The 57,671-nt window shown below is 43.8% G+C and carries 59 protein-coding genes and 1 rRNA gene (1 of these 60 running past the window's edge); 17 read left to right on the forward strand and 43 right to left on the reverse strand.

The annotated features are described in order from the left end of the window. A 5S ribosomal RNA gene (gene rrf, locus L2747_RS17015) occupies window positions 1–104 on the forward strand; the annotation flags it as partial. A 1,127-nt stretch (window positions 105–1,231) separates the two neighbouring features. Here rrf and L2747_RS17020 read toward each other — a convergent pair. From L2747_RS17020 to L2747_RS17060, 9 genes are all read right to left on the reverse strand, one after another. After that, the gene (locus L2747_RS17020; protein WP_249000202.1) at window positions 1,232–2,254 is read right to left on the reverse strand and encodes a flagellar motor protein MotB; all 1,023 of its coding nucleotides are present in this window, start codon (window positions 2,252–2,254) and stop codon (window positions 1,232–1,234) included. Next, entirely contained in the window at window positions 2,254–3,111 is an 858-nt protein-coding gene (motA, locus tag L2747_RS17025) for a flagellar motor stator protein MotA (RefSeq protein WP_249000203.1), read from the reverse strand. The genes L2747_RS17020 and motA overlap by 1 nt, the downstream gene beginning before the upstream one ends. Window positions 3,112–3,125: 14 nt before the next feature. Then, window positions 3,126–3,848: an RNA polymerase sigma factor FliA gene (locus tag L2747_RS17030; protein WP_249000204.1), complete on the reverse strand. Its 723-nt coding sequence runs from the start codon at window positions 3,846–3,848 to the stop codon at window positions 3,126–3,128. Between the two features lie 11 nt (window positions 3,849–3,859). Beyond that, entirely contained in the window at window positions 3,860–4,303 is a 444-nt protein-coding gene (locus L2747_RS17035; protein WP_249000205.1) for a flagellar basal body-associated FliL family protein, read from the reverse strand. A 15-nt stretch (window positions 4,304–4,318) separates the two neighbouring features. Continuing rightward, on the reverse strand, window positions 4,319–5,413 hold the full coding sequence (locus tag L2747_RS17040) for a flagellar hook-length control protein FliK (RefSeq protein WP_249000206.1): 1,095 nt from the start codon (window positions 5,411–5,413) through the stop codon (window positions 4,319–4,321). Next, on the reverse strand, window positions 5,406–5,732 hold the full coding sequence (locus tag L2747_RS17045; protein ID WP_249000207.1) for a hypothetical protein: 327 nt from the start codon (window positions 5,730–5,732) through the stop codon (window positions 5,406–5,408). Before L2747_RS17045 ends, L2747_RS17040 begins: the two co-directional genes overlap by 8 nt. Further along, window positions 5,701–6,081: a flagellar export chaperone FliS gene (fliS, locus tag L2747_RS17050; protein ID WP_249000208.1), complete on the reverse strand. Its 381-nt coding sequence runs from the start codon at window positions 6,079–6,081 to the stop codon at window positions 5,701–5,703. The genes L2747_RS17045 and fliS overlap by 32 nt, the downstream gene beginning before the upstream one ends. 14 nt (window positions 6,082–6,095) lie before the next feature. Continuing rightward, window positions 6,096–7,475 (reverse strand): flagellar filament capping protein FliD, encoded by a 1,380-nt coding sequence (gene fliD, locus L2747_RS17055; protein ID WP_249000209.1) that lies wholly within the window; start codon window positions 7,473–7,475, stop codon window positions 6,096–6,098. A gap of 288 nt (window positions 7,476–7,763) precedes the next feature. Next, entirely contained in the window at window positions 7,764–8,579 is an 816-nt protein-coding gene (locus tag L2747_RS17060) for a flagellin N-terminal helical domain-containing protein (protein WP_249000210.1), read from the reverse strand. Between the two features lie 231 nt (window positions 8,580–8,810). On the opposite strand from L2747_RS17060, the gene fliB reads away from it, so the two are divergent. Next, window positions 8,811–9,986: a flagellin lysine-N-methylase gene (gene fliB, locus L2747_RS17065; RefSeq protein WP_249000211.1), complete on the forward strand. Its 1,176-nt coding sequence runs from the start codon at window positions 8,811–8,813 to the stop codon at window positions 9,984–9,986. Between the two features lie 60 nt (window positions 9,987–10,046). Here fliB and L2747_RS17070 read toward each other — a convergent pair whose 3' ends face one another. The 12 genes from L2747_RS17070 to L2747_RS17125 are packed head-to-tail and all read right to left on the reverse strand — an operon-like array spanning window position 10,047 to window position 19,983. Next, the gene (locus L2747_RS17070; protein ID WP_249000212.1) at window positions 10,047–11,066 is read right to left on the reverse strand and encodes a hypothetical protein; all 1,020 of its coding nucleotides are present in this window, start codon (window positions 11,064–11,066) and stop codon (window positions 10,047–10,049) included. A gap of 34 nt (window positions 11,067–11,100) precedes the next feature. Further along, complete coding sequence (flgL, locus tag L2747_RS17075) at window positions 11,101–12,018, reverse strand: flagellar hook-associated protein FlgL (protein ID WP_249000213.1); 918 nt, start codon at window positions 12,016–12,018, stop codon at window positions 11,101–11,103. 10 nt (window positions 12,019–12,028) lie between these two features. Beyond that, on the reverse strand, window positions 12,029–13,402 hold the full coding sequence (flgK, locus tag L2747_RS17080) for a flagellar hook-associated protein FlgK (protein WP_249000214.1): 1,374 nt from the start codon (window positions 13,400–13,402) through the stop codon (window positions 12,029–12,031). Between the two features lie 45 nt (window positions 13,403–13,447). Then, window positions 13,448–13,861, reverse strand: coding sequence for a rod-binding protein (locus tag L2747_RS17085; protein WP_249000215.1), 414 nt, complete (start codon window positions 13,859–13,861; stop codon window positions 13,448–13,450). After that, the gene (locus L2747_RS17090; RefSeq protein WP_249000216.1) at window positions 13,861–14,991 is read right to left on the reverse strand and encodes a flagellar basal body P-ring protein FlgI; all 1,131 of its coding nucleotides are present in this window, start codon (window positions 14,989–14,991) and stop codon (window positions 13,861–13,863) included. The genes L2747_RS17085 and L2747_RS17090 overlap by 1 nt, the downstream gene beginning before the upstream one ends. 35 nt (window positions 14,992–15,026) lie before the next feature. After that, a complete protein-coding gene (flgH, locus tag L2747_RS17095) occupies window positions 15,027–15,695 on the reverse strand; it encodes a flagellar basal body L-ring protein FlgH (RefSeq protein ID WP_249000217.1) in 669 nt (222 codons plus the stop codon). A 50-nt stretch (window positions 15,696–15,745) separates the two neighbouring features. Further along, on the reverse strand, window positions 15,746–16,531 hold the full coding sequence (gene flgG, locus L2747_RS17100) for a flagellar basal-body rod protein FlgG (protein ID WP_249000218.1): 786 nt from the start codon (window positions 16,529–16,531) through the stop codon (window positions 15,746–15,748). A gap of 38 nt (window positions 16,532–16,569) precedes the next feature. Continuing rightward, window positions 16,570–17,304 carry a flagellar basal body rod protein FlgF gene (locus tag L2747_RS17105; protein WP_249000219.1) on the reverse strand — a complete coding sequence of 245 codons (735 nt, stop codon included), beginning with the start codon at window positions 17,302–17,304 and terminating at the stop codon, window positions 16,570–16,572. Between the two features lie 9 nt (window positions 17,305–17,313). Continuing rightward, the gene (gene flgE / locus L2747_RS17110) at window positions 17,314–18,522 is read right to left on the reverse strand and encodes a flagellar hook protein FlgE (protein WP_249000220.1); all 1,209 of its coding nucleotides are present in this window, start codon (window positions 18,520–18,522) and stop codon (window positions 17,314–17,316) included. A gap of 22 nt (window positions 18,523–18,544) precedes the next feature. After that, a complete protein-coding gene (locus tag L2747_RS17115; protein ID WP_249000221.1) occupies window positions 18,545–19,207 on the reverse strand; it encodes a flagellar hook capping FlgD N-terminal domain-containing protein in 663 nt (220 codons plus the stop codon). Next, window positions 19,207–19,626, reverse strand: coding sequence for a flagellar basal body rod protein FlgC (flgC, locus tag L2747_RS17120; RefSeq protein WP_249000222.1), 420 nt, complete (start codon window positions 19,624–19,626; stop codon window positions 19,207–19,209). The genes L2747_RS17115 and flgC overlap by 1 nt, the downstream gene beginning before the upstream one ends. 6 nt (window positions 19,627–19,632) lie before the next feature. Continuing rightward, window positions 19,633–19,983 (reverse strand): flagellar basal body rod protein FlgB, encoded by a 351-nt coding sequence (locus L2747_RS17125; RefSeq protein WP_249000223.1) that lies wholly within the window; start codon window positions 19,981–19,983, stop codon window positions 19,633–19,635. Between the two features lie 84 nt (window positions 19,984–20,067). Between L2747_RS17125 and flgA the strand changes: the two genes are divergently transcribed. The 3 genes from flgA to flgN all read left to right on the forward strand — a co-directional run bounded on the left by flgA (window position 20,068) and on the right by flgN (window position 21,654). Continuing rightward, a complete protein-coding gene (gene flgA, locus L2747_RS17130) occupies window positions 20,068–20,814 on the forward strand; it encodes a flagellar basal body P-ring formation chaperone FlgA (RefSeq protein WP_249000224.1) in 747 nt (248 codons plus the stop codon). Between the two features lie 110 nt (window positions 20,815–20,924). Then, complete coding sequence (gene flgM / locus L2747_RS17135) at window positions 20,925–21,203, forward strand: flagellar biosynthesis anti-sigma factor FlgM (protein ID WP_249000225.1); 279 nt, start codon at window positions 20,925–20,927, stop codon at window positions 21,201–21,203. Continuing rightward, a complete protein-coding gene (gene flgN / locus L2747_RS17140; protein WP_249000226.1) occupies window positions 21,196–21,654 on the forward strand; it encodes a flagellar export chaperone FlgN in 459 nt (152 codons plus the stop codon). The genes flgM and flgN overlap by 8 nt, the downstream gene beginning before the upstream one ends. 45 nt (window positions 21,655–21,699) lie before the next feature. Here the strand turns inward: flgN and L2747_RS17145 are convergent, their stop codons facing one another. The 8 genes from L2747_RS17145 to L2747_RS17180 all read right to left on the reverse strand — a co-directional run bounded on the left by L2747_RS17145 (window position 21,700) and on the right by L2747_RS17180 (window position 29,594). Then, on the reverse strand, window positions 21,700–22,113 hold the full coding sequence (locus L2747_RS17145; protein ID WP_249000227.1) for a flagellar FliJ family protein: 414 nt from the start codon (window positions 22,111–22,113) through the stop codon (window positions 21,700–21,702). Beyond that, window positions 22,110–23,453 (reverse strand): FliI/YscN family ATPase, encoded by a 1,344-nt coding sequence (locus L2747_RS17150; RefSeq protein WP_249000228.1) that lies wholly within the window; start codon window positions 23,451–23,453, stop codon window positions 22,110–22,112. The genes L2747_RS17145 and L2747_RS17150 overlap by 4 nt, the downstream gene beginning before the upstream one ends. Next, the gene (gene fliH / locus L2747_RS17155; RefSeq protein WP_249000229.1) at window positions 23,443–24,195 is read right to left on the reverse strand and encodes a flagellar assembly protein FliH; all 753 of its coding nucleotides are present in this window, start codon (window positions 24,193–24,195) and stop codon (window positions 23,443–23,445) included. The genes L2747_RS17150 and fliH overlap by 11 nt, the downstream gene beginning before the upstream one ends. After that, entirely contained in the window at window positions 24,195–25,181 is a 987-nt protein-coding gene (locus L2747_RS17160) for a flagellar motor switch protein FliG (RefSeq protein WP_249000312.1), read from the reverse strand. Before L2747_RS17160 ends, fliH begins: the two co-directional genes overlap by 1 nt. Window positions 25,182–25,233: 52 nt before the next feature. Beyond that, the gene (fliF, locus tag L2747_RS17165; RefSeq protein ID WP_249000230.1) at window positions 25,234–26,952 is read right to left on the reverse strand and encodes a flagellar basal-body MS-ring/collar protein FliF; all 1,719 of its coding nucleotides are present in this window, start codon (window positions 26,950–26,952) and stop codon (window positions 25,234–25,236) included. Between the two features lie 74 nt (window positions 26,953–27,026). Then, window positions 27,027–27,365 (reverse strand): flagellar hook-basal body complex protein FliE, encoded by a 339-nt coding sequence (fliE, locus tag L2747_RS17170; RefSeq protein ID WP_283107328.1) that lies wholly within the window; start codon window positions 27,363–27,365, stop codon window positions 27,027–27,029. Between the two features lie 28 nt (window positions 27,366–27,393). Continuing rightward, window positions 27,394–28,701, reverse strand: coding sequence for a sigma-54 interaction domain-containing protein (locus L2747_RS17175; RefSeq protein ID WP_249000231.1), 1,308 nt, complete (start codon window positions 28,699–28,701; stop codon window positions 27,394–27,396). Continuing rightward, window positions 28,698–29,594: a MotY family protein gene (locus L2747_RS17180; RefSeq protein WP_249000232.1), complete on the reverse strand. Its 897-nt coding sequence runs from the start codon at window positions 29,592–29,594 to the stop codon at window positions 28,698–28,700. The genes L2747_RS17175 and L2747_RS17180 overlap by 4 nt, the downstream gene beginning before the upstream one ends. Window positions 29,595–30,138: 544 nt before the next feature. On the opposite strand from L2747_RS17180, the gene L2747_RS21505 reads away from it, so the two are divergent. The 8 genes from L2747_RS21505 (at window position 30,139) to flhA (ending at window position 36,662) form a co-directional block, all read left to right on the forward strand. Further along, window positions 30,139–31,020: a FliM/FliN family flagellar motor switch protein gene (locus L2747_RS21505; RefSeq protein ID WP_249000233.1), complete on the forward strand. Its 882-nt coding sequence runs from the start codon at window positions 30,139–30,141 to the stop codon at window positions 31,018–31,020. Then, entirely contained in the window at window positions 31,013–31,369 is a 357-nt protein-coding gene (gene fliN / locus L2747_RS17190; RefSeq protein WP_249000234.1) for a flagellar motor switch protein FliN, read from the forward strand. Before L2747_RS21505 ends, fliN begins: the two co-directional genes overlap by 8 nt. A 2-nt stretch (window positions 31,370–31,371) precedes the next feature. Continuing rightward, window positions 31,372–32,100 (forward strand): flagellar type III secretion system pore protein FliP, encoded by a 729-nt coding sequence (fliP, locus tag L2747_RS17195; protein WP_249000235.1) that lies wholly within the window; start codon window positions 31,372–31,374, stop codon window positions 32,098–32,100. Window positions 32,101–32,127: 27 nt separating this feature from the next. After that, on the forward strand, window positions 32,128–32,274 hold the full coding sequence (locus L2747_RS17200) for a hypothetical protein (RefSeq protein WP_249000236.1): 147 nt from the start codon (window positions 32,128–32,130) through the stop codon (window positions 32,272–32,274). A gap of 42 nt (window positions 32,275–32,316) precedes the next feature. Beyond that, entirely contained in the window at window positions 32,317–32,586 is a 270-nt protein-coding gene (gene fliQ, locus L2747_RS17205) for a flagellar biosynthesis protein FliQ (protein ID WP_249000237.1), read from the forward strand. Window positions 32,587–32,655: 69 nt separating this feature from the next. Next, window positions 32,656–33,435, forward strand: coding sequence for a flagellar biosynthetic protein FliR (gene fliR / locus L2747_RS17210; protein WP_249000238.1), 780 nt, complete (start codon window positions 32,656–32,658; stop codon window positions 33,433–33,435). Beyond that, on the forward strand, window positions 33,432–34,565 hold the full coding sequence (gene flhB / locus L2747_RS17215; protein WP_249000239.1) for a flagellar biosynthesis protein FlhB: 1,134 nt from the start codon (window positions 33,432–33,434) through the stop codon (window positions 34,563–34,565). The genes fliR and flhB overlap by 4 nt, the downstream gene beginning before the upstream one ends. Window positions 34,566–34,580: 15 nt before the next feature. Continuing rightward, window positions 34,581–36,662 carry a flagellar biosynthesis protein FlhA gene (gene flhA / locus L2747_RS17220; protein WP_249000240.1) on the forward strand — a complete coding sequence of 694 codons (2,082 nt, stop codon included), beginning with the start codon at window positions 34,581–34,583 and terminating at the stop codon, window positions 36,660–36,662. Between the two features lie 97 nt (window positions 36,663–36,759). Here flhA and L2747_RS17225 read toward each other — a convergent pair whose 3' ends face one another. The 7 genes from L2747_RS17225 to L2747_RS17255 all read right to left on the reverse strand — a co-directional run bounded on the left by L2747_RS17225 (window position 36,760) and on the right by L2747_RS17255 (window position 44,689). Continuing rightward, window positions 36,760–37,731: an alpha/beta fold hydrolase gene (locus tag L2747_RS17225; RefSeq protein ID WP_249000241.1), complete on the reverse strand. Its 972-nt coding sequence runs from the start codon at window positions 37,729–37,731 to the stop codon at window positions 36,760–36,762. A 115-nt stretch (window positions 37,732–37,846) separates the two neighbouring features. Further along, window positions 37,847–39,634, reverse strand: coding sequence for a DUF885 domain-containing protein (locus L2747_RS17230; protein WP_249000242.1), 1,788 nt, complete (start codon window positions 39,632–39,634; stop codon window positions 37,847–37,849). A gap of 178 nt (window positions 39,635–39,812) precedes the next feature. Further along, window positions 39,813–41,189 carry an oxygen-independent coproporphyrinogen III oxidase gene (gene hemN, locus L2747_RS17235; RefSeq protein WP_283107330.1) on the reverse strand — a complete coding sequence of 459 codons (1,377 nt, stop codon included), beginning with the start codon at window positions 41,187–41,189 and terminating at the stop codon, window positions 39,813–39,815. Between the two features lie 248 nt (window positions 41,190–41,437). Continuing rightward, window positions 41,438–41,905, reverse strand: a complete 468-nt coding sequence (locus L2747_RS17240; RefSeq protein WP_249000243.1) for a DUF2489 domain-containing protein — start codon at window positions 41,903–41,905, stop codon at window positions 41,438–41,440. Between the two features lie 94 nt (window positions 41,906–41,999). Next, the gene (gene yihI / locus L2747_RS17245) at window positions 42,000–42,536 is read right to left on the reverse strand and encodes a Der GTPase-activating protein YihI (protein ID WP_249000244.1); all 537 of its coding nucleotides are present in this window, start codon (window positions 42,534–42,536) and stop codon (window positions 42,000–42,002) included. A gap of 52 nt (window positions 42,537–42,588) precedes the next feature. Then, window positions 42,589–43,257, reverse strand: a complete 669-nt coding sequence (locus L2747_RS17250; RefSeq protein ID WP_249000245.1) for a methyltransferase domain-containing protein — start codon at window positions 43,255–43,257, stop codon at window positions 42,589–42,591. A gap of 811 nt (window positions 43,258–44,068) precedes the next feature. Next, on the reverse strand, window positions 44,069–44,689 hold the full coding sequence (locus tag L2747_RS17255) for a c-type cytochrome (protein ID WP_249000246.1): 621 nt from the start codon (window positions 44,687–44,689) through the stop codon (window positions 44,069–44,071). A gap of 169 nt (window positions 44,690–44,858) precedes the next feature. Between L2747_RS17255 and yihA the strand changes: the two genes are divergently transcribed. Further along, window positions 44,859–45,536, forward strand: coding sequence for a ribosome biogenesis GTP-binding protein YihA/YsxC (yihA, locus tag L2747_RS17260; protein ID WP_249000247.1), 678 nt, complete (start codon window positions 44,859–44,861; stop codon window positions 45,534–45,536). Window positions 45,537–46,367: 831 nt separating this feature from the next. Here yihA and polA read toward each other — a convergent pair. After that, window positions 46,368–49,124, reverse strand: coding sequence for a DNA polymerase I (gene polA / locus L2747_RS17265; protein ID WP_249000248.1), 2,757 nt, complete (start codon window positions 49,122–49,124; stop codon window positions 46,368–46,370). A gap of 387 nt (window positions 49,125–49,511) precedes the next feature. Between polA and elbB the strand changes: the two genes are divergently transcribed. Then, window positions 49,512–50,165, forward strand: coding sequence for an isoprenoid biosynthesis glyoxalase ElbB (gene elbB / locus L2747_RS17270; RefSeq protein ID WP_249000249.1), 654 nt, complete (start codon window positions 49,512–49,514; stop codon window positions 50,163–50,165). Between the two features lie 90 nt (window positions 50,166–50,255). Here elbB and glpG read toward each other — a convergent pair whose 3' ends face one another. From glpG to L2747_RS17290, 4 genes are all read right to left on the reverse strand, one after another. Further along, window positions 50,256–51,095 (reverse strand): rhomboid family intramembrane serine protease GlpG, encoded by an 840-nt coding sequence (glpG, locus tag L2747_RS17275; RefSeq protein WP_249000250.1) that lies wholly within the window; start codon window positions 51,093–51,095, stop codon window positions 50,256–50,258. 19 nt (window positions 51,096–51,114) lie between these two features. Further along, window positions 51,115–51,423 (reverse strand): thiosulfate sulfurtransferase GlpE, encoded by a 309-nt coding sequence (gene glpE / locus L2747_RS17280; RefSeq protein WP_249000251.1) that lies wholly within the window; start codon window positions 51,421–51,423, stop codon window positions 51,115–51,117. Window positions 51,424–51,530: 107 nt separating this feature from the next. Next, window positions 51,531–52,556, reverse strand: coding sequence for an L-threonine 3-dehydrogenase (tdh, locus tag L2747_RS17285; protein ID WP_249000252.1), 1,026 nt, complete (start codon window positions 52,554–52,556; stop codon window positions 51,531–51,533). Window positions 52,557–52,639: 83 nt separating this feature from the next. After that, window positions 52,640–53,836: a glycine C-acetyltransferase gene (locus tag L2747_RS17290; protein ID WP_249000253.1), complete on the reverse strand. Its 1,197-nt coding sequence runs from the start codon at window positions 53,834–53,836 to the stop codon at window positions 52,640–52,642. Between the two features lie 314 nt (window positions 53,837–54,150). Between L2747_RS17290 and L2747_RS17295 the strand changes: the two genes are divergently transcribed. Continuing rightward, window positions 54,151–54,945: a glycosyltransferase family 2 protein gene (locus L2747_RS17295; RefSeq protein ID WP_249000254.1), complete on the forward strand. Its 795-nt coding sequence runs from the start codon at window positions 54,151–54,153 to the stop codon at window positions 54,943–54,945. A gap of 15 nt (window positions 54,946–54,960) precedes the next feature. Here L2747_RS17295 and L2747_RS17300 read toward each other — a convergent pair whose 3' ends face one another. Further along, window positions 54,961–55,611 carry a TetR/AcrR family transcriptional regulator gene (locus L2747_RS17300; RefSeq protein ID WP_249000255.1) on the reverse strand — a complete coding sequence of 217 codons (651 nt, stop codon included), beginning with the start codon at window positions 55,609–55,611 and terminating at the stop codon, window positions 54,961–54,963. 151 nt (window positions 55,612–55,762) lie between these two features. Between L2747_RS17300 and waaA the strand changes: the two genes are divergently transcribed. Then, window positions 55,763–57,028: a lipid IV(A) 3-deoxy-D-manno-octulosonic acid transferase gene (gene waaA, locus L2747_RS17305; protein WP_249000256.1), complete on the forward strand. Its 1,266-nt coding sequence runs from the start codon at window positions 55,763–55,765 to the stop codon at window positions 57,026–57,028. 96 nt (window positions 57,029–57,124) lie between these two features. On the opposite strand, the gene L2747_RS17310 is transcribed toward waaA, so the two are convergent. After that, a protein-coding gene (locus L2747_RS17310; protein ID WP_249000257.1) for a 3-deoxy-D-manno-octulosonic acid kinase crosses the window boundary here: on the reverse strand, window positions 57,125–57,671 show its 3' portion. The gene runs 185 nt beyond the window's last position; 547 of the gene's 732 nt are visible here — the last part of the coding sequence; its start codon lies beyond the right edge, outside the window — the gene reads right to left on this strand; its stop codon occupies window positions 57,125–57,127.

Below are 57,671 nucleotides of genomic sequence, written 5' to 3' on the forward strand. Positions count from 1 at the left end.
AGAGTTGTGGCACCACCTGAATCCATTCCGAACTCAGAAGTGAAACGCAATATCGCCGATGGTAGTGTGGGGTCTCCCCATGTGAGAGTAGGTCATTTCCAGGCGCCAAATAACGATAAAGCCCGTTGCTAATGCAACGGGCTTTTTTCGTTTTTGTCTGGAAAGATGGCCACTCGGACATGGGGGAATAAAAAGCCCGAACGTAGTGAGGTTCAGTACCCATGTGGAGTAGGGTGAGGCCCTTGTGCTTATCAAATGAAGCTTAATGCAAGGGGTGAACGCGGAGAGCTTTTGACCTGCAGGAAATTCAGACTTCAAGGCATTCAATCGCTGTATATCCATATCCAAAAGACCTATATGTTTACTTCCGCGACTCGCTATAAAGGGAGTGTGTACTCCTAGATAGTTGATACACTCACCAGAGTCGTAGAGCATTTCTAGCGGGGGAGTTACAGCGAGATAAATACGTTCGGATTTTTTTATAGACTATGAATCTGTTATATAGATATAAATCATTATTCTTATTTAAATCCTCCCGATGCGCTGCAAGATTGCAAAGTACTTTGAGCCTTCTAACCCCTCAAAGGCACAGTTGGTTTCTAGTTACTGATTTATCGATACCTTAGTCGGAATTTCAATATGATTCGCTGAGTTTTGAAAGGCTGATATATATCTGTAAAACTAAGATTTAAATTCCTGTCAGGAAATTGGGACAAAGCATAGGGATGAAAAATATTTTGGTTTTAGAAACCGCAACGGGGCTGGCATTGTGTTGTTTAATCGCTCTTACAGGGATTTGGCAAGCTTGTGTCCGTTAAGGGCAACGGACACTGAAGCTGTAGTACTAGAAGAAAAAGAAGTAGGCGATGATAACGAAGGACATTAATGCGCCCATTATCACGGGATAAATTTGGTAACTGTCTTCTGCCCTGCGGGCACGCTTGAAACATAGGTTGACTAGAATAAGATTAAAGATGACCACCATCACTGACGTAATAGCGCCATGACGAAAAGACATACTCTTTATTTCTACAAATAGGTAAAGCAATACAACCCAGTCGAATAAAATCAAATATAGAAAAAGTTTCTGCAGAAAGTCAGGTCCTTTACGTATATATGAAGCAGGCATTGTGATCTCCTTATATTTCACTAAATACCCTGGTTGTTTAGCAATTAAATCGAAAGTAGCCGATTTAAAGTTTGTTACTGATGAGGTGAGTCTGAGATAAACTTATTGCGAGTCGTTATTAGTCGTCCATGATTGTGGGTATCGAACCCGAGTTTGATTGGCTTCTGCTACCTGCTTTGCCTGTTTTAGTACACTTTTTGCAGCGCTGTCTTCAACGGTTAACCCCATCATCTGCTTAAGTTGGTTTTCTGCAGCTGAGGTCATTACTAATACTTCTATACGGCGGTTTGCTGCGGCAGCTGGATCTTCGGCAATATAAGGTACTTGATCAGCCATGCCTGTTACTTGAATGACTTGGTTGCGATTAATTCCGCCGTATTCTAATACCCTTCTTGCTAAAAGTGCACGTTTACTTGAGAGCTCCCAGTTGGTAAAGCTTTTACCTGCATAAGGACTAGAGTCTGTGTGGCCTGAAATGGTTATTTTGTTTTCTACTTGGCTTAATAATGGGCCTAATGCCATTAATAGATCTTCAAAGTATGGCATCATCTCTGAGCTGCCACGAGTAAACATAAATTGATGTATATTATCATGCATTAATATACGTACGCCTTGCGGTACTACTTGCAGTTCGACATTAGCCCCCATACTTACATCACGAATGACATTATCGATTTCTCGTGCAAGAAACTCTAGTTGTGCTTGGGTTTCAAATTTTCCCGGCACTAAAGCGTTTAGTTTAGGACCTCTACCGGCTTTAGCATTTTCCTCGCCAAAAGGAATACGGTTATGCATGGCTGGGCCACTTTTATCTACACCTGTTGAGGTTGCTGGCAGCACGGCTTGCTGAATACCTAAGTTGCCGTTGAAATCCAACATTGAAGGTGCGCCGCCTAAATCAAAGGGATTAATCGAGCCGTTATCGTAAAGGTCGCCGTTTAAGTACTGCACAATCATGGTTCTTTCTTGCTGATCAGCAATCTGCATTATCCATAGCACCATAAAGAGCGCCATCATGGCTAATGTGAAATCAGCGAAAGCAACCTTCCAAGCGCCACCGTGGGTTGACTTAGTTTTAGTGCGTTTTTTTCGGCGAATGATAACTGGCTCGGGTCTGATTAACATTAGCTTTTTTGCTCCGCCATCCAACGTTCAAGCTCAATAAAACTAGGGCGATTTTCACTTTGGATCTGTTTGCGTCCGGCATCTATGGCTTGCATCGGCGGTTTGCCTTTGGCAAATGCGGTTAGGGCTGCTGCGACACAACGCATTTGAGCGGACTTTCTTTCTACCAAATGCTCAAGTGCTTTAGAAAGAGGGTCGAATAAACAGTAGCAGGCAAAGATACCAATAAATGTGCCCACTAATGCAGCAGCAACCTTTACACCAATCATGGTTATGGGGCCGTCTATGTTAGACATGGTAATAATAATCCCCATTACTGCAGCTAGAATACCAAAGCCTGGCATAGCTTCTGCTGTTTTACTTAGAGCATGAGATGGACGCATTCTATCTTCTTCGATACGGTGGATCTCTTCTTCTAGAATATGCTCTAAGTCATGAGGTGAGATTTTACCGATAGATTGTAATCTTAGGTTATCGATAAGGAAGCTAAGTACATTGGGATGTTCTAATACCGCGGGATACATTAGAAACAATGAGCTTTCGTTAGGGTTCTCAATGTGGTCATCAAGAATGCGTAATCCTTGTGCCTGTATTTGAGACATTAGCATGCCCATTAGGCCAAAAAGCTGAGGATAAAGCTCAGGATCTTCTTGTTCAACACGAAACAACTCTTTAAGTTGCTCAACCATTTCTATCAGGACTGGTTTAGGATTTGCTATCACTAGAGCGCCAATACCTGCGCCAAAAATGATCAGTATTTCAGCTGGCTGCCATAAAGAGACCAATGCTCCTCCAGCCCAAATATAGCCTCCAAACACTGAAAACATTATGATTACTAGCCCTAACAGTTTACTCATTCTATCTCACCTGATTACCGTTCCCATTGGTGGTAGACGTTGTGAAGTTGCTTAACAGCTTGTTTATGCAGTTGGCAAATCCGAGTTTCTGTCAGACCTAATGTTGCGGCAATTTCTTTTAAATTAAGTTCATGTTGATAGTAAAGCGACAGGATCACCTGTTCTCTTTTGTTTAATTTTGAAATTGCCTGGAATAAATATTCTTTTGCTGAAAATTGCTCCAATACATCATTGCTATCAACAAAGTGGCGTCCATCACTAATTAGTTCATCTAAGCTATGCATGGATTCTGATTGTGAAGCAAATAGGCGCTCGCGGTATTCAATAGGGCTAAGAGACATAGCCGCGGCAATTTCTTTGTCGCTAGGCTCACGCTCTAGCTGACGAGTCAGCTTTCTAATCATGTCATTTAGCTCATGGGCTTGCTGTCTTACAGGCCTTGGGCGCCAATCTTGACGGCGTAGCTCATCCAAAATTGCGCCTCGTATCCTTTGACCAGCAAAAGAAATAAAGCCGTTATCATATTCTCCAGGGTAGCGTCTCGCAGACTCGAGCAGTGCCATTAAACCAATCTGCTCCATATCCTCGATAGCTAAAACTGAACCACAATGGCTTCTTAGTTGGGATACTGAACGTTTTACTAAGGGTAAGTATTGCGTCATAACCTGGCCTTCAGAAAGTCGTCTTACCGCAGGATCTTCACTTACTTCTTGGTACGCAGATTGGGCTGTATTCATTGCAAAGACCTTTATTGAATAACCATACGAGTGAATAAGACTTCATCTAATTCAATGGCGAAGTCATTTTTAGCCAGCACAACCGACAGTAAGTTGTGTGCCTCTGTTTGTAACGATTCAAATTGTTTAGCGTTATTTAGCTCGTTAAAGTGCTTGTTGGAAAACATCTTCATTAATGAATTTCTAATAACTGGATCTGCTTGCTCAATGGTGTGAGCTACGTTCGCAGAGCGACTTTTGAAAGCCATTTCGAGCAATAGGTAATGAGGGTATTCGTCACCAGGAATAGAGATAACGAACTTTTCTAATGGGTAAAATTGTGCTGTTGGGGGAGTTTTCTCTGTAGCAAACAAGTCTTTATTAAGCAGTTGTGGAGACTGTGCTCCAAGCCAAAATGAAGCGGCTGTCCAGCCTAGAAGTAAGGCAGAAATAGTGATTTTTTTAGTTAATGCCATAGTTTTAGTCCTTAATTATGCAAGCAAATCAACGTAGTCTTGTTGAGGGGGAACAGTTCTCTCTGCAGCTGATTCATGCATTCCTGCAATTGAGATAACAGGTTGGTTTGGGTCTTGCTGCTGTTTGTTTTGCGACTCGCCTTGACTCACATCAACATCAATTAAGCCGCCATGATCATTAGCTAAATCGCTACGTAACCTGTCGAGGCCAGCTAACATTGCATCACGAATGACTGAGTTGGCGGCATGCATTTGAATATGTAGGCGATCACCATCTAAGCGTACGTTGAGTTCAATTTTGCCTAGTTCTGGTGGATCTAAACGGATCTCGGCTTGCTTTATCTGCTGATCTATTTGAAAACGAATCTGTTCTCTTAGGGGCGAAAGCATATCGTGAGCTTGCTGTAGTAGCGGTGCCGACTGAGTTACAGATACTGGTCCCCACTGTGCAATAGCGCTTTGTGAGCGGGTATTGGTACTAATTAACTGATTAGTCATTGAATCAAGGCCATCTAGATTAGTCGCATCTAGCTGTTGTCCATTGAATGACGTTTGTAGCGCAGACATATGCGATATAGCCGTGTTATTCAGCGTTTTTGTTAACCCTAAATCTAAGTTTAAAGTGTTAGATTGTTTAACTAGGTTTGCATTATTAAAGCTAATCGTGTTTTGGGTGTTTGTAAGGCTTTTTTCTAGATTTGAATTTATATTTTCAGGCGATTTTTGGAGATGTGAAGTGACGCTATTTGCCGTTACTGATGTAAGTTGTTTACCTAGAAAAACTTGATTTATTCTATTTTGAATATCACCTAAAACATCTATTTGGCTGGCATTATTTTGGCTATAAATGGCGTTGTTAGCGACTAAACCTAATGTAGTTATTTGGGTGTTTATAACAGAACTTTCAGATGTATAAGTCGTATTCGCTAGTCTATTCATGCTATCTGGAGGCAAGATTGTCTGCGGTTGAGCCAATGCGAAAGGCACAGCTTCGTTAACGCTTTCAGTGTCAGCATTGTCATAACTTGTCACCGATGATGCAGGCTTTATCTGGCCGTTAGTCAAGGGGTTAGTAGTGGGCGTAGTATTGATTAATACTGAGTTATTCATAATTAACCCCACCGCTTGCGCAGGTAAATTGATAAGCAGCAAGGCCATCTTGTTGCTGCTTAAAAATATCCATCTCTTGCTTTAATTGGCCTTGTGCTTGTTGCAATTGCTGCACTATAGCCTGATGAGTATTTGCGAGAGACTGGCGTGCAACTAGCTGTGATCGGCAAGTAGGCTTACCCGCTTTTATCAGTGCATTAATCATTTTTTGATTTACTATTGCCAATTTTTCCCAATCCTGTGCTTGAGCGTGAAACTGCAGGGCTTTTTCAAACCGTTGCCATTGCTCAATTGAGATTGGACCATCCAGATCTGACATCGGTAATCACCTTGGTTATAGGAGTGAGTGCACTAGTGCTGTTTTCAACACTAGCAACGACTAATTGGCGACTGCAGTAGTCATAAAGCTGATTCAGTTTTGTCGCGACTTCACCACCATTTTCGATATCCAACATTGAATCCAAACCGTGAACGATATTTAGGCACTTATTGATGCTTTGACCTTTATCCTCATAGCTTTTTCTTTGCATAAAACCTGCAGCGCGTTCGATCTCTTCTAGTAGACCATCAAGCAACATACGCACCATTTCATGTGGGTTTGCAGCCGCAGCTCTAGCATTAATAGAGGTTTGCTTATAAGCATTAAAAGGATCGTGCTCGTTTAACATTTTGCTAGAATTCCTTAATAAAACAGCGCACTGGCTGAGTTAAGTTGGTTAATGGTGTTTTCCATTGCGGTAAACTGTGAAAGGTAAATTTGGTATCTTTGTTCCATTTGGCGATCGTGGTTATCCATGCTGGTTTCAACACGTTCAATCTGCTTTTCAAGATTGTCTTTTTTGAGATCCATCGAGCCTTGGAATTTGGTGAAAGGGTCAATTAGGGTGTCGAGTCTATCGATATAGCTACCACTGTCGGTAAACATGGCTTGTATCGCATCAGGATCATCTTTTAGTGCTTTTGATAGCTTGTTTGAATCAATATCAAGCTTGCCGTCACGGCCCATTTCAACGCCAATATCCGATAAACGCATGCCGTTAGGAGCGCTATCAAATATGGCGTTGCGCATACCTTGTTGCAGCATTCTGATGCTTGAATCGCCCTTAAGTACGCCTAATTGGTCTTCGGTAATTGAAGAGTTAAAGTCGTCATCTTTATCGTCTTCATCTTTGTCATCGGTATCGCTATCTTTATCTTCGTTTTCTTTGTTGAGATCATCTAACTCCTGACTGCCCATTGAGCGAGTCAACTTGTTAATCTCATCCATTAAATCGTTAAAGATATCGACAAAGTCCTCTACGGCTTTCTCACTGGCGTCGGTATCTGATTCGATTCTAATACTGCTACTTTCACCAGCGGTATGGGCTTTATTAAGCTCGATTGATACGCCGTCGATAACATTGGCTAAATTGTTGCTGCTACTAGTGATATCGATACCATTTAGATTGACCATGGCATCTTGTGCTGCGCGGCGTTCAGTCATGCCCCAATCGGCACCATTCATAGTGACATTGATATTGTTTGCTGCGCCAGATTCCTTCGAAGAAAGCATAAGCTCAACTTGGCCACCAGTGCGTACCAAAGAAGCTTGAACTCCTGGGTTGTCTGGATGCTCGTTGATCATGCTGGTGAGATCTTTGACGGTAGCTGTGCCATCGGGATTGAGCACTGCCATATCTAGGCTTACACTTTTACCGCCAAGTTGGATTTCAAGTACACCTGTTGTTGGAATTAAAGTATCTTCACTAGCGAAATTTTTAGTCAGTTGGTGTGCTTGCGCAAGTTGCTGTACGTGCAGGTCATAGTTACCCGCTGGTGCGCCACTTTCGACCGTGATGCTGGCATTGTCATCGCTGATTGATGAGGTTTTGCTCTCAAAGGCATCACCGTTAATCTTTTCAAGATTACTGGTCATTTTATCTAGACTGCGTTCAAGGATCTTATAAGCATCAAGTTGTGATTCGTACTTGGTCTTGTTGCTTTCAAATATCTGATCTTTGCCCATACGCTCAGCGGCAATAAGTTGTTCGGCGAATGTGGCGCCACCCATACCTGATATCATTTGATCTCTCCAATTCGTCTATTAATGGCAACCTTTGTGCCATATATTTAAGTGGTTGTTTTTATAGGGTTGTGCTCTTGGTGTGTGCTTGCTATGACCTGGGTTTTTCCGTTTCCCATGGCATGAAGGGAAGTAGGACTTCCGTTATTGAAATTGGTTGATTTATTGCAAACCCTTATCTGATATAAGGCGACATTTGCAGAGGGAGGCTGAAGCGAAAGCGGGATTTTTTATCAATAAAAAAGAGCCCTAAGGCTCTTTTTGAGGTCGGGATAAAAGGGAGGAAGATTAGCCCAATAGACCCATAACCAAACCAGTGTTTTGGTTTGAAGAAGACAGAATGTTTGTACCTGCTTGAACCAGTAGCTGGTTCTTAGTCATCGCAGCAGTTTCAACAGCAAAGTCAGTGTCCATGATACGACCAGCAGCAGCTTTAGTGTTTTCGGTAACGTTAGTTAGGTTAGATGCCGTGTGACCTAGACGGTTGATACTCGCACCTAAGTTAGAACGTTCTGTACCAACAGCATCAATGATTGCATCAACGTTGTCGATTTGAGCTTTTGCTGTCGCAGAGTCAGTAATATCACCAACAAATAGCGCTTTAACGTCAGCGACTTTAGTTGTTACAGTTAACTGCTCAGAAGCTGTGTTAGAAGCACCAATTTGGAAGCCTACACCCGCATCTAAAGAAGTGAATAGCTTGTTTCCGCCGTATTCCGTGCTGTCGATAATACGGTTAGCTTCAGCGTTAAGTTCTTTGTATTCAGCACCAAGCGCTTTAATGTCTTCAGCAGAGTTCACGCCGTTAGCTGCTTGAGTTGCTAGTTCTTTTTGGCGAGAAGCAATATTGTTTAGCTCATCTAGTGCGCCGTCAGCAGTTTGTAGCATTGACGTTGCATCTGAAACGTTACGATTAGCAGTTTCCATACCTGTTACGTTAGCATTTAGGCGAGTCGCAATCTGTAGACCCGCTGCATCATCAGCAGCGCTGTTGATACGAAGACCTGTTGATAGGCGCTCCATAGCGTTGCCAAGAAGGTCGTTATTTTTAGTGACAGCATTTTGAGCGATGTTTGACGCGTTATTAGTCATTACAGATAACATAGGATATTCCTTTGAGTTTTAACGGGTTATTTGTTGTCTATAAACTTAAAACGACGCCTAAATCGAAAACTGAAAGCAGGGCTGAAAATCTTTTTAAAAAATATGGTTAAGCCTATGATTTTAATATTTAAATAATTTACAAAAATTAGATTAAAAAAAGCAAAGTTTTAGAAAAATTGGCTTTTTGTCGCTATAGATAAGCATATTTAGGCTTAATCATAGCGAACGATAATGAAGCACTCACTTGTTAGACCTCAATTTGTCACCCACTTCAATTGTATCGGCAGCGAATGTGAAGATAGCTGCTGTTATGGCTGGAATATTCATATTGATAAACAAAGCTATAAAAAAACATTAGCTCATAAAGAACTGAAAGAATTAGCCCAAACGGCACTTAAAAAAGTAAAGAAAAGTGAAGGGGTTTGGGCGCAGGCTGTGCTCAATGAAAATGGTGCTTGTGGGTTTTTAGATGACAACAATCTATGCCAGATCCATGCTAAAGCGGGTGAATCCCTCCTGAGTAATACCTGCAAAACCTACCCTCGAATGGCACACATGCGTGGCAATGATCGTTATGAAAGTCTATCTCTATCTTGCCCTGAAGCGGCACGTAATGTCTTGTTTAGGCCTGATCCATTTCTGTTTGAACAGCGTGAGTTTCATCATGATAAACGCCTTAAGTCCGCGCCACTTTGGGCTGAAAAGGCTTACGACTATTCAATTCAGTTACTGTTAAAGCCTGGTCAGCCACTAGAGTTGGGTTTGACCGCGATTGGTATTTTGATGAAGACGACAGATCGGGTGGCTAATCAAGAACTAAAAAGCAGCGCTATTGACGATATGTTTCAACAGTTGGTTATCCTAAGTGAGAACGGCCAGCTTAAGCAGCATTTTGACGGCTTTAATCAAGATACTGACATTCATCAAATGAATGCGTTTACCTCGATTCAATTATGGCTCAACACCAATAAAGTAAGACGTGGCCGCAGCCGATTTGAATTGATAAATAAAGCGATTTGCGCGTTAGCGGATGACAAGAAAAACATCAGCATGGCCAGTATTAACCAAGCTTGGCAGGATGTTGCGTTACCCGCGCTTGTTGGCCATGAAGCATTGTTTAGCCGTTACTTACTTTACTATTTCTACCATATGCAGTTTCCACAAGTTGATGCATTAACGCCTTCAGAGGCTTTTCGGGTGATGCTGACAGATCTATTTATGTTGCGCTGTTATTTAGCGGTGATGGCGGCTTATCACCAAGGCTTGTCTGAGCACGATATTATAATGTGTTTTCAGGTTTACCATACCAATCGCCAACATAAGGCTAACTATAGTCAGTATGTTACTGGGATATTGAAGCAGTCGAAGTTTGATGATTTGGCGGCAATTTTAACTTTACTCGCTTAGCAATATAGCGCTAAAAAATAAGGCGTCACCATTAAGGATGACGCCGAGCTCAATTGATATTTAAGCCAATAAAGAAGACACATGTGGCCGGGTGAGGTTAGCTTGTGCCATCAGGGAGTTTATTTTCAGTTTAAAAGGCGATGGCTGCATAAGGTTTGCTAGATCATTTAAAGTTGAGTCTATATTTAGCCCCACATCTTTTAGCTTATTGGCTTTGTGCAGCTGTTGCTGAATATGTAGCTGGCTGGTTTGTAGCTCTTTTAATTGCGTATCGACTTTATGGGCTGACTTAGCCACTTTAGCGAGTGATTGCTTAATTTCTTCGTGGCTATTGAAGCGCCATTGCTGTGGATCTTGCCAGCTGAGTTCGGGTTGCACTTTTATGGTTCTTATATCGCCTGCAGGCAGACGCTGCCCTTGCCCGGTCATCAATATTCCAACCTTAATTTGTTGCCATTGCTGGGGGTGACTTTTAAATATTGTCCGATTGTCAGTTGATTGCTGCACCTCAATATCAAGTGCGGCAAACCCTTGTTTGAGCTTTGCCGTTAATTCATGTGCTTGAGCATTGGCAGGCAAAAGCACTTGGGTTGAGTCTTTTCCTAATTGAATTTGAACAATTTCGTCACGGGGTTTAGGACTCGTAAGATCTACCGATTTTAAGCTAAAACTATGCATTGCTGCTGGCCGATTGGCTGAAATAAGATTGAGCTGGTGATCGATTAGCGGGGCATCTAAATAGCGAATATCTAGCTGAGATAATCGTTGTTGCAATTGCTGGGCGCGACCAATAAATTCACTGTCTACGCTAGCTTTTAAAGCTTGCTGCCCTTGGTTATTTAGCTGCTTTAATAAGTTTTTTGCCTGCTGCAATCCTTGTTCAGCAACTTGTTGTGCACTGATTTTATGTTGTCCTTGAGTGACCTTAGCCCACTTGTTATAGCTTTCTAATCGATGGCTGGGAATAGTCGCAGCTTGGTTATTGTTGCGCTCAGGCAGTAATGGAGAGGCAACCGTCGTTGGCGCAACCCTAGGGTTACGCTGTTGGACATGAAGAGAGTCTGAAATTCCATTTAGCATCGAATTTTCTTTAACTTAAATAATTGAATGTTATCTACAGGTGGTTAAACAGTGATAGTTGCGATACTTGCACAAAGGTTTGCTGAGTCACTTTTAATGCTGTCAGCTTAACATTGAACTCTGCCGTTGCCTGGGCATAGTCTAAGCCTTCAGTTTCACCAATAACCTCTTTATTAAATAGCACTCGTTCTTCATGGGAAGACTGCACTAAGCTCAGAGTATTTTGCTTGCCGCCAATGTCTGTAATGGCAGAGCTAATACTGTTAAGGCTGTCATCTAAGCTGGTTTGCATATCAATGGCTACTTGGTCAAACGCAGCATCACCTGGAGCGAGTGCAGGATCTTCTAGCGCTGCAATAAAATCTTTAGTCTGATTGAGGATATCTGCGCTGGCATTGGAGAATAAAAAATCAGCCGCGGTGCTATTGGCGGTCATCCAAGATGAACCTGAGGTTTGTACTTCTCGGGTGTTGCTATCGCCTTGGTAAACGTAATTACCGTCGGCATCTTTACCTATTGGCGCTGTGTCTGTTTTGTTGCCTGAAAATAGGTAGTTACCGGCTTCATCTTTGGCATTGACCGTATCTACAAAGGTTTCCAGCAATTCGTTCATTTCAGCGGCATAAGCGGATCTGTCTTCTGGCGATAGGCTACCGTTACTTGCTGAAATGGTGATTTCGCGCATACGACCTTGAAGCTCAACCATGCTCGACATATAGGTTTCTGAGCGGTCAAAGCTAGTCGACAAAGACTCGGTATTTTCAAGGTATTGATTGGTGGCGGCCATGTCTCTTTGGCTGCCAATGACTTTAACTGAGCCAATAGGATCATCTGACGGACGTAAAATGGATTTGCCCGTCGACATCATTTCATTGAGCTTAGAGATATCAAACGTCGACTTTTGTAGGCTGTGTAAATTGTTGCTGTAAAGATTCATCATACTAACGCGCATACAAATGTCCTTAAATACTGTTTAAAATGGTTTGAAATAACTGGTCTGCAGTCGCGATGACTTTGGCATTAGCTTGATATGCTTGCTGATACATAATTAAGTTGGCCCCCTCTTCATCAACATTGACACCGCTGGTGCTTGCCCATTGAGTTTGCGCCTCTAACTGCAACTTTTCGGCAGTATCTTGGCTCATTTTAGCTTGGCGTGAGGCGGAGCCGAGCTCACCAATTTTACTGGCGAAGGCATCGCCCATGGTGGCATCTACGCCCATAGAGCTAAATGAGATGTTCTTGTTCGCGAGTTCGACAAGATCTTTTAGATTGCTGTTGTCACCTGGACTGCCATCTTTACCAAATGCCAGCATGTCGGCACTAAAACCTGTACTTAGGGTTAAACTGCCCGCTGGGTTGGTTGGGTCATAACTAAATAGTGGCGTGGTTGGCGTATTACCATTTAAATCGGTACCGGCTGCTAAAACATTATTAAATTCATCGGCCATGGTCATCGCGAGTTCGTCAATAAAGGCTAGTGAGTCGACCATGCTGTTATCACGATAATCAATGAGTGCGCCTAAGCTGCCGCCAGCAGTTTCATCTAGTGGAAAATTAGATTGGCCAAACTGAATACTGACTTGATTAAAGCGTGGAGATGCCGGATCTGGGCTGACATTAATTTTTGATGCCGTGGTGCCCGAAAGTAACGGCTGGCCTTGAGCTAAAGAGATATTGAGCATGCCATCGGCATCTTCTACCACTTTAACATCAATAATCAGTGATAAGTCATCAACGGCAGCGTCTCTAGCATCTAACAAGGCTAATGGTACATTGCCGCTAGCCTTGGCTTTTTGAATATCCATATTAAAACTGGCGATGGTGGCAAGTTGCGCATTAATCTCTTTAGCTGAAGCGTGGATCTGCCCTTCGATTTGTGAAACCTGTGCGTTTAAGCCTTCGCTAATAGAGTTGAAGCGCTGGGTTATTGCTTTGGCTTCATTTAAAAAGCCTTGGCGATGAGCAATTTCATTTGGTTGCTCCATTGCTGAATTGAGCGAGGCAAATAGTAGGTCTAACCCTGCTGAAATATTATTGCCCTCAGAACCGAAGATCTGCTCTACCTGACCAAAGTAGCTCGACTGAGTTTTGGTATAGCTTAAATTACTGGTGGTATTCCACAGCTGCGCGACTTCGTATTGGTCTGAAATACGGCGTACGCCATCAACCATAGCACCTGAACCGCTGCCATAAATGCCGTTACCCACAGAGCTGAGCATGGCATGTTGGCGTGAGTAACCCGGAACCATAGCGCTAGCAAGGTTATTTGAGGTGACGGTCAAGGCTGCCATACTGGCATTAAGCCCAGACATACCAATATTGAGCATGCTCATGTTAAATCCTTATCTGTGGTGTAAATGAGTTAATTACTTGTTCATTTACTCAGGTAATTTGCTAATAAAGGGCAGTATCAATGCAGGTTGCATCGCGTGAGTTGTCGGCCCATTGTTTGGTTGATTATTAGAGGCGACCGTCTCAGGGCTAGACTTAAGTCCTGCCGATAATTGTTTAGTCATTACCTCAGCTAACCCCGTGCTTTGCATCTGGCTTAAACGGCCTGCAAGTTCGGCGTCATGCCAGTCGCGATACATACCGTCATTTTGCGACGACAGAGGGCTATCTTTATCAGCCATCACATCAGAAGCTGATCGCATTTGCTTTAATACGGTTTGTAAAAACTGTGCTTCAAACTGCTGACTAACTAGTTTAAGTGCGCCGTACTCGCCGTTAGCTTTGATTAAGTCGCCGGCATCAAGCTGGTTAAGATAACTATGGTTATTGTCGATTTTCATTAGATCACCACCAATTCAGCTTCAAGCGCACCGGCTTCATTTAAGGCTTGTAAAATGGCCATGAGATCCATAGGTGATGCGCCTAAACTGTTGACTGCACGCACCACATCATTAAGCGCAATGCCTTCTGGCCAGACAAACATATGCCCATTGCCTGTATCAATATCGACTTGGCTGTCGGTAGTAACCACGGTTTCGCCCTGCGCTTGGCCTAAGTAGGCACCATTGGGTTGGCTTACCGATTCTTTTTCAACTATGGTGACGGTAAGGTTGCCATGACTAACAGCCGCTTTACGCACCACGACGTCACCGCCCATTACAACTGTGCCTGTGCGGCTGTTAAATACCACTCGTGGTGATTTACGCCCTTGTTCAATTTGTAGTTCTTCAAGCATTGACATAAAGGTCACGCGTTCACGATTTGATTTTGGCGCACGTACAATCACTTTGGCGCTGCTGTCTGCTTCAGCAACGTCAGGGCCAAATAACTCATTGACTGCACGCTCAATGTTGCGGGCCGTTTTAAAGCTGGGATCGATAAGGTTAAGCACGATATTTTCGTTATCGTTAAAGTCACTGCTCATATCGGCTTCTAGTAGGGCGCCGTTGGGAATATTGCCTACGGTTGGCACGTTAATGGTAATAGAGCTGCCATTTCGACCTTGCGCCGAGACGCCGCCAACCACTAAATTGCCTTGGGCAACAGCATAAATTTCGCCATCAACAGCGCGCATAGGTGTCATCAGTAGCGTACCTCCACGTAAACTCTTAGCATCACCGAGTGATGACACTGTGATATCTAATGTTTGTCCGGGACTTGCTAATGGTGGCACTGTGGCATGTACCGCGACCGCAGCCACGTTTTTTAACTTTGGATCGGTTTTATCATCAATCTGCACCCCAAACTGCTTCAACATATTGACGATAGACTGGCTGGTAAAGCGCACTTGATTACGGTCACCGGTGCCATCTAAGCCAACGACTAATCCGTAACCTACAAGTTGGTTATCACGGATCCCTTGTACATCAACAATATCCATTAAATATCTGTGCTGTACCTGAGCTTGGACGGGTAGCAAAGATGATAGGCTCAACAGTACGCTGGCGATAAACAGGGCAATTTTTTTCATTAACACAATCCTGACTTTTACACGGAAACGGCTGATCACAATGGGAACCATGGGCTGTTAAAATATCGCGCCGCCCAACCCATTCGATTGCTATCTGAAATGGCGCCTTGGCCGCCATAAATTATGCGCGCATCGGCAATACGTTGGCTGGAAATTGTGTTGTCGTTACCAATGTCATCGGCGCGAATAAGCCCAAGTAGACGCAGGTATTCGTCACCTTGGTTGAGGCGTAGCCACTTTTCACCACGGATAAGCAGTGCACCGTTGGGGAGAACCTTAGCGACGGTTACAGTAATAGAGCCCGACAATTGGTTTTGCTGAGTGCTAGAGCCTGTGCCATTGAACGAGCGTCCCATATTTGCTTCGCCGTTGCCGCTGATAGCGTTACTACCCGTGGTAGCTTGGCCATCAATCGACATTCCGCCTGTTTTACTGGTTTTGGTGTCGGCACGTTTGCTTGAGTAAGTCTTTTCGTCGAGAGCGACGGTAAGAATGTCGCCCTCGCGAAATGCACGTTTATCTTTAAATAACGTCAGCATAAATCCAGGACGATAAACACTGCCATTTTCTGCTGGTGGCAGACTGTAATCGATTTCTGGTGGAGCCCACTCAGGTTTACCCGGCGCAGTATCTGCTTCTGGAATATGAGCAATACAGCCAGACAATAACATTGCCATTGCTAAGCTTAACCAAAGAGATTGCATACGGGCTCCTATGTTGAATATCATCATTTGTTAGTCGATAGCGTGCTGGTTTACAGCGCTTGGTTTAAGAACTTGAGCATGTCATCTGACGCTGATACCACTTTGGCATTCATCTCATAAGCTCGTTGGGTTGAGATCATCTCAACCATCTCTTCAACAACGTTAACGTTAGCGCCTTCGAGTGCGCCTTGGCGGATCTGGCCTAAAGCCTGGTCACCTGCAATGCCTTCAACGGCGGCGCCTGATGCACCTGTTTCGCGGTAAAGGTTGTTGCCACGAGCCTCAAGACCTGCTGGGTTGGTAAAGTTAACCAAGGTAATTTGCCCTAGCTCTTGGGCGTCGGCTTGACCAGCCATTTGTGCCGATACCACACCGTCGCTGGCAATCGTCACCGTTAGAGCGTCTTCAGGGATCTCAATATTGGGTACTAAAGGTAAGCCTTGAGAGGTGACCATTAAGCCTTCGCTGTCACGGTAGAATTGACCGTCACGTGAAAAACTGACTTCACCATTGGCTTCTTCAATTTGGAAAAAGCCTTGGCCTTCAATCGCTAAATCTAACTGCTGATTAGTGGTCAGCATGTCACCTGGGGTAAATACCTTTTGCGTGCCAACTACGCGAGTACCAGTACCTAGCTGTAAACCCGATGGCAGTTCGTTTTGCTCATCAACTTGGCCACCAGGTTGGCGCTGCACTTGATAAAACAGATCATTAAATGCCACACGATCGCGTTTAAAGCCGGTGGTGTTTACGTTTGCCAAGTTGTTGGCAATGGTGGTCATCTTAGTATCTTGGGCGGTTAAGCCGGTTTTACTGACCCATAAAGCTGATTGCATAGCGGTATTTCCTTAAAAATAGGCTTCAAAAACTGAGATTAGGCGTCACGTAACAGGCGGTTACCTGCTTCTGCCAGCTTTTCGGCACTCTTCATCAGTTTGACTTGCACTTCAAATTGGCGACTTAAGTCCATTGCAGCAATAAGCTCGCTTACGGCTTGCACGTTGCTGGCTTCAAGAAACCCACTACTGACCGTCACCTCGGCATTAACAGGTAAAGGTTGGCGGTCTTGGGTATAAAGTAAGCCATCTAAGCCTTTGCTCATCGTGTTGATATCGGGATTAACTAGCTTAAGCTGGCCAACTTCTTCAATCACGCCACCTTCGTCAGCCACTATGCTGAGTCGGCCATCTTCACCAACAAATAGCTCGCGGTACTCTGGTAGCACAATTGGCCCATCAACTCCGGCAACAGGGCGACCATCTAGGGTTAATTGGCCATTTTCATCTGGCTGAATCGCACCTGAGCGGGTATAGCCTTCACCGTCTTCAGTCATAACGGCAAATAAACCTGCGTCATTAATCGCCAGATCTAAGATTCTGCCAGTTGGGTTCATGGCGCCGCTTTGCTGGCTAAAGCCACTGCTTTGGGTTTGCGCTAGCACGCGGGTCTGCAAGCTGTTACCGGTTGCGGCTACAGTCATGGCATTAACGCGCTCTAAGTCTGCTTTAAACCCCGTTGTGTCAGCATTGGCCAAATTGTTGGCGCGAATAGCTTGCGCCTCCATGACTCTGGCGGCACCCTTGGCTGCGGTATAAATCATTCTGTCCATGGATTAGGCCTAAATCACGTTCAGCAAGGCTTGCTGCATGGTTGAGTTAGCGTCTAACACTTTGGCGTTGGACTGGTAGTTGCGTTGGGCGGTCATTAGGTTGACCATCTCAGCGGTGGTATCGACGTTTGAGCCTTCAAGGTACCCCCCCGCAATTGCGCCTAAGGTGCCGGTTGTTGGCGTACCAATAATTGGCTGCCCAGCGGCATTAGTCGCGGTCCATGCGTTATTACTGATCGGCGTTAAACCGTTAGGATTGTTAAAGTCAGCCAGTACCACTTGGCCTTGTAGTTGTTCTTGGCCGTTGGTGTAAGTACCAAAAAGCATACCGCTTTCATCTAAGCGGATGCCGTTTAGCTCACCAGAGGTGTAACCGTTTTGGCTAAGGCTAGAGTTGTTGTAATCAGAGGCATACTGGGTACTCTTGTCATAGCTTAGAGCGAGGTTGAGATCTGACGCGCCACCAACAATATTCGGGTCGGTAATATCTAGGCTGATATCTGCGCCGCTAGTCAGCATACCGTCTGAGTCAAACTCTAGTTCATGACCACCTGTTGGCGTTACATCGGTGTCACCCATCATGTAGTGCACAGACCAAGTATTGTCGTCAGTCTTAACGTAATACTGGGTTAATGCATGCTCTTTTCCTAGCGAGTCATAAGCCGTAACAGTACTTGATGAGTGGTAGGTTGAAGCGTCATCTGAGTCGAAAGGTGTCACCGCTGGGTCTATAGCCTCTACGCGAGCATCTAAGTTTGAAACCAAGCCAATATCGCTGGTGGCTTTTGCTGGTAATGAACCCGCTTGTACTTGTAGGTCGGCTACGTTACCTGTTTGCAGATTTCCTGCTGCGCTAACTGAGTAACCTTGTAAGCGGTTGCCTGCTGGGTCGGTAACAAAACCATTAGCATCTTGGTTAAACATGCCGGCTCTAGCGTAAGTGGTGGTGCCATCTTGGCCACTTAGTACGAAAAAGCCTTCCCCCTGAATGCCCATATCTAACTGGCGTCCAGTGTAAGTTAAGCTACCGCTACTACTGAAGTTTTGGCTGGTGGACATTACGTTTACGCCACCGGCTTGGCCGCCATTGTAAATCGCTGAAAACTCACTGCGACCACCACGAAACCCGACTGTCGACGAGTTAGCGATATTATTACTGATGGTGTTGAGATCTTGTGTGGTTGCTTGTAAGCCACTTAACGCAATATTGAACGACATAAATTAAGTCCTTGAAAATTAGTTATGAAACTTCAGAGATTTCCAGCACGGAAATCGTGCCAAGGCCATTACCTAGTTCAGCCATCATCATTCCTGACGCGCTGATAAAATGAATTTTTTCGATTTCTGCTTTTACAAATGTGTCAGCTTTCTTGGTTACTTCACCCGCAGTGGTATTAGCAACAATGCTGTATTCGCCAGCAGGTAGGCCTAATGCTTTAGGGTCGATAGTAAAAGGTGTGTCACCGACTTCTTGTGAACCTAAATTTAGGGTATGTACCACTTCACCATTGGCGTCGACGATATCGATATTGAGTTCTTCGACGGCATTATTTAGGAAGACTTTTCCCTCTAGCGGCTCCTCTTCGATGTTGAACTCTGAGGCTGGCACCATAGCGTCTTTACCGACTAGTTGTGCTGATTGCACAATGCCAAGGTTTTCCATAATCACCATTTGTGTCGATTGGTTAGCGCGCATCTGCTCCAAGCTCTCTACCTGAGAAAACTGTGCCAGCTGAGTTACGTATTCTGTGCCATCAACTGGGTTGGTAGGATCTTGGTTTTGGATTTGGGCAATCATCAAGGTCATAAATTCGTTCTTGATGGATGCGGCGTCGTTACCCGGAGAGTTAACGATGGCATCAACAGGATTAGTGTTGTTATTAGTTGCGCTAGTGACGTTCATTATTTCGCTCCCAGTTGCAGTAAGCCTTGCTGCATTGAGCGGGCTCGATTCATGATTTCAACATTGGTTTCAAATGAACGGCTTGCCGCCATCATGTCGGCCATTTCTTCTACGGTGTTAACGTTGGAGTAGGCTACGTAACCTTGTTCATCGGCATAGGGATGGTCTGGCTCATAACGTAAGTCGAGCGGCGCATCGGACTGCACTATTGCCGCAACTTCAACATGAGCCCCTGCCACTTGGCCTTCTTGGGTTTGCTGATAAATGGTCGAAAACACGGGTTTCAGGGCGCGAAAGGCCTCGTCTGGGTTTTCAGCCGCAGCACCAGCGTTAGCTAAGTTACTAGCAACGGTATTTAAACGAATGGTTTGGGCGTTCATTCCCGCACCAGCAATTTGATAGATTTCTGCAAATGACATAGTGGTTTACTGACCTTCGATTGCTGTGCGTAAACCTGAAATCTTCATATTGAGAAAAGTCAGGCTGGTTTGGTAATCCATCGCATTTTGTGAGTAGCGCGCTTGTTCTTTACCTAGCTCAACCGTATTTTGGTCGGCCGAGGTTTGGTAAGGCACACGATAGCTTGCTTGAAAATTACGCTCTGGAGACATGCCTGCATTGATCTGCAACATCACATTTTTAAAGTCGAGATCACGTGCTTTGTAGCCAGGAGTTTCGGCATTGGCTAAGTTACCTGCCAAGACTTTGCTGCGCTCAACGCGAAAGTCGAGTGTGTGTGGGTGAATGCCTAATGCGGCATCGAGGTTGATAGCCATTACGACTCCTAGTATGGTATGTCCAAATTTATTGCTGCATGAACAATCAATTAGTGTGCCAGTATTATTAAATTAGGATTTTCAATGGTTTGCTTTAATTTGGTGTCAAGTAACGGAATCTCTATTTCCTACTTCCTCTTCATTGTTTCCTGTTTATTTCCGCAGCTTAGTGCAGCGCAAACAAGCCACACAACGCCAGAGCAGATTGAGTATGCTCTACAGCAGTTGCTTAGTACTGAAATACGCCAATGGCAGCAGCAGGCAGGCTTAAAACAGGTCGACTTTATGCTGAATATTAAAGTCCCATCAGGAGCTAAGCGCTTGCCACTGTGTCCTAAAAAATTAGCTGTCGATGCTGCCAGCGGCATTCCAATTGGTAATGTTCAGCGCAAGATCAGTTGTCAGGAACTTGGTTGGAGTTTGTATGTGCGAGCCTCTGTCGCTGTGACTGCAACCATCCCAGTACTTAATCGAGTACTCAAGCGGGGTGAGTTGATTACTGCGGCCGATATTGAGTGGAAAAGCATTGGGCTGGGAGCACGTGACAAAGACTTAATCACCGATGCAAAACAGATTGTAGGTCAGCAAGTGCAGCGTAAAATTCGTCGTTATAAAGCCATAAAAGCGGTGCAGGTCACGGCACCTAACTGGGTAAATATTGGTGACCGAGTGATTATTGAAGCGAGTAGTAATGGTTTCTATGCCAAGATGCAGGGCGAAGCGTTAGAGGCGGGTGGTGCGGGAGAGGCTATTAGAGTTAGAAACCTGAGTTCTGGTAAGGTCATTTTTGCTTATCCACTTGCACCTGGACGTGTAGCGACTCAGTTTTAATTATTTGCCGTGAGCCGGTTAAATCATGGCTAAAAAAATGCCGCAGTTATTTCAGATTGAAGCCAAAGTGTCGCTTTAATTACTTAGTAAGCGAATTTGAGATAACCGTTATGGAAATTAGTAAGTTAAATAGCACAATCCATACTGAATTGGCGATGAGCAAGAGCAAAACCCCTGTCATGCCACTTGCTGAGGCGTCAGCTGTCATTAAACCTCAGCAGGAAGTGAGTGACGATTGTCGTCTTATTGAATCTGCACAGCCTCAGTTAGAACAGTTACCTGACTTTGATTTAGGTAAAGTTGCGCAAATACGCCAATCATTAATTGATGGTAGTTTTGAGCTAAATCTAGAGCAACTTGCGGAAACTATGGTTCAACAACATGGATAATGCAGTGCCTAGTAAGCGTGAATTAGTACAGGCGATAGTGCGTGGTATTAAGCAAGATACCGAAAGCTATAAGCAGTTAAAAAAGCTGTTGAATCGTCAGCGAGAGCTGATGCAGTGTCGTGATAATCGAGGCCTTAACCTGCATAACAAGCTGCAATCTAGCTTGTGCGAAGACTTAATGTATAAGGCAGATCTACGTCGACAGATGCTAGAGTCTTTAGGTTTTGCAGGTAACGCGAGTGGCATGCAAAGTTTGATCAATAAAATGCCGCCAGCCTCGGCAGGTCAAGTGACGCTGTTATGGCAAAACTTACTGATTACGGTTAAGGAAAGTCAGCAGGTGAACGAGGCTAATGGCAAATTGTTAGTGGCGCAGCAAGAGGTGATTAGCCAATTGCTTCATCCAGGTGGCGACAATAAGTTTGATTATGGTGCAATGCGAACCCTGTAAAACCGTTAAAGACCTGATAAACGGTATTATCTATTTTGGCTATAACTAGCTGCGAACATAACGCGCCGCTAGGTCATCCAACTGTTTTTGTTCTTGCTTCTGCTGTAACTGTTTACCTTGTTGCAAACGCTCATTGTAAAGCCACTGTATGCTTTGTTGACGCCCAAGTTGCTTATGCCATAAACCATGCACACGATGCTGCTCTTGTTGTAGTAATAGCTGTTTGCGGGTCAATTGTTTAAGCATAGGTTCGATGACTTGGCACATCTGCGCATTATTCTGCAACAACATCGCAGAGGCGCAGCGGCTATTAACCTCTGAGTAGTCGCTGATCATTTGACCTAGTTGTTGCTTTTGCTGCTCAATCCGGTTGATTTGTTGTTGAGCGCTATTTTTCTGCTGTCCCAGTTGACTGAGCTTTTTCTCTTCTTGTTGGCATAGTCGCTGTAGCTGCTTCATTTATGCGGCTCGGTCGTTAACGAAAACCCCATTTGAGTCACAAGTAACTCTAAAGCACTTAGACTTTGAGGAAGGTCGGCTAGAGTACGGGTTTCTTGACGCAAAAATGCAGACATTTGCGGATAAGCGTTAACAGCCATATCCATTTCTGGATCATGGCCTGCTTGGTAGCCACCAAGTGGCAGTAGCTCTTTTACTTCGTTATAGCGGCTATTGAGGTGACGGAACCATTGCCCTTGCTTTAGCGTCATCGGTGCCGCCACTTGCGAGGCTAAACGACTTACCGATGCACCAATATCAATAGCCGGGAAATGACCTTGTTCCGCAAGCTTGCGATTTAGCACTATATGGCCATCTAAGATTGCTCGGGCAGAATCGGCAATAGGGTCTTGCTGATCATCGCCCTCGGTTAATACGGTATAAAAGGCGGTGAGGGTGCCGCTAGGGTGCTGACTGTTGCCCGCCATTTCTACTAAGCTAGGTAGCAAAGCAAATGCTGATGGCGGATAGCCTTTGGTTGCAGGTGGCTCACCTAAGCTAAGCGCTATTTCACGCTGCGCTTGAGCGTAGCGAGTTAAAGAGTCAACCAGCATTAATACTTGCTTGCCTTGGTCGCGGTAACCTGCAGCAACTTGATGACATAAGCGCATGGCGCGCATTCGCATTAAGGGCGTGGTATCAGCTGGGGCTGCAATGACAACTGCGCGTTTTCGTCCCTCTTCACCTAATGCCTCTTCAATAAACTCTCTCACCTCACGGCCACGTTCACCAATGAGACCAACCACAACAATATCGGCCTCTGTAAAGCGAGTCATCATGCCCAGCAGGACACTTTTACCCACGCCTGAACCAGCAAAAAGTCCTAAGCGCTGCCCGCGGCCGACAGGGAGTAGGGCATTGATGGCCCGAATACCTACATCTAGCGGTTCGGTAATGGGTTTACGTTTGAGCGGGTTGGTGGTTTTAAATTGCAAAGGCACTTGGGGCAAATGTTTGATACAGCCAAAATCATCTAAAGGTTGACCTAAACCGTCGAGTACTCGGCCAAGCAATCCCATACCTGAAGGGATCTGGTAACGGCCTTCAATTGGCATCACCCGCGCACCGGGCATTAATCCGCTGGCGTGTTCAATCGGCATTAAGCAAAGGGTGTCTTTGTAAAACCCGACGACTTCGGCTTCAACTAAATGATTATCTCGGCATTCGATATGGCAACGGTCGCCAGTGGCGAGTTGACAGCCCACGGCTTCAAGTAAGAGACCGTTAACTCTGGTTAAGCGACCATAGACTTGAGCGACAGGGATTTTGGGCCAATTTAAGATATCAGCATTAAGCTTCAACGTTGGCCTCGTGTTGTTCTTTAGCTGCTAGTGGCATCTGTTGTAGATGCGTCTCCACTTGCGTCATACAGCGGTTTAAGCGTGTTTCAACTGAGGCATCAGCATCGGCAGTATCACTTACGATGCGGCAACCGCCGGCACTAATGCTGGCATCTGGCACTAGGCTCCAAGACTTAACCTTGTCGGCAGCCAACTCGTTAAGCTTATCAACGGCGCTTGGTTCTAAGTGAATTTTAACCTTGCTAGGATCATCTGGCAGTGCTGCTAGGGTTTCTTCAATGAGTGTGAGAATTTGTTGTGGCTGTAAGGTGAGTTCACAGCGGATCACTTGCAACGATACTCGGCGTACTAAGTCGAGAATTAACGACTGTTGCTGCAATATTTGCTGATTATGGCCCTCTTCAAGTACCGCTTGCAGTGCCCCTAAAGGCGCAATCAAGCTGTTGAGTTGGTCTTCAACATTATCTTTGCCTTTTTGTTGCCCCTCAATACGACCTTGGTTAAAACCTGTTGCATAGCCAGCCTGACGTCCCTCTTCTTCACCTGAGCTAAAACCTGCTTGATGACCCTTTTGCACACCTTCGTCATAGCCTTTATCGAAAGCTTGTTGAAAGTCCTGCCAGCCAGCGCCTTCTGTCTCGCTCGGGGCTCCAGTTTCAATTAATGGTGAAAAACGGTGACGGCGAGGGTGCTGGCCAACTAAACGCCAACGTGGATCGGCTTTATTTACTGTGTCATTCATTATTCAACAACCTGCTCTTCAAAGAGTTGTAGCTCTATTTCGCCATCATCCATCATCTGTTTTGCTAGCTCCATAATCTCTTTACGAGCCGCAATTGCTTGGCTTAATGGTACTGTGCCAATCGCTTCCATTTGGGTTTCTATTGCCGATGACATACGTTTAGGTAGCGCGCTAAGTAATGCTTGCTTTAAGTCGTTGTCGATGCCTTTTAGCGCGAGAGCAAGTACGTCGGCAGGCACTGCTGCCATGACCGCTTGCAAGGTTTCAGGCTTTTGGCGACCCAAAATAATGAAGTCAAACATGTTGTCTGCAACATTATTCGCGAGTTGTTTGTCATGTAGCTTGAGCATCTCCATAAGTTGCTCACGGTTGCCGTCAAAGCGATTGAGGATGTCGGCAACTTGGCGCACACCGCTAACTTGGGTATGGCTTTTGTCCATAGCATTTAGCATGCAGCGTTCTACCAATTGTTTAAGCTCATTAACCACTTCGCGGTCAATATCTCCGAGTTGAGCTATTCGCAGTAATACGCCGTCTTGATCTTCTGCCGGTAAGCTTTGCAGAACTAAAGCAGCATTTTCTGGTGGCAGTAGTCCGAGCAATACCGCTTGTAATTGGCAATGTTCATTGGCAATTTCACGAGCAAGCAACTGTGGGTCAACCCACTCTAAACGTTTTACTAAGGTTTTGATTTCGTCACCGTAAATGGTATCAATCAGGCCTTTAGCTACACGATCTCCAAGGGCAAGATCTAAAGTTTTTTGCAGGTATGAACGAGACGCTCTGGCAATACCTGATTGCTCTTGGTATCGATTGAAAAAACGACCGATAACGGCTTCAGCTTCATGTTGGGTAATGCTCGAGAGTCGCGCCATTTTATAGCTTAAGTGTTGAACATCATTTCTGTCTAAGTGCGCCATAACTTGAGCCGCAGCTTCTTCACCCATGCTAAGTAAAAGCATGGCTGCTTGCTCTAGGTTGTCCATTTTTAGTGTGATTGCATTGTTGTTCACGATGTAGATTACCTATGTTTATGGGCTAAGCCTGTTGGTGCTGCGGTTCGTTTTCGTTTTCGCGCTCACTGATCCAATGAGATATCACCTCAGCTACGCGTGCAGGTTCTTGGTTAGCCAGTAAGGTCAGATGATCCATCTGCACCGTTAGTGGTGAACCAGGTTCTGGCAGACTAAGGGTGCTAGTCCAACCGTTCGTTGTTTTGACGTTATCGAGTGACATTAGCGCATCAGCTTGCTGTGAATTAGCTAACGCTTCATTGGCTTCTGCAGCTGGTGGCATTAACGGAATCGCAGAGTCTTGGTTGGCATCTTGACTACCGTATTCTACGGTGCGAGTAAGGTGTTGGACCAATGGTCGTAGTACAAAAAAGATCATGCCTAGACCCAAAATCGCGCCGATTAAATAGCGTAGGTAAGCTTGATAACTGTCAGCTTGCCACCAAGGAAGCGGCTCATATACCACGGCTTTGACCGGGGCAAAATTAAAGCTGCTGATACTGAATTGATCGCCACGGTTTGCGGTGTAACCGATTGCGCCCTGTACCATATTACTAATTTGGTCTAGCTGTGGCTGTGTCCAGCCAGTGTCCCCAGCGGCTTGGTTATTTAACAATACAGCAATCGATAGGCTTTCTAGCTGCATTTGCTGATAGCGGGTGTGTTTAACCGAGCGGCCAACTTCAAACTGACGACTTTGGGTTTGATTTAGATTGCTGCTGGCGTTATTGGCTGCAGGATCGGCTGTCGGTGGTTGATTGCTCAGCGCTCCGGGGATCCCCAGCGCCATGTCTCCATTGCTTTGGTTAGTGCTCTGATTTTCTTGACTGATAACCGTTTGCGGATCAACTGACTCGCGAGTTTCTTCAACTTCGTTAAAGCTTACTTTAGCTGCGACTTGTACTTGGAAATTATCTTGCCCAAGAACTGGAAGTAACATGCTCGAAGCTCGGTTAATTAAGATCTGCTCTAGCTCTTGGGTGTATTCCAGTTGTTTGTCACGAGCTTGTGTCATGTCTTGGTTAGCATTGAGCTCGGCGCTTAGGTGATTGCCTTCTTGGTCGACAATCTGTACTTGCTCTGATGTCATACCGGTTACGCTACCGGCAACAAGGTTGGCAATTGAAGTGACTTGCTCAGCTTTTAGGTGTTGACCAGTATAAAGATCGAGCATGACTGATGCTGTTGGTAGCTCAGGTTTTTGGCGAATAAACAGGGTTTTCTTTGGGATTGCTAAGTGAACGCGGGCAGTTTTTACCGCCTTTAACGCCATAATGGTGCGCGACAGCTCGCCTTCAAGGCTGTAGCGGTATTTGGCTTGCTCCATAAATTGGCTGGTACCAATCGCCGATGCATCGAGAGATTCCATGCCCGATGGAACTTTAGCTTTTACGCCACGAGCGGCGAGTAGCATTCTAGCGTGACCTAGTTTATCTTCAGGCACGAGTACTAGACCACTTGTTGGGTCAAGTCGATAACTTAAACCTTCGCTATCTAACACCTCAATAATGTGTGAGGTTTCGACATTCTCTTGGTCACCATACAAAGGGCTATAACCTTGACCTGTACTCCAAAGCATTAAAACAATCACACAGGCGGCAACAATGGCCATAATCGCCAGCGTTGCTGCATGACGGTCGCCTAAGCTGAATTGCTGCCATTTTTGTTTTAGGGTGCCAAGGTGATCACTTTTACCTGAAGCGTCTGTTATTGCAGGGCTGGTTTGAGTCAATGTGGTTGACATGTTTTAGTTATCCTAGCTTAAAAAGGCCAATCGCTTGTTAAGCGTTATCGAATTAGTAATGAAGTTAATAAGGTTCAAATAGGCATTTTCATGACGTCATCGAATGCTTGTACTAAGCGATTTCGAATTTGAATCATGGCTGAAAATGACAAGCTGGCTTTTTGTGAGGCAACCATCGCCCCGACTAAGTCACTACTTTGGCCACTATCAACTGCCCGAACTAGCGCTGATGAAGCGTTTTGGTCGGCATTAATAGCTGAGACTTTTTGCTTCATTAACTCAGTAAATGAAGCAGGCTGAAAACCAAAATCCCGTGGGTTAGGGCCTACTTTGATTGCACCTTTTGCCATTTCAGTGTGAATACTCATTTGCTGCATGAGTAACTGAGGGCTAGTGATACTGGCATTTGACATGGATGATCCTTAAAAATCTGATTCTGGTTTAAGCGGCGTGACCTGATTGCGCCAAGATATTATCGATATCAATACCTTGTTCTCTCATTTGCACTAGCTTGTATCGCAACGCTCTGGTGGTCATGCCAAGTGCCTCTGCGGTGTGGTTACGCTGGCCATTGTTGCGCTTCAATGTATCGATAATGTATTGAAATTCTGCATGGCGTTTTGAGGCTTTAAGCCCTAACTCATTCGGTTCGCATAGACGCTCACCTGTTTGAGTGACTAAACCTAGTTCTTCTGCTTGCAGCGCTTGGCCGCGGCGCATAACTAGTGCGCGTTGTATGGTGTTTTCAAGTTCGCGAACATTTCCAGGCCAGTCGTGACATAAAAGCAGGTTACGTGCTTGCTCGCTGAAGTAACAAGGCTGATCTGCGGCAAGCATTTTGTAACGTTGTAGAAAGTGTTCTGCGATAGGCAGAATGTCTTCGCGACGTTGGCGCAAAGGTAATATTTTTATTGGTAGCACATCTAAACGATAGAAAAGGTCTTCTCTGAAACTGCCATCTTTAACGGCTTGGCGAAGATCTTTGTTGGTCGCCGCAATAACGCGAATATTGAGCTTTACTGATTTATGGCTACCTAAGCGCTCAACTTCTCTTTCTTGCAACACGCGCAATAATTTTGCCTGCAGGAGTAGTGGCATTTCGCCGATTTCATCGAGTAAAAGCGTGCCGTTATTGGCTAATTCAAATTTGCCAGCCTGATCAACATTAGCACCAGTAAAAGCCCCCTTAACATGACCAAAAAGAATCGATTCCAAAATGCTTTCCGGAATTGCTGCACAGTTAATCGCGATAAAAGGTTGCTCGGCTCGATTAGAGTGACGGTGAATATATCTCGCTAAAGGCTCTTTACCTGTTCCGCTTTCGCCAGTTAATAGCACAGTTGCTTCAGTACTTGCTGCGCGATGGGCAAGCATGAGTAGTTGCCTACTTACTGGCGCTGCACAAATAAGCTCATTATTGGGTAACTCTAAACGGCGTAATCTTTGTAATAGCGAGCAGAGTTGGTTTTGATCAATTGGTAGTAGTAAGTAATCTTGAACGCCTGATTGCATGGCCATACTCGCAAGCTCTGTTTGCTCAGGTTCCAATAAGGCGACTTGATGCTTGCCAGGGTAGCGCTGCAATTGCCGTGTAACACTGTCTAGGTTGCACTCCGATAGGTTAACCAAACTAAGCCAAGGGCACGTATTATCGGATTCTTGCCATAAGTGAAATCCTTGTTGGGCTAATAGATCCACACTTGATGTTGGGAGTTGTGCATCGATAAATCTTAAACTCGTATGATTCACTTGGATGCTCCTTGATAGGCCATTTTATTCGTGGCTGACTTAACCAAGCGCAAGCTGACACGACGATTTAATTCTCGCCCTGTAACATCATTATTGCTGGCTATTGGTGCTCTATTACCGTGGTGGCGAACTTGAATCATGCTGATTGGCACCCCAAGCTCAATGAGTCGAGACATCACTTCGTCAGCCCGTTCTTTGCTGAGCAAAAGGTTTGTTAAGTGATCGCCTGATGCGTCTGCATGACCATCGATGAGAATTTCTTTAATACTTGGATCGGCTTGAAGGTAACGGTAGACCGCATATAAATCTTGTTCATGGGAAGCCAAAAGATGGCTGGAGTTACTCGCAAAGCGTAAATCTAAACGGCGCAAGTAGCTAAAAGGCTGTGGTAAAAGTTGTTGCCGACAAATACGAAATTGGTTTGCTACTTTCTGAGTGGCGACAGGGCTAGAACTCACTTGATAATTTGTTTCGGCTGTAGAAATAGCGATTTGCCAAGTGAGCCCTTGTTCTAACGCTTCTAAGAAGGCTGCGGTATTTTTTTGACTAGAGGCACTCACGCCATGCCAGTTAAGTACAGTCGTTGGAGGTTGTAGACTGTTTTTGGCCTGCCACGCTGGAGATATTACAGAGGCGAGACTCTGGTTATTATTTAGGTCTAACCAGTCGCTTTGTAAAGTTAGCGTTATCGCCTCGCCAGGCTTTGCTATGAGTTTTAGTGTGCCGAAACTTTGCACTCTATGGGTTATTTCACAGCCAAAAGCATCCCCAGAAAAATCCCATAGGGCTTTTTCTAGATGTGTTTTATAGTTATTTGTTACAGCCAAAGCATTATTAGTGACGGCAACAAAAACAACGTTTAGACAGAGCAATATATAAACTGAGGCTTTCAATTTGTCATAACCCTTAAATGTAGAAGATGTTGTGTTTTTTATAATTCTATTTTTAAGGTTGCCAATTAAACACGTAATATTAAATTATGTAAAACTCTTTTATTTTTATTTTTCATTTAAATCAAATTTTAAGTAAATACTTTTGGTTAATATGTGTAAAACTCTTGCAGAATCAATAAAACTGTTTTAAAACCATCATCCATTACAGATTATCTAATAATGACACTGGCTGTTTTATTAGCTGTTATAGTGGTTTTTAGTTTGCTGTATGGTTTCAAGTCTTTGATTTTATGGTTTTTATTATTTATTTATAAAATAATTTAATTTTGGTTAAAGTTTTTGCTTGATTCGGTCGCCTTATAATTTGTTATTTGCGCTTAATTTTTGTTTAGGATGATTAATTAAATCCTCAATTAATTTAATGTGGTTTTTTTGACGTTAATTTGTTTTGTTTTTTTGAGTTGATATTTTGTCGCTAGTCATTTTAATAGCTTTTTTAGTTATTGCGTCGATATATTGACGCTATGTTGTTGAGGAATTTAGGGTGAAAACTACCGCGAAAGCTAATCTAATTAAATCCAGCCTCGGCATTAAAGTTAGGCCAGTTGTATTAATTAAAGAAAAGTTAGCTCGTAGCCGACTTTTATTACAATTAGAATCATGCCAGCGTTTAATGATGGATGTGGTCAATGAATTGCTTTTGCCAATAACAAGGCAGGGTCATTATGGCGTATCTAATATCTCGCTCAGCGTTAACAATGAGCCTTTAGTTCCAGAGCTTGACCATGCTTGGTTTTTGCTAAGCTATAACCGAGTTGAATTAGGTTGGTGGTCTATGGATAAATGCATCCTAGATCAGTTGGCAAGTAGCTATTATGGCTGTTACTCAACAGTGATGGCTTCGCCGTTACGTGCGCCGAGCCAATCAGAGTTTCGTTTGGTAAAACGCCTAATGACAGCTGCAATTACAACCTTGCCAATTACTGAAATTGATATCAGTAAACTCGAGCTGGAGTTGGTAATGAGCAAAACGCCTATTGCTCCGCCAGTTTGCTGCGAATTGAGTTTTCCTACAGGTCACCACGGTTCGCCAATTTATTTTTATATGGCTGAACATTTACTCGAATTAATGGCAGAACAACCAAGCCATTTTCAAGCTGATCCGTATTTAGCGGATAAATTAGCCCATAGATTAAAGCAAATTCCGGTGAAAACTCTTGTCGAACTCGGGCATCAAAGCATGCCTGTTACCTCTCTGCAGCGACTTGCAGTGGGTGACATCTTACCTATGAATTTACATTCTCGCTGCCCTATGACGGTAGGTAAGCGTCCACTTTTTTACGCCACAGTGCACACCCATGAAGGGCAGTTAGTGGCTAAATTGACCCAAGAAGTCTTTTTAATGGAGGAGCAACCCAATGGCTGACAATAGTATTTTGCAAGATGATGATTTTTTATTGGATGACGATTTTTTTGCAGATACCGCAATTGGTGAAACCAAAGCGTCGGCAAAGCCTGTTAAGGATATGTCTTTCTTTCAGCAGCTACCGGTACATGTGACTTTGGAGCTTGCTAGTGTGGAAATGTCTTTAGGCGAGCTAACTCAAATGGGCGAGGGAGATGTAGTGGCTCTTGATCGTATGGTTGGTGAGCCATTGGATATTCGGGTTAATGGTGCCTTACTCGGTCGCGGCGAAGTGGTTGAGGTGAATGGTCGTTATGGTGTGCGTTTACTTGAGGTTGAAGCCACAAGTTTAACCGGAGCCATTGACTAACTATGTGGCGAGTGTTGCTGCTTGTATTGCTAAGTTTCTCATCTACTGCTTATGCAGGGGACGGTTTTACCTTATTTTCATTAGCTGATGGGGATAAAACCCAAGCTGTTAACGTTAAATTAGAAATTTTGGCACTGATGACAGTGCTAAGTTTTCTACCCGCATTGCTGATGATGCTAACCAGCTTTACGCGGATTATTGTGGTATTGGCTATTTTACGACAAGCATTAGGCTTGCAGCAAAGCCCACCCAATAAGGTACTGATTGGCATCGCATTAGTCATGACTATCTTCATTATGCGCCCAACAGGGCAAGCTATCTACGATGAGGCTTTTCTACCTTATGACTTAGGTCAAATAGAGCTAACTGAAGCGGTTGCTCGCGCTGAAATTCCATTACGACAGTTTATGTTAGCGCAAACCCGTGAAACTGACCTGGAGCAGATGCTTAAGATTGCCGATGAACCTACAACACTTACAGCCGAAGAGATCCCTTTCTTTGTATTGATGCCTGCATTTGTATTGAGTGAGCTAAAAACAGCGTTTCAGATAGGCTTTTTAATCTTCTTACCATTTTTGGTGATCGATCTGGTCGTCGCCAGTGTCTTGATGTCTATGGGTATGATGATGTTGTCACCCCTTATTATTTCTCTTCCATTTAAGCTGATGGTGTTTGTATTAGTCGACGGTTGGTCGATGACAGTAAGCACTCTGGTAGCCAGTTATGGATAATCTTTTACCAATGGCGATTGTTTGCTTATGAAGCTCAATAACAACGATACAGCGCTGCTGTACATCTCTTTTACTGACACACTTTACCTGTTGCTGGGTGGTGTGATGTTAGCCTTGGTTGCTCTAAATGACTGGCCTGCAGTGATTGCTTTGCTTACAGGTATTGAGGCATAGGCTGTGAGCATAAATGAGCTAGCAGTTTTTGGGAGTTAAGTAATGGATGTCAACGAGCTTACTGCAATGTTTGCTGAAGCGATATTTCTGGTCGTCGCCATGGTTGGTGTATTGGTGGTGCCAGGTTTATTGGTCGGTTTACTGATAGCGGTCTTTCAGGCGGCAACCCAAGTTAACGAACAAACTTTGAGTTTTTTGCCGCGACTGATCATTACCTTACTGATGGTGGTTTTTGCGGGTGAGTGGCTACTGATGAAGATTTGCGATTTCTTCGATCGCCTCTTTATGAACATTCCACACCTTATTGGCTAAGGGGAAACCTCTGTTGCTGCTCGCTTTTAAGATGAATGGTTTTGTTGCTTACAGGCTAAGGGCTTCTCTTTGCTGTCGTTAACATCAGTGCAGATCAGCGCGTTTATCGGAACTTTCTGGTGGCCATTTTGCCGCATAATGGGGGCATTTATGGTGATGCCTTTTTTGGGTAATAATTATATCCCCTCCACGGTGCGTATTCTTTTAGCAATGAGTATTTCAGCATTAATTGCTCCGCTACTACCGCCTGTACCACAGGTTGATGCTGTTTCTTTTCAAGCGCTAATTCTAGCTGTTGAACAGCTTTTAATTGGCTTTATGTTGGCACTATTTCTGTCAATTATGATCCACGTAATGACCCTTTTTGGTGCCATGATGTCGATGCAAATGGGCCTTTCAATGGCGGTCATGAACGACCCGTCTAGTGGTGGTAGTAACCCCATTTTGGGCTTGTGGTTTATGCTTTATGGAACCTTACTGTTCTTGGCTCTCGATGGTCACTTGGTGGCGATTGGCGTATTAGTCGACAGTTTTAGGTTGTGGCCCATTGGCATGGGGGTGTTTGAATTACCTTTAATGGGGCTAATTGCTCGTTTTGCATGGATTTTTGCCGCAGCTTTTATGCTGGCTTTGCCGGCGATTTTAGCCATGTTAGTGGTTAACTTTACGTTTGGTGTGTTAAGCCGTGCCGCCCCATCCTTAAATGTATTTGCTCTGGGCTTTCCGATGTCGATGTTGATGGGATTACTTTGTGTTTTCTTTTCGTTCAGCGGTTTGCCTAGCCGTTATAGCGACCTTTGCTTAGATGCGCTATCTGCCATGTACCAGTTTATTGGAGGTACGCCATGAGCAATAAAGATAGCGGCCAAAGTAAAACTGAAAAAGCGACCCCACAAAAGTTACGTAAAGCCCGTGAACAAGGGCAAGTACCACGCTCAAAAGATCTTGCTGCTTCAGCACTTATTATTGGCTGTTCATTAATGCTGACTACGACCGGTGATTGGATAGCTACGCGAGTCGCTGAGCTGACTCGAATGAATATGTCTTTTACCAAAGCGCAATTAGATGAGCCGGGGATGATGACGCGGCATATGGCGCACTCGCTGTTAGAGATCCTTAATATTCTTGGACCACTCTTTTTAATGGTGGCAATCATTGCCATGGTTGCAGGAGCGATGCCGGGTGGGCTGATTTTTAGTTTTAATAATGCCAATTTCAAATATAGCCGAATCGATCCTATTGCAGGTTTAGGCCGCATAGCATCGGTTAAGTCTTTGGTCGAGTTGGTTAAGTCGATACTCAAGATAGTGCTGCTGTTGGGTATTATGTGGGTCTTTTTACAGAAAAACTTTCAAGCGCTAATGGCGATTAGTCAACTACCTGTAGATGAAGCGGTTACGCGTGGGCTAGATATGCTCAGTTTAGCCATGCTGTATTTGGGGTTAGGTTTACTGTTGATTACCTTTATTGATGTGCCATATCAGTATTGGCATCACCACAAAGAGCTGAGAATGTCTTTGCAAGAGGTGAAAGATGAACATAAACAACAAGATGGTAAACCTGAGATAAAAGCCAAAATTCGCCAAATGCAACAAAGAATGAGCCGCTCAAGAGCTGATATTTCAGTTCCCAAGGCTGATGTTTTATTGGTAAACCCGAGTCATTACGCAGTGGCACTTAAATATGATTTGGATAAAGCGGATGCGCCATATGTGGTGGCTAAAGGCACTGATGAGCTGGCTCTTTATATGCGAGATATTGCAAAGCGCCACGATATTGAAGTGATTGAGCTGCCTCCGTTAACCCGGGCAATTTATTACTCAACCCAGATTGAACAACAGATCCCAGCCGGGCTATTTGTCGCGATTGCTCACGTACTAACTTATGTGATGCAGCTACGCGCTGCAAGGCAAGGGATGCAGGCAAAACCAGAACCTTTGCCGCACTTCTTTATTCCTAAAAACTTACAACATGATTAAAGGTTATTTGAATTAATGAAATGGTTTTCGCGCGTTTTTGCTGGTAGCCCAAGCTATATAGGTATTCCAATCATGTTGTTGGCGGTGTTGGCCATGGTTATTTTGCCTTTGCCGCCTTGGTTACTCGACATTCTGTTTACCTTTAACATCGTCTTGGCAGTTATGGTGCTGCTAGTTGGCGTCTCGATTCGCCGGCCATTAGAGTTCTCGGTATTCCCAACGGTCCTGCTACTAGCAACCCTGCTACGACTTACCTTGAACGTAGCCTCAACCCGCGTGGTATTGATTGAAGGCCATGAAGGGGGCGATGCCGCAGGTAAGGTCATTCAAGCCTTTGGTGAAGTGGTTATTGGCGGCAACTATGTTGTCGGTGGCGTTATCTTCTTAATCCTAATGATTATCAACTTTGTGGTCATCACCAAGGGGGGAGAGCGCATCTCTGAAGTTTCGGCGCGCTTTACCTTAGACGCATTACCCGGCAAACAGATGGCAATTGATGCTGACTTGAACGCGGGCGTGTTGACCCAAGAGCAAGCGCGAGATCGTCGTCAAGAAGTGGCTCGTGAAGCTGACTTTTATGGCTCAATGGATGGCGCCTCGAAGTTTGTGCGTGGTGATGCGATAGCCGGTATTTTGATCTTAGCGATTAATATGCTCGGTGGTTTAGCCATCGGTATCTTTATGCACGACTTAAGTGCAAGCGAGGCATTTAAGACTTACGCCTTGCTTACCATTGGTGATGGTTTGGTTGCACAGATCCCGTCTTTATTACTGGCAACTGCAGCAGCAATTATTGTCACCCGGGTATCTGATGCGGAAGAGATGCCGGAGCAACTTAGACAACAATTACTTGCTAATCCTAAGACGTTAGCGACATCGGCAATTGTAATGCTGATTTTAGGCATTGTACCGGGAATGCCAACTTTTGTTTTCTTATCTTTTGCGGCGTTATTGGGTTTTGTCGCTTGGAAGCAAAGTTTGCGAGAGCCTGAAATTGCTGCAGCTGAAATAGCGCAGCAACGTGAGACGACCTTAACCGAGCCCTCGGCACCTAGCTGGGATGCATTGCCATACACGGATTTGATTGAAGTGCGTTTAGGTTATCGTTTAGTACATTTGGTGGAGCGCAGTAAAGGGGCTGAGCTACAAAAACGTTTAACCGGTATTAGGCGCACATTGTCAGAGCAGGCGGGATTTTTACTGGCTGAGGTGCGAGTGCGCGATAACTTGTCTTTGGCGCCTAATGCTTACCAAATAAGCTTGATGGGTAACCCTGTTGTAACTGCTGAGTTAGATCCTGATCGCTTGATGGCTATTAAGAGTGGTCCGGTATTTGGTGAGATTGATGGCGTGATCACCAAAGAACCAGCATACCAAATGGATGCGGTATGGATTGAGCAAGACAATAAAGCTAAGGCTCTTAATTTGGGTTACTCCGTGGTGGATAACGCGACGGTGATTGCAACCCATGTGAGTAAGCTCATTCGCGAGACTTTACCCGATATGTTGCAACATGATGATGTGCTGTCTTTGAGTGACCGTTTAGCGAAGCAGAGTCCGAAATTAGCCGAGTCGCTCAATAGTGCTCTAACGCCGATATTGCAGTTGAAGGTGTATAGATTACTGCTAAAAGAGCAAGTGTCTTTAAAAGATATTCGTACCATTGCAACCACTTTGCTTGATTGTAGCGAAAACAGTAAAGATCCTGTGTTACTCGCGGCAGATGTGCGTTGCGCGTTACGAAATTCAATTTTACATTCAATTGTAGGTGCTACACTTAAGCTTAACGTTATGACTTTAGCACCGGATCTTGAACAAACTTTAATGTCGGCATTAAATCAGTCACAGCAACAAGGTAAGGGCTCGTTAGATAGCTTTCCGGTGGACCCACAATTATTGGCGCAACTACAGCAGCGTATGCCGCAATTATTGGCGCAAGCTAAAGAGCACGGCCACAGTCCGCTGTTATTAGTATCACCGCAGTTACGGCCTATTTTAGCGCGTTATGCGTTGGCGTTTGCTCGTGGTCTGCATGTGTTGTCTTACAATGAAATTCCTGAAACACGCGAGTTAATGGTAGCGGGACAGCTAGGTTAAACGCAGTCTATTAGGGCTTTGTCTAGCTGTAAGCAGTTTAGTACAGAGAGTGAAAAGGATAGCCAAGCGCTATCCTTTTTTATGTCTCTATAAGGCTCTAGGCTTCGGCTAAAAACGTTAGTAATGCAGTTAATGCCTGATTACGGGCTTTATCACGCTCCATAAAGATTTCATGGCGGGCGTAAGGAATTTTGGTGAGCTGACATAATCCATTTATCGCGCGTTTCTGAGCACGATTATCAACAATAGTATCTTCTTCAGCTTGCAGGATTAACAAGGGGATTTTGCTATTACGTGCAGCTTGAACGGCTTGTTCACCGGCATCAATCGACTCGACCAACCAGTGATTGGTTGGCGAGCCAAGTTGTAACTGCGGGACTTGCTGATAAAGTTCGCGATAATCTTCGTAGCGTAATTTGCTATTAGTAAGGTCATTCTTATCAAACGTTGCTGCGTGATAATCTTTACCACCCAAAATGTAATTTGGTTGTTTATGGTTGTCGAGTAACGCAGCCAGTCCACGAATAAAACCTTTGGTTAATGGCAGCTTAATACCGTACATAGGCGCGGAAAATACCGCTGCTTTAAAGGTATTTGGGTACTGTTCTAGGTATAAAGTACCAATAGCACCGCCCATAGAATGACCCACAAGGAAGTATTTTCCCATCGGGTGTGGTTTAATAACATTGTCTATAAATTCGGCAAAATCGTCGACATATCGCTGGAACTTGTCGATATGTCCTTGATGTGGGTTTGAGGTGGTACGTGCCGATAGCCCCTGACCACGATGATCGACAGCAAATAAACTGTAGCCTTGTTCATACAGATCAAACATCAGCTCTTTGTATTTTAAGTAGGACTCGACTCGGCCGCTACTGATCACAATTGTTCCTATGCTATTAGGGTGGGTGATGCGGGCATAAGCAAGGGAAATATCGTCGCGGGTTTTAAAGCTCGATTGCGTGACTTGCTGCCAAAAAACTTTCTGCTCAGGGCTGTTCAGGTGATGCTCTGATGAGAAGCTAGCTGGAATAGTGGTGTTCATATAGGGTTCGGTAGCAATCGACATGGAGTGGTTCTATTAAGTGATCTTGCATGCAGTGTAGCAAACTTGCTCGGGCAGACTCTAGTGAATAAAAAGGCCGCTAACGCGGCCTGATATTTATCCGTATATCGCAGCAAGATTAAATTGCAGCCTTTTGTGTCGCGATAAAATCGTTGATCTGCTGCTCTAATACCGACATCGGCACTGAACCATTGGCTAGAATAGCGTCGTGGAAGGCGCGAATATCGAAGTTCTCACCCAGTTCTGCTTCTGCTTGTGCACGCAAACGCTTAATTGTTAACTCACCAATTTTGTATGACAAGGCTTGCCCAGGCCAGTTAATGTAGCGGTCGATTTCGGTGGTGACATTGTGCATTGAAAGCGCTGTATTACCTGCCATAAAGTCGATTGCTTGCTGACGACTCCAGCCTTTAGCGTGCATACCAGTATCCACGACGAGCCGCGCTGCGCGCCACATCTCATAGGTTAGGCGGCCAAAGTTACTGTATGGATCTTGGTAAAAGCCGGCTTCGAGCCCTAAGTATTCTGAGTATAAGCCCCAGCCCTCACCAAATGCCGAGATATAGCTGTAACGGCGAAAGTTGGGTAAGTCGGTTAGCTCTTGGTTGAGTGCAATTTGTAGATGGTGACCGGGCACGGCCTCATGTAGCGTCAAAGCTTCCATCTCGTAAAGTGGGCGTTTATCGAGTGCGTAGGTATTGACCCAGTAATAACCAGCCTCATCATCTCGACTAGAGCCAGAGTAACGTCCTGTGGTGTATTTAGGTGCTATTTCCGCGGGTACAGGCTCAATACCATAAGGCTGACGTGGTAGCTTACCAAAATACTTTGGCAGCATGGCATCGGCTTTTTTAGCGATATAAGCAGCTTCTTTGAGTAACTCTTCTGCGGTTTTAGGGTAAAACTGTGGGTCAGTACGTAAAAAGTGTAGGAATTCAGCAAAGCTACCTGCAAAACTGACTTGCTCGATGATCTGCTGCATCTCTGCGCGAATGCGTTTTACTTCTTGTAAGCCAAGTTGGTGCACTTCATCTGAAGTCATATCAAGCGTGGTGTAGTAGCGCACGCGGTTTTCGTAAAAATCCTCACCATCGGGTAGATCATAAGAGGCGATGCTTTCACGGGTATTAGGTATGTACTCGGTGGTCATAAACTCCAAGAAAGCTTGGTAGGTTGGCAATACAGTATTTGCGACCAACTCACGCCCTTGCTTGGTTAATTGGGCTTTTTCTACATCAGTAAAATGGCTTGGGTACTCAGTAAAAGGGGCAAAGTAGCCGCTGTCTTCAACCGGTACAATAAAGGCGCTAATGCTGGTTTCAAACCCTTGAAGAGTGACTTTAGACGGGGTTATACCTTGTGCTATGCCTTGCTTTAACCAGTAAGTTTGCTGATCGAAGTAGTTCGGTAGTGCTTGTAGCTGCTTGATATAGTTTTGGTAGTCTTCAATTTTGCTAAAGCGGCCTTTAGATATTGAAGCTATATAAGCATGGAAACCACTTTCGGCTGACAGTGGCATAAAGTGGTCATTATAGCGGTATTGGTCGACTTGGTTTTGAACTTGGTCTTGCAGGATTTGTGCGTTAATTTTATCGTTTTTATTAAGGCTGCTGCGGTCAATTTGTATTATTTGTGCGAGTAATGTTTGCCTGCGCTGATCGAGTGCCGCTAACGCTTGTGGTGATAAGTCTTGTAGCTGTCCGGCTTTAGAAGCATCACCCATTGAGTAGGCAAAACTTGGGCTGGCGTCGAGAGAAAGCTGCCAAGCGTTGTCGATTGCTGTTTGCAGTTGTGAATTAGTGACTGCTTGAGTCGTGTTAGTTTCTGCCGCATTGATTTGAGTGCTAGGTGCTTGGCAAGCACTAAGGCTGGCGACTAGCAAGGTAGGTAGCAGGTATTTATTCATGAATCATCCATTATTGTTTTAGTTATATTGATTGGTATTTACAAGATGATTATGCCGTGATGGCATGTAAAGATCACGGTCAAAGTGTATACAATTGTAATTAAAGATTTTGGTTCACTTTGCTGATTTTAGGCATAAAAAAACCGGCTAATGCCGGTTTTTTGCTAATCAAATTTGATTAGATAACACGAGAGAACTGCTGTTGTCTTGCTTTCTCACGGTAGTAAACGTCGAAACAGATACAGATATTACGGATCAATAGACGGCCTGTAGGGCTGATAGTGATCTTACGGTCTGTAATGTCGACGAGCTTATCATCGATGAAAGTTTGCAGTAGTTTAAGATCTTCTGCGAAGTACTCTTCAAAGTTGATGTTTAGCTTTTCTTCAATCTTCGCCATATCTAGGTCGAAGTGGCAGATTAGCTGCTTAATCACTACGCGGCGAATTTCGTCGTCACGGTTTAAGCTGCAACCTTTCCATAGTGCGTGGCCGTTAGCATCGATTGACTCGAAGTAAGGGCGCACATCTTTTTGGTTCTGGGCGTAGCAATCGCCAATCTGGCTGATTGAAGATACACCAAGACCCAATAGGTCACACTCTTCTTGAGTGGTGTAACCTTGGAAGTTACGGTGTAGACGGCCTTCGTTCTGTAGAATCGATAGCTCGTCATCTGGCTTAGCAAAGTGGTCCATACCAATGTACTGGTAGCCTGCACCCGTTAGCGTTTCGATTGTTTGATGCAACATATCGAGTTTTTGCTGAGGTGATGCTAAATCTTCATCTTTAATCTTACGCTGCGCTGCAAAACGAGATGGCAGGTGAGCGTAGTTAAACACTGATAGACGATCTGGATTTAAGTCCAGTACGCGCTGCATCGTTTCTGCAAACGTTTCTGGTGTTTGGTGCGGCAAACCATAGATTAGGTCGATGTTAGTTGAAACAAAGCCTAGCTCTTTTGCACGTGCCATTAGGTCGAAGATAAACTGCTCGTCTTGCTCGCGGTTTACTGCGATTTGCACCTTTTTATTGAAATCTTGCACACCAATAGAGATACGGTTAAAGCCCGCTTCTTTTAGGGTGTCTAGCATTGAAAGCTCGATTTCACGAGGATCAACTTCAATTGAGTATTCGCCTACGTCAGCTACATTAAAGTTTGCTTTAACCAGTGCTGAAAGCGTTAGAATTTGCTCAGGTGTTAGGAATGTCGGTGTACCGCCACCCCAGTGAATTTGGGTCACTAAGTAATTTTTAAACAGCGGTGCACGTTTAACGATTTCTGCCGCTAGATACTCAATGTATTGATCGGCTTTATGCTGGTGACGAGTGATAACTTTATTGCAGCCACAGTAGTAACAAAGCTTGGCGCAGAAAGGAATATGGATATAAAGAGAAAGCTTGTCACTCTTGCTGTTCTTAATAGAGGTCAGCAGTTTTTCCTCGGTAAACGAATCATCGAATTCCAAGGCCGTCGGATAAGAAGTATAACGTGGACCGCTATAATTGTACTTTTCGATCATTGACTGATCCCAACTAATTGGGGTGGGCTGCTTCAAGGCGTGTCCTCCGGCGTATAGTTTAGCAACATGTGAAGTATGCATGGTTATTTGTTGAATAACCTTGATCCATGTTGTAAAAATTTAATATGGGTAGCAAAGTATGACTGAATATCGCTGAAAATGAGGTTTATGTCTGTGGTCTTTAGAGGATTTTGTGCACAGACTCACCCTATATAAGCAAAATAGGCCATATCTGCGACCTAGATTGCATCTGTTTTGCGCTAACAACTAGGCTAGCATTAACACTAGTGTAGTGAACTTGACGTAAATTCACTCAAAAGCTTAGCTTCTTCTAAAATTTTCGCCTCTAACTCGCCTTCAGAGCGCATGCGAGCAAAATCGAGTTTCATTCGCTGTTGTTTGTCTAATTCTTTACGTTGCTCTTTGATGGGGTGAGCTTTGATGATTTCAAAATGCGCAAAGGTTGCTGGGTACTGTTTTTCAACCATTTCAGCCATACCAACTAATTGAAATAGCTTAGCTATGCGCATTACGCCTTCCGATAGTTCACAGCGGCCTTCTAACATTGCGCTGGCAATATAACGAATATTATCGAGTAGTTCGTCTGACTTAGCTTTGGCTGCGGCAGCTTGCTGTTGTTGCTGCTCTATTTTACGTCGCTGTTGTTTGCGCACTTGAATCACGAGGTAGGTCGCATACGCCGTAAGCGCGACAATAATAAGTGCACCAAGAATAATGAAGGTCGTTGTCATACTAAACCCTAGTTGGTCGAAGTGGGATACAGGTGACGATTATGGATAAAAAAATGGCATCAATAAAGATGCCATCGGTTTTATATAGAAGAATTTAGTCTTTGTCGAAGTAGTCTTTTAGCAGATCTGCACCAGACTCGAACTTGTCGAATAGGTCATCATCGTTAACTGACTTCTTGCTTTGCGGTGCATCATCTTCTTCATCAGTGATGCCTAGCTTGTCCATCAGCGTCTCAATTTGAGTGAGTTGCTTGTTCAGCCACTTTTGGTCTTCAGCGTTAAGGTTTTTACCTTCTTCAAGCATGTCTAACAGGCTATTGAGTCTTGGATCTTCTTCCAGCTTCAATAGTTTCTGCTCATCAGTTAGCTTAGGCCCTTTTGGTTTTGGCTCAGCTTTCACTTCAGCATGAATATTGAGTTGCACAGGCTTTTTACTACCGTGGCGTGGATCAGCACTTTTAGCCTTACCACCGTTAGCTTGGCTTTCAATCATCGAAGCGTTATGACGACTTCCCGCTTTATTGCCAGCAACTTGTTTTTTGCCTGCAAGAACACGATCTTTCTTCTTGGTTCTTGGGGCTAATTTTGGAGCATTATCGTTGCTCTTACGCATTTTCTTACTACGGGACATGATCGCTTATCTCGATAACTTAAAAGACTCTATTGCTGAAAAGCTGCTTGGCTTATGCAACAACGGAAGTTTGGTCGCGTGTTATATCAGATCCTGATGGTTTTTGCACCAGAATGAGACCGTTTGCTGCAAATAATAGCTTAAAAGCGCCTTTCTTTGCTAGAAACTCGAATGTTGCTTGTTGATAAAAGCTGACATGGGTCAGGTTATTCTTATGGTGCCACTTACCGAAAGCATTGAGATCACTCAGTAACGGTGTGCAAATTGCCATCCACCCACCGGGCTTGAGTAACTGAGTGAGTAAGTTCCACTCTTTAAATGGGAAGCGAAAATGTTCAAATACTCGATAACAACAAATGAAATCGTATTCTTGTTTTAGTGCACGGTTCCAAGGAGCAAGGCTAGGGTTATATTGATTGAGTTGATGACCTTTTTTATTGAGCTTTCTTAAGGTTTTATCATCGAGAGTGCGGCCAAAGTTGAGCCCCAATAAAGGCGTATGGCCATCTTCACATTGTTCGACCAAGTCTAGGACAAAGCGTGCAAGGGCTTTTTGCTTATTATTGGCGAGCCGATATTTTTGCAACTCAGCAGAGGGAGGCAGGTGTGAGTTGGCGTCGGCAAAGACTAATTGGCATTGCAGGCAATGGTATAGGCAGCGCTTTTTGTCGGCGAAAAACCGTGCGGTACGATCACTATGACAAAGAGGGCATCTACGCATATATTAGCTAAACCAATGACTTAATTAATTTGAGTATAAATCAAGATAGAAAACTGAGAAATAAAAAAAGGCGACAGATTAATCTGTCGCCTCTATAAAAGTGCTAATCCGCACCAATTCTGATTTCAAGTATCCATACTTGCTATGTGACTATCCCGGTCAATATCCATCTTATTTTTTGTCTGCTTTCCATGCATGTCTTATCGTTTATGGTCTTCCCGACACTTTATTTTTAGACCTGTCGCCATCCTGACAACAGTTTCCGTAGATGGTCTTTAAAGACACATCACAATTTTTATTCGTCCATCCAATGACGCCTAAGTAACCATCCATGTATATTTTTTTAAGTATCGTCCAGTGATAACAAGCTTCCCGCAAGTGCATCCTAAGCTAGTAGCTTCCTTTGCTGTGTTTGTATCCTACAAACACCTTCCTATTGGAGCGCGTTTCTCTGAATGTAAGGTTTAATGCTAAATAGCGTTTTGGCCTTCCTAACCAAATCCTTACTAAAATTCTTACGACCTGGACTTCAATTTGAAATCTCTACTCTTATTATTTTTAGTGAGTGGTCTCAATAATATTATTATTATTTAGTTAATTTATTCTTATATCTTAAATGTATACATACCAAAATCTGTAAGTTGTTATTAATATTTTTTGTACTAACAGTTGGGTTCATCTCGGTACGGGAGCTATTTAAACCTAGAACTGTGATCTCTGTCAAGTAGGTTTTTGCGTGAAGTTTACGTAAACGTAAACGGCATGCTATTAAAAAGGACGGTTTCCCGTCCTATTTAGTTAAGGCTAATATTTACTTAAGGCTTGATATATATTTAGATAATGCGTCGATGTCATCGTTGTTTAGCTTTTTAGCAACGTCTTGCATCATGCCATTTAAGTCGTTGTTACGATTTGTATCGTGGAACTTATTTAGCTGGATCTTGATATAATTTGCATGTTGACCGTTAATTGCAGGGAAGCCAGCAAGCTCCGCACCGTTACCTTGCGGTCCATGACATGCGATACAAGCTGTAATGCCACGGGTAGCATCACCATTTCGGTAAAGTTGTGCCCCAAGCTCTGGCACATCTTTAACATCGATATCTTTATGTTCTTGGCTAGCATAAAATGCAGCTAGGTCTGCAATGTCTTGATCGCTAAGCGCTACAGACATGCCACCCATGATTGGATCCATACGACCCTGTTTACCGCCAGTCTGTGCTGCACTGCGGAAATCATGTAATTGCTTTTCTAGGTATGTACTATGTTGACCTGCAAGTTTTGGGTACATGTCTATCATGCTGTTGCCGTCAACACCGTGACAAGCAGAGCAAACGATGGCTTTAGTTTTTCCGGCTTCAGCATTTCCTTCTGCCATAGCAGGTGCAGATATTGTGGCTAAAACAGACAGCGCAAGAGCTAACTTTTTCATGGCGTTCCAACTTCTTATTAAAATATTTGTCATGAGCTTACTAGGAAGACCCGCAAGCGTGATAAAATGTATTTTATGTGATCGGGGTAATATTTTACACGAAATTGTGAAAATGTAAGCAACTCTTCGATATTTAGCTAAGTAAGTTGATAAAATTTTGGAGTTAATTGTGAGTGAATCTCGTATCGATTTCCGTAAAGCAGAGTTTTTAATTAGTGCGCCAGACATCGCGCACTTGAATGAATACCTCCCTGGCGATGTTGGGGTGGAGATTGCATTTGCGGGTCGTTCTAACGCGGGTAAGTCAAGTGCACTGAATTTACTGACAGAGCAAAAAATTGCCCGTACCAGTAAAACACCTGGACGTACGCAGTTAATTAACGTTTTTAAACTAGATAAGCACCGCCGCTTGGTTGACTTACCAGGTTATGGATTTGCTCAAGTTCCTTTAGCACTAAAGCTAAAGTGGCAAGAAGCGCTGGGTGAATATCTGCTAAAGCGTGATTGCTTAAGCGGTGTTGTGGTCTTAATGGATATTCGTCATCCACTTAAAGATCTTGATATGCAAATGATTGAATGGGCAGTTCAGAGCCATATTCCTGTTTTAGCATTGTTGACCAAGGCTGATAAGTTAGGTCAAAGCGCTAGAATGAAGATGGTTAACGAAGTGCGCAAAAAATTAAGCCATTTTGAAGATGGCGTAAAAGTTGAGCCTTTCTCTTCATTAAAAGGGATTGGTAAAGGCAAAGTGTTAGGCATTCTTGATAGTTGGTGTAAACCTGAATGGTTAATGCAGCAGCTAGAAGCGGATGCAATTGCGGCTCAAGCCGAATCTGACAACAAATAACGAGTTATTGGTATATAGATCCGCCACGGCTTGTTAAATGACGCTCCCAAATGGGGGCGTTTTTTTATGGATTTTTTTCTGGCCTTTAGCGTAATAACACTGAATTTTCGCCAAAAAAAAACCGACGGCATAAACCATCGGCATAAATTAGCTCTTTTGGGGAGAAGCTAAATTCAACAAGACTCAAGTTCAATCAAACTATGTTGATATCGCTTAATGAACACAGCATAACTCGAATTTTGTTCGATTTAAAGTATTTACTCTAAATTTTCTTGCAGACGAAAAAAAGCCCCAGCGAATTAGATTCACTGGGGCGCCATAATTTGGCCATTTACTACAGAGTAGCAAACGTAAAAAAAAGGTCTGAAAGATAGAACATCTTAACCTCTGTACCCTACGCAGAGAATACTACTCCATTAACCGCTATATGAAAAACTGTTTTTGTAAAAAACAGACAATAATGTGATGGATATCCCAATGTTTGTTCAATAAAAATACACACTTTGATCTAAAAATTTCAGTTATATAGCTATATATCAACAATTTATGCCTAGTTTGATTGTTTTATGTTGTAGTGGAGCAATTTGAGATTGAACGCTTGTTTCATATAGAAAACTGTCTAGATAGATAAGTAACGAGAAAGATTTACTGCAGAAGTGTCTAAAACATCAATTTTTACGAGCTGTGTAGAGTATTTACGTGTGGTTTATAGAAAGTAGCGTTAGTAGCATCGATTTATTGTTAGCTTGCAAAGTTTATTGGGGGAAGTACCTCAAAATGAGTTAGCTGACGAGCCAATGCTGTCAGCTAACTTATTGACGTTATCGGTAACTAGTGAGCTTGTTCCCAGTTATCACCCACTCCAGCTTCAGCAAGTAGCTCAACATCTAAGTTAGCAGCTGCGGCCATCAGCTCACACACTTTAGCTTGTAGTGTATCAACCTTAGTTGCATCGACTTCAAATACCAATTCATCGTGTACTTGCATGATCATGGTGATTTCACCGGCTGTTTCCGTTTCAATCCATTGAGCAATATTGATCATCGCCTTTTTAATAATATCGGCAGCGGTGCCCTGCATCGGCGCATTAATTGCCGCACGCTCAGCTGCTTGTCTGCGCATCGCATTTCTATCTTTAATCGCAGGTAGATACAGACGACGACCAAATAGCGTAGAAACATAGCCAAGATCGGCAGCAATAGCGCGCGTTTCTTCCATGTACTTAAGTACACCTGGATAGCGTTTAAAGTAAGTGTCGATATAGCTCTGTGCTTCGGCTCTTGGAATGTCGAGTTGTTTGGCTAGGCCAAATGCCGACATACCGTAGATTAGGCCAAAGTTAACCGCTTTAGCGCGACGACGCTGATCGGTAGTGACTTCACTGAAATCAACATCAAACACTTCTGCTGCGGTAGCTTTGTGAATGTCTTTACCTTCAGCAAACGCAGTTAGTAGGCCTTTGTCTTGCGACAAGTGCGCCATAATTCTTAATTCGATTTGTGAGTAATCGGCAGCGAGGATTTTTTTACCTTGTGGGGCAATAAACGCATGACGAATACGGCGGCCTTCTTCGGTACGAATTGGGATATTCTGCAGGTTAGGCTCGCTTGATGATAAGCGACCCGTTGCCGCGTTAGCTTGGTGGTAGCTAGTGTGCACACGACCTGTTTTAGCGTTAACCATTAACGGCAGCTTATCTGTGTAGGTGCTCTTAAGCTTAGCTAGACTGCGGTGCTCAAGAATGATCTTAGGCAGCGGATAATCTAGCGCTAATTCAACTAACACTTCTTCTGCTGTTGACGGTGCGCCTTTAGGGGTTTTCTTGATTACTGGGTAGCCAAGTTTTTCAAAGAACAGTTCTTGTAACTGCTTTGGCGAGCTTAAGTTAAATGGCTGTCCCGCGATCTCATGAGCTTTATGTTCTAGGTCATCAATCTTACGCGCTAACTCTTCGCTTTGTTGGCCAAGTAGCATGCTATCAATCAATACGCCTTGTCGCTCAATATCAGACAGAATATTAACCAGTGGTAACTCTATATCAGTAAATACGCTTGCAAGCTCTGTATGCTTTTCTAGGCGTGACCACAAATGTTGGTGTAAGCGTAGCGTGATATCTGCATCTTCTGCAGCGTAAGGTGCTGCAGTTTCTAATGGAATTTGATTAAACGTAAGCTGTTTAGCGCCTTTGCCAGCAATCTCTTCAAAGCTAATATTTTTATGGCCAAGGTATTTAAGCGCTAAATCGTCCATGTTGTGCTTAGAAGCGACAGAGTTAAACACATAAGACTCAAGCATGGTGTCGAATTGCACGCCGCGCAGCGTTATGCCTGCATTAGCAAAAATACTGATGTCATACTTTAAGTTTTGACCGACCTTTTTAATCGATTCATCTTCAAGTAATGGCTGTAGTTTCTCAAATATTAGCGCTTTATCTAATTGCTCTGGCGCGTCAACATAATCATGGCTTAAAGGCAGATAAGCGGCTTTACCGGCTTCAACCGCAAACGAGATCCCGACTAACTCTGCTTCCATATAGTTGAGGCTAGTGGTTTCGGTATCTATTGCGATAAGTTCAGCTTGATTTAGCTTAGCTACCCAAGTATCTAATTGCTCAAGAGTTAGAATCGTGTCGTATTCAACTTCAATATCTAGCTTAGCTGCTGGTGCATCATCGTCAGTGTCTGCTGAGGCTTTGCTTGATGGTTTGTTATCGAGCACTTCTGCTAACCAGCGTTTAAACTCCATTTCGCCATAACACTTAATTAGCTCATCTTTATTCGCTGGCTCGATTGATAATGCACGCCAATCTTGTTCTAGCTCAACGTCTAGTTTGATGGTCGCTAACTCATAACTGAGTTTAAGCATATCGGCATGCTCAATGATTTTAGCCGGCATGGTTTTTGAGCCACGGAAGCCAAGTTCTGGCATTCTCTCTGGTGCAGCTAAGATTTTATCTACGCCACCGACTCCGGTTAACATGGCTAATGCGGTCTTTTCGCCAACACCTGGTAAACCTGGAATGTTATCGGCTTTATCGCCTTGAAGTGCCAATAAGTCGATGATTAGCTCTGGGCCTACACCAAATTTTTCAGTCACTTCTGCAGGACCCATGATGGTATTGGTCATGGTGTTAATTAGTGTGACATTGTCATCCACTAATTGCGCCATGTCTTTATCGCCTGTACTGATTAATACTGCGCGGCCTTCTTTGCTGGCTTGAGTAGCAATAGTGCCAATTACGTCATCGGCTTCAACACCTGGAATACAAACTAGTGGTAAACCGAGCGCTTTAATAATTTGATGTAAAGGTTCAATTTGGGTGCGTAGGTCATCCGGCATTGGTGGGCGTTGTGCTTTGTACTCTGAGTACATGTCGTTACGGAATGTTTTACCTTTAGCGTCAAACACCACTGCCATTTGTGATGGCTGATATTGATTAATTAGGCTACGCAGCATATTGATTACGCCATACACGGCACCGGTTGCTTCGCCTTTAGAATTCGTTAAATGAGGTGGAGCATAGTAAGCGCGGTAAAGGTATGAAGAACCATCCACAAGAATTAAAGGGTTATCGGCAATTTTAGGCATAATTTAGTATTCGTTTATCGGTATTCGATGATGGCGCTAGCATGCCATATTAGGGCAATTTCGGCCACGTAAAAATACATCGCAGCCTGTGGATAAGTCTGTGAGTGAAACTGAGTAACTCGATCTTGAGCAAAAAGAGGAATAAATGCGCGTAAGCGTAAGCTGTTGATATTTAATCAAAAAAAATTAATGTGTGAAGTGGCTTTTATTTTGATTATTTGAACTAATTATGTGGACTTTTTATTTTTATGCGTATTTTAAACCCATCCCTTGGTTAAATATTATTCACTTGCTAAAGTGATGACCTAACTTAGCATGATAAATAATCTGATCAAGCAATTTATTACAAGTTTGTTAAAACAATATGATATATAAAGAGGCTTTTTAATGAAAAAAGTAGCAGTTCTTTTAAGCGGCAGTGGCGTCTACGATGGCACTGAGTTACATGAGTCCGTTTTAGCCTTATTAGAGATAGTTAAAGCTGGAGCTAGTTATCAATGTTTTGCGCCAAATATTGCTCAATTACATGTGGTAAATCATCTTACTGGAGAAGCTGAAGAGACTGAAACACGTAATGTTTTAGTTGAGTCAGCAAGAATTGCGCGTGGTGAAATAAAAGCTGTAGATGAACTTAATATTAGCGAATTTGATGCGTTAGTTATTCCGGGAGGATTTGGCGCGGCAAAAAACTTGTGTAGTTTTGCAGTTTCTGGCGCAGAGCATCAAGTCGAGCCAAGCGTAAAAGATTTTATCTCGCAATTTGCGGTTAAGCATAAGCCGGTAGGTTTTATCTGTATTGCTCCGATTATGATCCCACAATTATATGGCCAGGGAGTCAGCGGTACTATTGGTAGCGATGCTGGCACTGCCGCGGCTTTTGATCTGCAAGGTGGTCAACATAAAGCGGTTGGTGTGCATGAAATTGTGGTTGATGAGGAACACAAAGTGGTTAGCACTCCAGCCTATATGTTGGCGGCCGACATTGTTGAAGCACATTCCGGTATCAGTAAATTGATCGAGAAAGTCCTGCAGATGGCATAGTTTTCTATTGTTGCTGATATTAAAAAGCCCGCAAATAGCGGGCTTAATTTATTAGTGGTTGTGCTACATTTTGAAGAGCTAAATACAGCACTAAACTTTGCGGGTCTTGCTGTCTATAAAGCCTTGAACAACACCAACTAATAAACCACCAAGGTGAGCACCATTGGCGATCGATAGGCCAAACATATCGGTAAAACCTAATACTAACCATAACAGCATAAAACCAATATAGGCAGGTGGCAGACCGATACCTGACTCTGGTCGCTTAACACCCATTATCCAGGTGTAGCCGACGACAGCATAGACAACACCAGACAAACCGCCAAATTGAGGCCCTGCCATAAAGTATTGCAATACGTTCGGCAGCGTGCCGCCAACTAACAGTAGGATGAACAGTGGCGCAAAGCCAATTCTATTTTCTATTTTGCCCCCGAGATACCACCACCAAAGCAAATTGAAAATGATATGCATGGCAGAAAAGTGCAGCAAACTAGGAGTAAATACACGCCAAAATTCATTTAATGTGGCTGAAGGAGTGGCGGTAAAAAATGATAGGTTATCGAAAATTGAGTTGGCAAAACCTAGGTTCATCCCAGCATAAATAATCACGCAGGTAAAAAATACCATCAGGGTGAGTGGACCTGCGCCAGTTATAAATTGGCTGACTAACTGCAGACTTGGACTACCATAATCTAGTTTGGTTTGAGTGTCACCGTTGTCCCATGATGCGGCTAGGTACTTTTCATCATAAGGGTTTTGGATAAAGTAGAGGTATTCTTGATGAGCACGTTCGAAATGGCTCTGCTCATGGATCATCAGTATCACGCCTTGTTCGGCGGGCACTAATTCACATTTAATACTTAGCCCTTTTAGGTAGTCGATGAGAGCGAGTGCTGCTCGGCTATTGGGAAGCCTGCCAATCTCTATCATGCTTTTACCTCTTGCGTATTTATAAGTTAGCTTGGTGCCAAGCGCTATAACCGCCATCTAAACTAAACACGTCATCAAAGCCTTGCTCATTAAGATAAGTTGCTGCGCTTTGGCTACTGATCCCATGGTAGCAAACTACAATAAGTGGCAGGTCCATATCGGCATCGCCAATAAAGTGAGCGAGATTGTCATTGGTTAAATTGACGGAACCAATAATATGACCGGCTTCGTAGCTAGCTGCATCTCTGATATCAACGATTTGTAATTCGTCTGATTCAGCTTGCATCTGAATAAGTTGATTAACGCTAAGATGTTGAAAAGCTGACATAGAAAACCTGTATTGATTAGATTAGAAAAAACCAAAGCGACTGTAATAGTCTTTAGTCGATATTACAGTCACTTCATCGGAGAATAAATCAAAAGCTGACTAATGATTTAATCCCAGTTGAGGATCACTTTACCTGATTGACCAGAACGCATGGCATCAAAGCCTTGCTGGAACTCATCAATATTGTAATGGTGAGTGATAATCGGTGAGATATCTAGACCTGATTGGATAAGGCTTGCCATCTTGTACCAAGTCTCAAACATTTCACGGCCATAAATACCTTTAATGATAAGGCCTTTAAAGATCACTTTGCTCCAGTCGATAGCCATTTCACCACCAGGAATACCCAGCATAGCAATCTTACCACCGTGATTCATGGTATCTAGCATTGAGTGAAACGCACTTGGCACGCCAGACATTTCTAAGCCCACATCGAAGCCTTCTGTCATGCCTAGTTCTTGCATCACATCTTCTAGCTTTTCTTTGGCAACGTTTACCGCACGAGTTGCGCCCATTTTCTCAGCTAGTTCTAAGCGGTATTCATTGACATCGGTGATCACCACATGGCGTGCACCTACATGGCGGCAAACCGCTGCTGCCATAATGCCGATAGGACCAGCACCAGTAATGAGTACGTCTTCACCAACAAGATCAAATGACAGCGCAGTATGAACCGCATTACCAAATGGGTCGAAGATTGAGGCCAAATCATCAGAAATATCATCTGGGATCTTAAAGGCATTAAAAGCAGGAATGACTAAATACTCTGCAAAAGCACCTTCGCGATTGACACCTACACCTGAGGTGTTACGGCATAAATGAGTGCGACCTCCGCGGCAGTTACGGCAGTGACCACAAGTAATATGTCCTTCGCCTGAAACGCGGTCTCCGATAGTGAAACCACGGACTTCTTGGCCCATATCAACCACTTCACCCACATATTCATGACCAACAACCATAGGTACAGGAATGGTGTTTTGGGACCATTCATCCCAGTTGTAGATATGAACGTCGGTGCCACAAATTGCCGTTTTACGGATTTTAATTAATAGATCGTTATGGCCTACTTCTGGCTTAGGCGCATCAACCATCCAAATGCCTTCTTCAGGCTTTAATTTGCTTAGTGCTTTCATCTTATAACCTATTACAAGCGGCGTTGGCTGCTTGCTAAATATCATTTAAAAAAGGCTACAAACGTAGCCTTTTGAAGGTAATTTTAGCTGATAATGCCCATTTCTTTAGCGATACGGGTAAAGGCCTCAATGGCTTTATCAATTTGCTCTTTGGTATGCGCAGCAGACATCTGAGTACGAATACGTGCTTGGCCTTTTGGCACTACAGGGAAAGAGAAACCAATTACATAAATGTTTTCAGCTAAAAGACGGTTGGCAAAGTCACCAGCGAGTTTAGCGTCACCAATCATTACAGGAATGATGGCATGGTCGGCACCACCTAAAGTGAAGCCCGCAGCTGACATGTGCTCACGGAAATAACGGCTGTTTTCCCATACGGCTTCGCGCAGTGCTTGGCCTGATTTCAGCATTTCTAGCACGTGGATAGATGCTGTCACAATTGACGGAGCTAGTGAGTTAGAGAAAAGGTAAGGGCGTGAGCGTTGGCGTAACCAGTCGATGACTTCTTTCTTACCAGAAGTGAAACCACCTGACGCACCACCAAGGGCTTTACCTAGGGTACCCGTGATAATGTCTACGCGGTCCATCACTTCGCAGTACTCATGAGTACCACGACCTTCTTGGCCCACAAAACCAACAGCGTGTGAGTCATCAACCATAACGAGTGCACCATATTGGTCAGCAAGATCGCACACACCTTTAAGGTTAGCAATCACGCCATCCATTGAGAATACGCCGTCGGTAGCGATCATAATGTTGCGTGCGCCGGCTTCTTTAGCGGCTTTTAATTGCGCTTCAAGATCGGCCATATCGTTATTAGCATAACGGAAACGTTTGGCTTTACATAAACGTACACCGTCGATGATAGAAGCGTGATTTAGCGCGTCAGAGATGATGGCATCTTCTGCGCTTAATAGAGTTTCAAAAAGACCTGCGTTAGCATCGAAGCACGAAGAATAAAGAATGGTGTCTTCCATGCCTAAGAATTCACTAAGGCTAGCCTCTAAGGTTTTATGAATATCTTGAGTACCACAGATAAAGCGTACTGATGCCATGCCGAAACCGTGGGCATCTAGGCCACCTTGGGCTGCTTTAATTAATTCTGGGTGGTTAGCTAAACCGAGATAGTTGTTAGCGCAAAAGTTGATAACTTGGTCGCCATTAACTTCAATTGCAGTTTGTTGAGGAGAAACAATGACACGTTCGCTTTTATATAAGCCTTCGGCTTTAACGTCGGCAAGCTGTTGATTTATTTGGTCGTAGAATGAGGTCTTAGGCACCTTTATTCTCCTTAATTAGCATTATTTTGATATTTGGAGTGGCGGCATTTTAACCTTAATTGACGCGGCTCTACAGCCTTTTTTTTTAGTCACATTAAGAGATTAATTAGATTAGGGAATGACCAAAGTTTAGATTAGTTAAACTAAGGCATTATCTTATAAAAGGTGAACTTATTGAAGGTTTTGGAGCTCTAATTGCGGGCCCAATTGCAATTGTTTGAAAGGTACAAAGTTTAAAGTCTCTCTCTAGTTTGCGCTGAGAACTGTTACAATCTGCGCGCGTTTATAGCACATTATCACTAGGAGTATAGCTCATGAGATTGTCCTTAATTATCACAACCTATAATTGGCCTGAAGCGTTAAGAAAGGTTTTGGATAGTGTTGCATTGCAATCGATAGCCCCTTTTGAGGTGATAATTGCTGATGATGGCTCTGATGATGTGACTCGAAAGCTTGTTGAGGAGTACCAATCAAAATTAGATTGTTCATTGTTACATAGTTGGCAAGAAGATAAAGGTTATAGATTGGCGTTAAGTCGTAACCGAGGAATAAATATGAGTTCCGGAGATTATATTGTCTTTATTGATGGCGATACGATTCTTGAGCGACATTTTATCCATGATCATATGCTCGCTGCAGAAAAAGGTGTTTTCGTTCAAGGTCGTCGTGCTTATTTAACGGAAAAAACTAGCAAGCGCTTGCTCGGTAACGAGCAAATGCCTCACTCCTTAACATCTGGGATTGAGCATAGAGATCAAGCGTTAAGATTACCTTTCTTGCCTATCAAGTTTAGGCAGACTTATAAGTATTCTCTGAATAGAGGCATGGGAGGGCATTGTGCTTTTTGGCGTAATGATGCGATTAAGGTTAATGGCTATAATAATGATTTTGAAGGCTGGGGACCGGAAGATTTAGAGTTCTTACAGCGGATGTTTTTTAGTGGTTTAATCTGTAAAAAACTCAGATTTACAGCTGCTTGCTATCATATTTACCACAACGTAAATACTAAAGGTTTCCTTAAGGAGTGCGTGGCCATTTATAATCAGACTATGCAAAAAAAAGAGTCATTTTGTGAAAGAGGCATTAATAATGCCTCCTCTTCAAAATAAATGGCTTAGCTTTTGCTAAGCCGCTTCTTTCGCCAATGCTATATAGTAGCTTTCTAGGCGTGAAAATGTTGCCTGAGAATCCGGTGTTGCATAGGATTTAAATAGCATGATTACTCGTAATAGCCCTTCATATAGCGACTCTTTGGTAATCGAGCCGATATTCGACTGAGTTTGGGTGAGCTTGTAACTGATCCAGAAGCTGACTAACATTTTAATTGTATCAGCAAGCGGCTTAACATCGGTTTCATTAACTGCCAAAAAGCCATCTTGATTGAGCTTTTCTAGTACGCCAGTTGAGCGGGCTAACACATCTTGTTGTGCTTTGAGATAGCGGTTTTTCAGCGTTTCATCGCGACTTAAGATATCTGCTAAGTTTGCATACATAAAGCGGAACTGCCATAGGGTATAAAACATGGCATCGAAATAACCAACTAACAGATCAACATCGACCTCTTTATCAACGTAAGGCTGAAACCCCGACTCAAGATGCTGCTCATACAAGCTAAAGATAGAGCGGATAATGTCTTCTTTATTGCGGAAGTGGTAATAAAGGTTACCTGGGCTAATATTCAGGTGGGCGGCAATATGATTGGTTGTGATAGCTCTTTCGCCATGTTCATTAAACAACTCTAAACTGGCTTGTACGATTTTGTCACGGGTCTTCATATTCATCCTAAATGATTAATATCCAGTATAATGATTACGTCTCAGGTGCTGAGCCTTAGCGTAAATGCTCGGTGTAATTACGCGAAGGTGTGACTATCATGTTAGCATTAACCTAATTCTTCAAGTAAAACTCTCTAAAGTACTTAATTTCATGAATCGTAGTCTTTATTCAGTCCTGCTATATTTAATTAGCCCACTCATTTTGCTTTATCTGACCTTTAGGGCATTTAAAAGTAAGGATTATCGCGGGCGCTGGGGCGAGCGCTTTGGAATTAAGCGACTAGCAAAGACAGATTTGTTAGTGCACTCGGTATCTATGGGCGAAACCTTGGCTGCGGTGCCGTTGATTAAGCAAATCCAAGCAAGGCATCCACAACTCAGTATTACCATTACTACGACGAGCCCGACAGGATCGGCTGAAGTCACGCGGGCTTTCGGTGATTCAGTACAACACTGTTACTTACCGTTTGATTTAGCTTGCTGTGTCCGCCGCTTTGTAAAACAGCTATCGCCTAAGTGTTGCATCATTATGGAAACAGAGTTGTGGCCTAATTTAATCCATTATCTAAAGCAGGCCGATGCGCAAGTGCTGCTGGCTAACGCAAGGTTATCTGCTAAATCCGCAGCCTCGTATCGTAAAAATTACAAGCTAACCTTACCTATGCTCAAGTTGCTAGATGGTATAGCAGCACAATCTGAGCAGGCTGCAGAACGATTTATTGAATTAGGCGTATGCCCTGATCGCGTTAAGGTTTGTGGTAGCTTAAAGTTTGATATCAATATCGATGTTGAGCGTGTTAATACTGCCAAGGCATTACGTAAACAATGGTTAGCCGCTGATAAACCAGTTTGGGTTGCGGGCTCTGTGCATCCTGGTGAATTTTCGATACTCATTCAAGCCCATACGCAATTACTACAAACTTACCCAAATGCGCTGATGATTATGGTGCCACGTCACCCTGAACAATTTGATACAGCGGCTGCTGAAATTAAAAATGCAGGCTTAACGCTAGTGCGTCGTAGTACTGAAGAGCCTGTATTAGCCTGCACTCAAGTTATATTAGGCGATACTATGGGAGAGCTACTGACGTTTTACGGTGCCGCCGATCAGGCTCTAGTAGGTGGCTCGTTAATTGTACATGGTGGCCATAACCCCTTAGAGCCGGCGGCTATGGGGTTACCGGTAATGATGGGGCCAAACTACCGTGATTTTAACGAAATCTCTGAGTTGTTACAGTCGGCTGGTGGCTTAACTGTAGTTGATGACGCAGCTGCATTAGCTGCCCATTTGATTGAGTTGTTTGCTAACTCAGAGGCTTATAACCAAGCAAGCTTGGCAGCAAAAGAGGTTGTGGCACAAAACCGAGGCTCACTGGCTAAACAGCTGAAGATGGTTGAAGCCTTTATTCATGGTTAACTTGGCATAGATTACGGCGTAAATAATTAAAGGTCAGCATTTTAAGCTGACCTTTTTATTTCACTGATTATTTCATGAATGTGGCTATGAGCATCACTATGACTTGAGTTTGGCTTGGTAGGCTTGATGTAGCTGTAACCAGTTATCTTCGCTGAAGGCTAATGTGTTTAATTTGCCTAGTTCTTTTCTGAAAGAGCGTAGCAAACGACTCATATTGGCTTGTTGCCATTGAGCGTTAGGTTTTTTCAGTTCGCCGCGGTCAAAATCAATCAGGTAAAACTTATCATCAGTGATAAGAATATTTTTCGCATTCAGATCAGCGTGATAAACACCGTAATTATGAAACTCAGCAATTGCCTTACCAAGAGACTGCCACTGTGACTCACTCATCGCTGTTTTGCTTAAACGAGCCACTAAATCTTCCGCGCCATCAACTCGCTCAATAATTAAATCAGCGCGATATAATAGCCCCGAGTGCTCTACATTGGCCGCGATAGGTTTAGGGACTGCAAAACCTTGTTTATATAAAGTTTCCAGTAATGCTAATTCTGCTATCGCACGTGTTTTTTGTAAGTCAGTAAAAAAGTATTGATCACGACTTATTTTTGCAATCAGTCCACCACGGTAGTAATGACGCAGTACC

Source organism: Shewanella marinintestina (assembly GCF_023283845.1).
Lineage (GTDB): Bacteria > Pseudomonadota > Gammaproteobacteria > Enterobacterales > Shewanellaceae > Shewanella > Shewanella marinintestina.

Coding starts and splice junctions, on each gene's coding strand:
- L2747_RS17020 (WP_249000202.1), bottom strand. CDS start 2,254: ATGTTAATCAGACCCGAGCCAGTTATCATTCGCCGAAAAAAACGCACT.
- motA (WP_249000203.1), bottom strand. CDS start 3,111: ATGAGTAAACTGTTAGGGCTAGTAATCATAATGTTTTCAGTGTTTGGA.
- L2747_RS17030 (WP_249000204.1), bottom strand. CDS start 3,848: ATGAATACAGCCCAATCTGCGTACCAAGAAGTAAGTGAAGATCCTGCG.
- L2747_RS17035 (WP_249000205.1), bottom strand. CDS start 4,303: ATGGCATTAACTAAAAAAATCACTATTTCTGCCTTACTTCTAGGCTGG.
- L2747_RS17040 (WP_249000206.1), bottom strand. CDS start 5,413: ATGAATAACTCAGTATTAATCAATACTACGCCCACTACTAACCCCTTG.
- L2747_RS17045 (WP_249000207.1), bottom strand. CDS start 5,732: ATGTCAGATCTGGATGGTCCAATCTCAATTGAGCAATGGCAACGGTTT.
- fliS (WP_249000208.1), bottom strand. CDS start 6,081: ATGTTAAACGAGCACGATCCTTTTAATGCTTATAAGCAAACCTCTATT.
- fliD (WP_249000209.1), bottom strand. CDS start 7,475: ATGATATCAGGTATGGGTGGCGCCACATTCGCCGAACAACTTATTGCC.
- L2747_RS17060 (WP_249000210.1), bottom strand. CDS start 8,579: ATGTTATCTGTAATGACTAATAACGCGTCAAACATCGCTCAAAATGCT.
- fliB (WP_249000211.1), top strand. CDS start 8,811: ATGAAGCACTCACTTGTTAGACCTCAATTTGTCACCCACTTCAATTGT.
- L2747_RS17070 (WP_249000212.1), bottom strand. CDS start 11,066: ATGCTAAATGGAATTTCAGACTCTCTTCATGTCCAACAGCGTAACCCT.
- flgL (WP_249000213.1), bottom strand. CDS start 12,018: ATGCGCGTTAGTATGATGAATCTTTACAGCAACAATTTACACAGCCTA.
- flgK (WP_249000214.1), bottom strand. CDS start 13,402: ATGAGCATGCTCAATATTGGTATGTCTGGGCTTAATGCCAGTATGGCA.
- L2747_RS17085 (WP_249000215.1), bottom strand. CDS start 13,861: ATGAAAATCGACAATAACCATAGTTATCTTAACCAGCTTGATGCCGGC.
- L2747_RS17090 (WP_249000216.1), bottom strand. CDS start 14,991: ATGAAAAAAATTGCCCTGTTTATCGCCAGCGTACTGTTGAGCCTATCA.
- flgH (WP_249000217.1), bottom strand. CDS start 15,695: ATGCAATCTCTTTGGTTAAGCTTAGCAATGGCAATGTTATTGTCTGGC.
- flgG (WP_249000218.1), bottom strand. CDS start 16,531: ATGCAATCAGCTTTATGGGTCAGTAAAACCGGCTTAACCGCCCAAGAT.
- L2747_RS17105 (WP_249000219.1), bottom strand. CDS start 17,304: ATGGACAGAATGATTTATACCGCAGCCAAGGGTGCCGCCAGAGTCATG.
- flgE (WP_249000220.1), bottom strand. CDS start 18,522: ATGTCGTTCAATATTGCGTTAAGTGGCTTACAAGCAACCACACAAGAT.
- L2747_RS17115 (WP_249000221.1), bottom strand. CDS start 19,207: ATGAACGTCACTAGCGCAACTAATAACAACACTAATCCTGTTGATGCC.
- flgC (WP_249000222.1), bottom strand. CDS start 19,626: ATGTCATTTGCAGAAATCTATCAAATTGCTGGTGCGGGAATGAACGCC.
- L2747_RS17125 (WP_249000223.1), bottom strand. CDS start 19,983: ATGGCTATCAACCTCGATGCCGCATTAGGCATTCACCCACACACACTC.
- flgA (WP_249000224.1), top strand. CDS start 20,068: ATGGTTTGCTTTAATTTGGTGTCAAGTAACGGAATCTCTATTTCCTAC.
- flgM (WP_249000225.1), top strand. CDS start 20,925: ATGGAAATTAGTAAGTTAAATAGCACAATCCATACTGAATTGGCGATG.
- flgN (WP_249000226.1), top strand. CDS start 21,196: ATGGATAATGCAGTGCCTAGTAAGCGTGAATTAGTACAGGCGATAGTG.
- L2747_RS17145 (WP_249000227.1), bottom strand. CDS start 22,113: ATGAAGCAGCTACAGCGACTATGCCAACAAGAAGAGAAAAAGCTCAGT.
- fliH (WP_249000229.1), bottom strand. CDS start 24,195: ATGAATGACACAGTAAATAAAGCCGATCCACGTTGGCGTTTAGTTGGC.
- L2747_RS17160 (WP_249000312.1), bottom strand. CDS start 25,181: ATGGACAACCTAGAGCAAGCAGCCATGCTTTTACTTAGCATGGGTGAA.
- fliF (WP_249000230.1), bottom strand. CDS start 26,952: ATGTCAACCACATTGACTCAAACCAGCCCTGCAATAACAGACGCTTCA.
- fliE (WP_283107328.1), bottom strand. CDS start 27,365: ATGTCAAATGCCAGTATCACTAGCCCTCAGTTACTCATGCAGCAAATG.
- fliN (WP_249000234.1), top strand. CDS start 31,013: ATGGCTGACAATAGTATTTTGCAAGATGATGATTTTTTATTGGATGAC.
- fliP (WP_249000235.1), top strand. CDS start 31,372: ATGTGGCGAGTGTTGCTGCTTGTATTGCTAAGTTTCTCATCTACTGCT.
- L2747_RS17200 (WP_249000236.1), top strand. CDS start 32,128: ATGAAGCTCAATAACAACGATACAGCGCTGCTGTACATCTCTTTTACT.
- fliQ (WP_249000237.1), top strand. CDS start 32,317: ATGGATGTCAACGAGCTTACTGCAATGTTTGCTGAAGCGATATTTCTG.
- flhB (WP_249000239.1), top strand. CDS start 33,432: ATGAGCAATAAAGATAGCGGCCAAAGTAAAACTGAAAAAGCGACCCCA.
- flhA (WP_249000240.1), top strand. CDS start 34,581: ATGAAATGGTTTTCGCGCGTTTTTGCTGGTAGCCCAAGCTATATAGGT.
- L2747_RS17225 (WP_249000241.1), bottom strand. CDS start 37,731: ATGTCGATTGCTACCGAACCCTATATGAACACCACTATTCCAGCTAGC.
- L2747_RS17230 (WP_249000242.1), bottom strand. CDS start 39,634: ATGAATAAATACCTGCTACCTACCTTGCTAGTCGCCAGCCTTAGTGCT.
- L2747_RS17240 (WP_249000243.1), bottom strand. CDS start 41,905: ATGACAACGACCTTCATTATTCTTGGTGCACTTATTATTGTCGCGCTT.
- yihI (WP_249000244.1), bottom strand. CDS start 42,536: ATGTCCCGTAGTAAGAAAATGCGTAAGAGCAACGATAATGCTCCAAAA.
- L2747_RS17250 (WP_249000245.1), bottom strand. CDS start 43,257: ATGCGTAGATGCCCTCTTTGTCATAGTGATCGTACCGCACGGTTTTTC.
- L2747_RS17255 (WP_249000246.1), bottom strand. CDS start 44,689: ATGAAAAAGTTAGCTCTTGCGCTGTCTGTTTTAGCCACAATATCTGCA.
- polA (WP_249000248.1), bottom strand. CDS start 49,124: ATGCCTAAAATTGCCGATAACCCTTTAATTCTTGTGGATGGTTCTTCA.
- elbB (WP_249000249.1), top strand. CDS start 49,512: ATGAAAAAAGTAGCAGTTCTTTTAAGCGGCAGTGGCGTCTACGATGGC.
- glpG (WP_249000250.1), bottom strand. CDS start 51,095: ATGATAGAGATTGGCAGGCTTCCCAATAGCCGAGCAGCACTCGCTCTC.
- glpE (WP_249000251.1), bottom strand. CDS start 51,423: ATGTCAGCTTTTCAACATCTTAGCGTTAATCAACTTATTCAGATGCAA.
- tdh (WP_249000252.1), bottom strand. CDS start 52,556: ATGAAAGCACTAAGCAAATTAAAGCCTGAAGAAGGCATTTGGATGGTT.
- L2747_RS17295 (WP_249000254.1), top strand. CDS start 54,151: ATGAGATTGTCCTTAATTATCACAACCTATAATTGGCCTGAAGCGTTA.
- L2747_RS17300 (WP_249000255.1), bottom strand. CDS start 55,611: ATGAAGACCCGTGACAAAATCGTACAAGCCAGTTTAGAGTTGTTTAAT.
- waaA (WP_249000256.1), top strand. CDS start 55,763: ATGAATCGTAGTCTTTATTCAGTCCTGCTATATTTAATTAGCCCACTC.